Consider the following 55,290-nt stretch of genomic DNA (forward strand, 5'->3'; position numbering starts at 1 on the left):
ACGGTTTCGAGGTCGTGCTTCTGGAAGATGTCCTTTCCACGGCCGACATCTTTGTTACCACCACCGGCAACAAGGATATCATCCGCCTCGAGCATATGCGCGAGATGAAGGACATGGCGATCGTCGGCAATATCGGCCATTTCGATAACGAAATTCAGGTTAACTCGCTGCGCAATTACAAGTGGACCAACATCAAGCCGCAGGTCGACATGATTGCCTTCCCTGACGGCAAGCGGCTGATCCTTCTCTCCGAAGGACGCCTCCTGAACCTTGGCAATGCCACCGGGCACCCCTCCTTCGTTATGTCGGCATCGTTTACCAACCAGGTTCTGGCGCAGATGGAAATCTTCCAGAACCGCGACAAGTACGAGAATACCGTCCACGTCCTGCCGAAACATCTCGATGAAAAGGTCGCGCGCCTTCATCTCGACAAGCTCGGCGCGAAGCTCACCGTGCTCTCCGAGGAACAGGCCGCCTATATCGGCGTGACGCCGGAAGGCCCGTTCAAGCCGGACCATTACCGCTACTGATCAGCGATACGATGAAAGAAGGCCGCGGCGGACCAGAACGGTCGCCGCGGCCTCTTTAATGCGCGAAATCCAGTGGACTGTCGCGTTAAAGCGGCGGCGTGCCGTTTTCGAAAAGGGCATTGCCGGCGAAATAGAGCGAGCCGCCGATCAGGATCCGGGGCGGCGGCTGATCGGAGCGCGCGCGCAGGCAGATCGCGGCCAGCGCCTCGCCGATCGAGGAAACCGGCTCAGCCGACAGTCCGGCATCGGCCGCGGAAGACGCCAGCGCAACCGGATCAATGAAGGCTTCAGTTCCTCTGATCGGAGCGCAATAGACGTAGTTGGCAAGCCCGGCAAAATGCTCGAAAAAGCCAAACGGATCCTTTGTGTTGATCATGCCGATAATCAGGAAAAGCGGACGCGGGTCGCGTTCCTCGAACCCGGCAAGCGCCTCGGCGATTACCTCGCCGGCGCCGGGATTATGCCCGCCGTCCAGCCAGATCTCGCTGCCTTCGGGCGCTGCCGTCACCAGGTCGCCTTCGTGGAGGCGCTGCAGGCGCGCGGGCCAGAAGACGTTGCGCATGGCCTTTTCGGCGGCCTGTTCGTCAATGGAAAAGCCGGCCGCCTTCACCGCCGAGATCGCGGCCGCCGCATTGGCATATTGGTGGCGGCCGGGCAGAGCCGGCAAGGGCAGGTCCATCAGCCCGTCGCCATCCTGGTAGACGAGGCGACCGTGCTCCTCATGCGCATTGTAGTCCTGGCCATAGAGATGCAGCGGACAACCGAGCCTGTCGGCCGTGGCGATCAACACTTCCTCGGCAGCTTCGTATTCCTGCTGGCCGATCACGACGGGCACGCCCGGCTTCATGATCCCGGCCTTTTCGGCGGCAATCAGTTCGACACGGTCGCCGAGATAGGCCTGATGGTCTAGCGAGATCGGCATGATCACGCTGACGGCCGGCTTGTCGATGATGTTGGTGGCGTCGAACCGGCCGCCAAGGCCGACCTCAAGAATAACGACATCGGCGGGAATTTCGGCAAACAGCACGAAAGTCGTCGCCGTCAGCAGTTCAAACACCGTGGCCGTCGCGCCGGCATTGGCCGCTTCCACGCGTTTCAGCGTTTCGGCGAGCAACTGGTCGTCAACATAACCGCTGGCCCCGCCTGGTCCCCCGATGCGGAAGCGCTCGTGCCAGCGCACCAGATGCGGCGAGGAATGGACGTGGACGGAAAGGCCGCTAGCCTCCAGCAGCGCGCGACAGAACGCGCTCGCAGAGCCCTTGCCGTTGGTACCGGCAATGTGGATCACCGGCGGTAGCGCAAGATGCGGATTGCCGAGTTTTTCAAGAAGGATCCGGATCCTGTCGAGCGACAGATCGAAACCCTTGGGATGCAATTGCATCAGGTGATCGATCACACGCTCGGCCGCGCCGAAGGAATGGTTGTCCATGATTGGTCCGATTTCCGCAATGGGGGCCGCTCGCCGACGGCCGCTCCCTGCTATAGTTCTGTTTCGGCGGAGCGGACCGTTCCCCGGCATTGGGCCGGGACGGATCTGCCGCCGCGCTGCCATGCCCGCCAGGCCGGCATGGCCACCTCCTCCGTCTGCGCCGCCTCAGTTTTGCGGCGTCGGCGCCTGATCTCTTTCGAGCTTTTCATGCGGCGTCTCATCCGCAATCGCTTCCTGATGTTTCGGCGCTTCCAGCATGGCCGTCGACGTCGGCGGCGCGCCTGTCATGATCTTCAGCACGCGCGCCAGCGTCTCGGGAATATCGTGGCGCTTGACCACCATATCCACCATGCCGTGGTCCAGCAGATATTCCGCCGTCTGGAAACCGTCGGGCAACTGCTCGCGGATGGTCTGTTCGATCACGCGGCGGCCGGCAAAGCCGATTTCCGCGCCCGGTTCCGCAATGTGCAGGTCGCCCAGCATGGCGTAGGAGGCGGAAACGCCGCCGGTCGTCGGGTTGGTGAGCACGACGACATAGGGAAGCCCCGCCTCGCGCATCAGTTCCACCATCACGGTGACGCGCGGCATCTGCATCAGCGAAAGCACGCCTTCCTGCATGCGCGCGCCGCCGGAAGCCGGGAAGATCACCAGCGGGCAATGTTCCTTCAGCGCCCGGTCGAAGGCCTGGATGATCGCCTCGCCTGCGGCCATGCCGAGCGAGCCGCCAAGGAACTTGAACTCGTGCACGACGGCGACGAGCTTCAGGCCCTCAAGCGTGCCGACGCCGGCGATGATCGTGTCTTCCTGGCCGGTCTTGGTGCGGTTTTCCTTCAGCCGGTCGGCATATTTCTTGGAATCGCGAAACTTCAGCGGGTCCTGCGCCACCTTCGGCTGCGGCAGGTCCTCGTACTGGCCGTTGTCGAACAGGTCGGCAAGCCGTGCGCGGGCCGGCATCTTCATGTGAAAACCGGAAGACGGGATCACCCACTTGTTTTCTTCAAGATCGGTGTGAAACACCATGGCCCCGGTTTCAGGACACTTGATCCACAAATTCTCGGGAACCTCGCGCCTGCCGAACATGGAGTTGATCCGCGGCCGCACATAATTGGTTATCCAGTTCACCAAATGAACCTCCTGAATAGAATTGCCTGCGGTTTGCCAGATTTACTCCGCCGCCGCAAGCCGGGCGTCGCGCACGCCGCTTGAAAGCCCGCGCACGAAGGTGGCAACGGCGTCCACCGTGTCCTTGCCGCCCTTGCCATTGGCATCGAGCGTGCCGGCGATCTGGTTGACGACCGCCGTGCCGACCACCACGCCGTCGGCGGCCGCGCCGATCAGACGGGCATGTTCGGCCGTCTTCACGCCGAAGCCGACGCAGACGGGAAGATCGGTATGCGCCTTGATGCGCGAAACGGCAGCGCCAACCTTTGACGGGTCCGGCAGCGCCGAACCGGTAATGCCATTCATCGAGACGTAATAGACGAAGCCGGAGGTGTTGTTCAAAACCGTCGGCAGGCGCTTCTCGTCGGTCGTCGGCGTGGCGAGGCGAATGAAGTTGAGCCCCTTTGCAAGCGCCGGGAGGCAGAGCTCCTTGTCCATTTCCGGCGGCAGGTCAACGATGATCAGCCCGTCGATCCCGGCCTCAAGGGCAGTGTCCACGAAGCGCTCGACGCCGTAGACATAGATCGGGTTGTAATAACCCATCATCACGATCGGCGTGTCGGCGTCACCCTTGCGGAATTGCCGGGCAAGCTCCAGCGTCTTTTCCAGCGTCTGTCCGCCCTGCAGCGCGCGCAAGCCCGCCATCTGGATCGCGGGGCCATCGGCCATCGGGTCGGAAAAGGGCATGCCAAGCTCGATCACGTCGGCACCGGCCTTCGGCAACGCCTTCATGATCTCAAGCGAGGTATCGAAATCGGGATCGCCACCCATGAAATAGGTGATCAGCGCCGGCCGGCCCTCGGCCTTCAGGGCTGCAAAGCGTTTTTCCATGCGTTCGGTCATAGTCTAGCTCCGTGGCATCCTCGATGCGATAGTGTCGGCAGGCGTCAGTCGGCGTCGTTCCAGGCCGAGATCGCCTTGATCAGCGATTTGTGCACCGCCTTCATGTTCAAGACGAGACTGTCCAGTTCGGCTTCGGGCCTGCGGCCTTCAGAAAGCGCCGAAAGCGCCGCCGCCATCTCGATATTATAGAGGTTCTGGTGCGCAAGCGCTTCCACCACCGCCCGGCGCAGATCCGGCACGTCCGCATTCTCCTCCTCGATGATGTCGAACAGAGCTTCCGCCAGTTCCGACATCTCCTCAATGGTTTCGATGCGTGAACCCGTCGTCATGGACCCTACATCTCCATGCCGAGGATCTTGCCGACCGTGTGGACGTCCTTGTCGCCGCGACCGGAAAGATTGGCGAGGATGATCTCGTCCTTGCCCATCTTCGGCGCGCGCTTGACGATTTCGGCAATCGCGTGGCTGGCCTCAAGTGCGGGGATGATGCCCTCGAGCCGGGTCATCAGTTGGAAGGCTTCCAGCGCCTCGTTATCGAGGATCGGAACATAATCGACGCGACCGATGTCATTGAGCCAGGAATGCTCCGGCCCGATGCCCGGATAATCGAGCCCGGCGGAGACCGAATGGCCTTCCTTGATCTGACCGTCCGCATCCTGCAGCAGATAGGTGCGGTTGCCGTGGAGCACGCCCGGCGCGCCGGCCGTCAGGGAGGCGCAATGTTCCTCGCCGTCAAGACCGCGCCCGCCGGCTTCCACGCCGACAATCTTCACTTCCGGATCATCGAGGAAGGGATGGAAGATGCCGATCGCGTTAGAACCGCCGCCGACGGCCGCGATCACCAGATCGGGCAACCGCCCTTCGGCTTCCATGATCTGCTCGCGCGCTTCCTGGCCGATCACCGCCTGGAAGTCGCGCACCATTTCCGGATAGGGATGCGGGCCTGCGGCCGTACCGATCAGGTAATAGGTGTCGTCGACATTGGTGACCCAGTCGCGCAATGCCTCGTTCATCGCATCCTTCAGCGTGCCGTGACCCGCCGTCACCGGCTTCACCTCGGCGCCGAGGAGTTTCATGCGGAAGACGTTGGGCGCCTGACGCTCGACATCGGTCGCGCCCATATAGACCACGCAGGGCAGGCCGAAGCGGGCGGCCACGGTGGCCGATGCCACGCCGTGCTGGCCGGCGCCGGTCTCGGCGATGATCCGGGTCTTGCCCATGCGCTTGGCCAGCAGGATCTGGCCGAGGCAATTGTTGATCTTGTGCGAGCCGGTGTGGTTCAGCTCCTCGCGCTTGAAATAGATCTTCGCGCCGCCGAGATGCTCGCTCAGGCGCTCGGCGTAATAAAGCGGGCTCGGCCGGCCGGTATAGTGCTTGCCCAGCGATGTCAGTTCCGCCTTGAAGGCCGGATCGGTCTTGGCCTTTTCCCATTCCGCCTGCAGGTCGAGGATCAGCGGCATCAGCGTTTCGGCCACGAAACGCCCGCCGAAAATGCCGAACAGGCCGCTCTCGTCAGGGCCGGATTTGAAGGAGTTTGGTTTTGGCGTCTCGTTCACGTCAGTCTCCATCAGGCCGTTTGGCGCATCCGCGCCTCGTCAACGGCATCAAAAAAGGCATCGATCCGGGCCGGATCCTTTATGCCCGGCGCGCTTTCCACGCCGGATGATACGTCAAGGCCCGGCGCATGGATATCGGTGAGCGCCGTGCCCACATTCTCCGCGTTCAGTCCCCCGGACAGAAACCAAGGGATAGTCGCCCGATAGCCCTCAAGCAAGCGCCAATCAAAGGCAACGCCGTTTCCCCCGGGAAGGGCAGCATTTTCAGGCGGCTTGGCGTCGAAGAGGATACGGTCGGCGACATCTTCGTAGTCGCGCGCAAAGGTAAGGTCTTGCGGCGTGCGGACCGAGAAGGCCTTGATCACCGGCAGCCCGTAAAGCGCCTTGACGGTCACCACCCGGTCGACGCTCTCCTTGCCGTGCAGCTGGAGCATGTCGGGTCGCGCGCCGAAGACGATCTCCTCGAGCAGTTCGTTGTCGGCATTCACGCTCACAGCAACCGTCTTCGCCCGGCCGCGCACATGCTCGATCAGGCCGGCGGCCACGTCGATTTCCACGTGGCGCGGGCTCTTCTCGAAGAAGATGAAGCCCACATGGCTGGCGCCGCGGGCAATCACGTGGTCGAGCGTTTCCCTGGTCCTGATGCCACAGATCTTGATATCCGGTCTTTTCATGAGGCTTTTCTATCACAAGAACAGGCGCGCTGCGAAGGCTTGATCAGGCAAAGGGCGCATCGAAACGCACGGCGTGCAGGAAGGAGCCTTCGTGCTTCAGCCATTGGCGGGCTTCCGGCGTGCGCGGGCAGAGCCTTTCGCACAGCGCCCAGAAGCGCGGCCCGTGGTTCATTTCCGACAGGTGCGCCACTTCATGGGCGGCGAGATAGTCGACCACGAACATGGGCGCCATGGCGATGCGCCAGGAGAAGTTGAGATTGCCGACGGACGAGCAGGAGCCCCAGCGCGAGCGGGTGTCCTTGAAGGAAATCGCCGCATAGGACTTTCCGCTGGCAGCCGCATGCACCTTCACGCACTCGGTGATCTCGCGCCGCGCTTCCTTCTTCAGATAATCGGCGACGCGGCGGCCGATGCTCTCGGCCGGGCCTGAAACGAGCAGCACCTTGCCGCCACTCCCGTTGCCGATCGTGGTCAGCCCGCGCAGATTGCCGCTGTGGCGAATGATATGGGGAACGCCGAAGATTTTCACCGTTCCGCCATCGGCAATATGGCTCTCATGGCCTTCAAACCGCGCCATCCGTTCGAGCAGCCAGTCATGGTGGCGGCGCAAAAAGCCGTCGACTTCGTGACGGGCAAGGCCGGGTGGAACGGTAAGGCTAATGGCATGGCCGCCGGGCTCGATCTTCAGCGTCATCCGCCGCGCGCGCGCATTAGTCTTCACGTTGAGCGGAATGAGGCTCCCGCCGAGATCGATCGTCGTGGTTTTCGCGCGCTTGTCCACGTCAGGACCCATTATTGAAGACTACCGGCCGTGAGGTAGCGTGTTTCCCCGCCACGCACCAGAAGCCGGCCACAAAAAAACGGCACCGCCCTGGGGGAAAGGGCAATGCCGCAAAGTTTCGGAGGTCATTTTCTCTTATGCTTCGGGCGCAGGGTTCGACCCGGAAGCATTGAAGTTTCCACCGCGCTCGCGCATGAACCGGTCGAATTCCTCCCGGTCGCGCGCCCTGCGCAGTTCATCGGTATAGCGGTCGAATTCGGCGCGCATCTCATCAAGCTTGCGGCGCTCGGCCTCGATCCGCTCCATCTCGCTGCGGCGCCACTCATCGAAGGCAGCGTTGCCGGTCGAATGCATGGTGTAGTCCGCATTGCGCATATTGCGCTTGCAGGAGCCGAAAGCCCGCTCGGCAGAGCGTTTCCAATCGCCCTTGCGCATGTTCAGCCGGTCGCCCCAGATGATGTAGGCAAGCATGACCAGGCCCAGCGGCCAGAAGACGACAAAGCCGATTACCATCAGGGCAATCGTAAGTGGCGTCCACGCCGGACGCAGCAATGCGGTCTCGTTCATCTCAAGTTTTCCTCGCTTTGTTACGGCATAAAATCTGCCGACAGAAGCTATATGGAAATGCTCTTTATAGCGTTCAAGACTTGTTCTTCCGATTCTCAGTATTGTTGGCAATCAAGGCCAAAATGAGCCGATGAAGGTTTCCGCGCCAGGGAAGGAGGTTCTGGTCCGCTCAGGCGCGACGCTTTTCAAGCGCGCCGGCGAGCCTGTCCGGGTCGACGCCCTCCATGCGGAAGGTCTGGATCTTGTGTTCGTCAATGCCATTATGGGAGAGATCGGCCTCAAGCTCCGCGATCTCGGCCGCGTTCAGAAGTTCGGGATGCACGGTGGTGCGGACTTCGTAATCGATACCGCTCGCCATCACATGCTTGAGGCTTGCGAATGCGCGCTCGCCGCTTTTCGGCGTATCGGTCATGCGATCGTAGTCGCGGCGCGAAGCCTTGATATCAAGGCCGATCCAATCGACGTGGCAAAGCGCATCCTTCAGCCTTTCAGGGTATGCGCCGCCGGAGTGAAGGCCGATGGCGAAGCCCATTGCGCGCACGGTCTTCATCGCAGGCACGAGCGCCTTTTGCAGCGTCGGCTCGCCGCCGGAAAAGACGACGCCATCCAGTAGTCCGCGCCGGCTTTCGAGAAAATCGAGAATGCCGGCAAATGTGTAGCCCGTCTCGGCCGAGGCATCGATCAGTCCGGGATTGTGGCAATAGGGGCAGCGCCATGGGCACCCCTGCAGAAACAGCGTTGCCACGATCTTGCCCGGCCAATCGCAAAGGGAAAACGGCTCGAAGCCGCCGATGCGCAGGTCATGTGCCGTGGCGCCGCCGCCCGCCTCTTTTTGATCTCCCCCCTTGAGGGGGAGATGCCCCGAACGGGGCAGAGGGGGGTGAGCCATTTCGGCACATTCAGCGTCAGCGGATGGGCTGGGTACCCCCCTCTGTCGCTGCCGCGACATCTCCCCCTCAAGGGCGGAGGTTGAACGGTGCCTCTCCGCTTGCGCCTCGTTACGCCCGCTCACCGCGCTGTTCCCTGAAATAGCGGCGCTCGGCGAATTCGCCTTTCTTGCCGCGGTTGAAGGAGGAAACCGGGCGGTGATAGCCCATCACCCGCGTCCAGATTTCGCAGGGCTGGCGCTCTTCGTCTGAAAGCGTGATCTCGGTTTCGGCGACAATGTCTTTTTCAATCACAGACATGGTTCTTCCTTTCATTCGGCAGCCACCAGCATGGCGCGCTTTTTCGATAGACGTTCGGCATCGCATTTCGGGCAGAACTGGTGCTCGCCCTCCAGATAGCCATGGGTCGGGCAGATGGAGAAGGTCGGCGTGACGGTGATGTAGGGCAGGCGGAAATTGCTGAGCGCGCGCTTCACCAGCGCCTTGCAGGCCTCGCCGGAGGAGATGCGGCTGCCCATGTAGAGGTGCAGCACCGTGCCGCCGGTATATTTCTTCTGCAGCACTTCCTGGCGCGTCAGCGCCTCGAAGGGATCTTCGGTGAAGCCGACCGGCAACTGGCTGGAATTGGTGTAATAGGCGTTTTCCGGCGTGCCGGCCTGGATGATGCCGGCAAAGCGCTTGGCATCCTCGCGGGCAAAGCGGTGGGCCGTGCCTTCCGCCGGGGTTGCCTCCAGATTGTAGAGATGGCCGGTCTCCTCCTGGAAGGAGACGATCTTCTCGCGCACATGATCGAGGAATCTCTGCGCGAAATCATAGCCCCATTCGGTGGTGATATCCTCGCGATCGTCGGTGAAATTGCGGATCATCTCGTTGACGCCGTTGACGCCGAGCGTGGAGAAATGATTGCGCAGCGTGCCGAGATAGCGCTTGGTATAAGGGAACAGCCCCTCGTCGATCAGCCGCTGGATCACCTTGCGCTTGATTTCAAGGCTGTCGCGGCCAAGCTCGAGCAACTCGTCGAGGCGGGCCAGCAGACCGGCCTCGTCGCCCTTGTGGGTGAAGCCGAGGCGGGCGCAGTTGATGGTGACGACGCCGAGCGAGCCGGTCTGTTCGGCCGAGCCGAAAAGCCCATTGCCGCGCTTCAGAAGCTCCGTCAGGTCGAGCTGCAGCCGGCAGCACATGGAGCGCACCATGTTTGGCGACAGGTCGGAATTTAAAAAATTCTGGAAATAGGGCAGGCCGTATTTGGCGGTCATCTCGAAAAGCCGCGTGGCGTTCTCGCTTTCCCAGGGAAAATCGGGGGTGATGTTGTAGGTCGGGATCGGGAAGGTGAACACCCGACCCTTGGCATCGCCCTTGGTCATGATCTCCATATAGGCGCGGTTGATCATGTCCATCTCGACCTGCAGCTCGCCATAGGCGAACGGCATTTCCTCACCGCCGATGATCGGGTGCTGTTCCTTCAGATCGTCCGGGCAGACCCAGTCGAAGGTGAGGTTGGTAAAGGGCGTCTGCGTGCCCCAGCGCGAGGGGACGTTCAGATTGTAGATCAGTTCCTGGATCGACTGCAGGACATCCTGATAGGAAAGACCGTCCTTGCGGATGAAGGGCGCCATATAGGTGTCGAAGGAGGAAAACGCCTGGGCGCCGGCCCATTCATTCTGCAGTGTGCCGAGGAAATTGACGATCTGGCCGACGGCGGACGACATGTGCTTCGGCGGATCGGCCTCGACCTTGCCGGGCACGCCGTTCAGCCCCTCGGTGATCAGCGTGCGAAGCGACCAGCCGGCGCAATAGCCCGACAGCATGTCGAGATCGTGGATATGCAGATCGCCGGCGCGGTGGGCCTCGCCAATCTGCGGATCATAGACATGGGAGAGCCAGTAATTGGCAACGACCTTGCCGGAGACATTGAGGATCAGCCCGCCCAGCGAATAGCCCTGATTGGCATTGGCATTGACGCGCCAGTCGGAGCGGTCGAGATATTCATCGATCGACGAAATGACGTCGACGGCGACCTTGCCGCTTTCGCGCAGCTTGGCATGTTTTTCGCGGTAGACGATATAGGCGCGGGCGGTCTCGAAGAAATTTGCCGAAATCAGCACCTGTTCGACGATATCCTGGATGCGCTCGATCTCGATGGCATCGTCAAGCGCGCTGTGGCTGATCACCTTGACCACCTGATCGCAAAGCCTGTGCGCCTCACCGGGGCCGAATGCTCCAGTCGCCTCGCCCGCCTTCAAGATAGCGCGATCGATCTTCTCCGCGGAAAACGGTTTGCGCGTTCCGTTTCGTTTGACAACGAAGGACGGCAGTCTTTCGTCCGTTGCGGCAGACAGTTTTTCCATCGCGGCAGGCGCTTCCGGCATGATCGGTTCCCCTCGGTTTGAGATCACGGCCGCACCGCATTTGGTATGTCTTTTCGACACCACATCAATATATGGTGGTTTCGGCCACAAACATCGATGAACCGATTCGCGCCTTCATGCCTTGCACATCGTCAGGTGAGGGTGTTTTTTGATGGGGAAATTCCCTGGATCCATTTCCTGTGCCGAAGGCAGAAAGAACGCGCCGTGAAGGGCGCCGAGCCGAGCCTCTACTCGTCCAAGAGAAACCGCGCTGCGTCCTCGTCCGTGATCAGCGCATTGATCAGGCCGCCCTTCAAAGCCGCACGGATGGCGCGGTGCTTGGGTTTGCCGCGGGCCATGCCGAAGATGATCGTGTCTTCGGCGGACGGCAGGGGGATGCTGGCGACGCGCTGGTTAATCGGGTGATCGAGAAGCTTTCCGTCATCATTGAAAAGCCAGCCGCAAATCTCGCCGGCCGCGCCGGCGGCCACCAGTTCCTCCATCTCGTCCGCTGTGAGAAAACCGTCCAGCAGCAGCGGACCCCTCTGGCCAAGCTCGCCGATGCCGACAAAGGTGACGTCGGCCTTGCCGCCGAGCTCCAGCGTCGGCTTCACCAGCGGCTGGGCGTGGAAGAGGGCGCGCTCCTCCGGCGTCGACACCAGAACCGGCAGCGGCATGGGAAAGTGCCGCGCCTGGATGGCATCGGCCATCAGGAAGATGACGTTGTAATAGGCCGCCGAACCGTCGGGACTGATATTGCCGGTGAGCGAGACGATGCGGTGTTGCGGACAGGCCATCGGCGGCAATTGCTCCACCGCCGATCGCAGCGTGCGACCCGTGCCCATGGCAAGCACGGTCGGCTCGCTCCGCTTCAGCCAGCGTTCGATCTCGGCCGCGCCCTCCTCGGCAATGCCGGTCGGCGCCGTATCGGTATTCGGATCGCTCGGCACGACCTGCACCTGCTTCAACCGATAGCGCTCCTCAAGTGCCGCCGACAGCGCCATGCATTCGGCGATCGGGTGATCGAGACGCACCTTGATCAGCCGTTCGGACATGGCAAGCGAAACAAGGCGCTGCGCGCTTTGGCGGGAAATACCCATGGCGGCGGCAATCTCGTCCTGGGTGCGGCCGGCGACATAATAGAGCCAGCCGGCCCTCGCCGCCTCGTCAAGCCGTGACGTGCTGCCGGATTTTCTCGCCATGGTCTCGTTCACCCCGCTTGATTGACCCCTCGTCAATATCGTGGGCCAGAATAGCCATGTCATTGCGGCCCTGCCAAGCCGGTCCTGCAAAAGCCGGTAAAATCGATTTGACGCCCCCGCCCGATCGTTGCACGATCCCGCCCGTTCGAGGAGCATGCCAATAGCGAGGAAGAAATGACAAAACGCATCGTTTTCACCGGCGGCAGCGGCAAGGCCGGCCGCGACGTGATCCCCTATCTTTTCGACAGGGGCCACGACGTTCTCAATCTCGATCTGGTCGCGCTCGATCATCCGGAGGTCAACACGCTGATCACCGACCTGACCGACAGCGGCCAGGTGTTCAACGCCATGTCCATGCATTTCGGCATGGACCGCTATGACGCCGGCAAGCTGCCCGAAGCGCCCGATGCCGTCGTGCATTTTGCCGCCATTCCGCGCGTGATGATCACGCCTGACAACGTCACCTACCAGACCAATGTGATCTCGACCTACAACGTCATCGAGGCGGCGATGAAGCTCGGCGTCCGCAAGGTCATCATTGCCTCGAGCGAGACCACCTATGGCGTCTGTTTCGCCGAGGGCGACCGGGATTTCCACGCCTTTCCGCTCGAAGAGGATTATGACGTCGATCCGCTCGACAGCTACGGGCTTTCCAAGGTCTGCAACGAGAAGACGGCGCGCGCCTTCGCGCTGCGCTTCGGCGCCGATATCTACGCGCTTCGGATCGGCAATGTCATCTCGCCGGACGACTATGCCAAGTTCCCGGCCTTCCTCGCCGATCCGCCCTCGCGCAAGCGCAATGCCTGGAGCTATATCGATGCGCGCGACCTCGGCCAGATCGTCGATCTGTGTCTAAAGAAGGACGGGCTCGGCTTCGAGGTGTTCAACGCCACCAACGACACGATCACGGCCAACGAGAAGACGGTCGATTTCCTGAAGAAGTACGCGCCCAACACGCCGATCACCCGGGAGATGGGCGATTACGAAGCGCCGCTTTCCAACCGCAAGATCCGCGAGGTTCTGGGGTTTGAGGAACAGCACGACTGGCGGAAATATGTGAAGTGAGGGCAGGGCGCTTGCCCCAAAAATCTCTCCCCTTGAGGGAGAGATGCCCCGAAAGGGGCAGAGAGGGGTGAACCCTCTCGGGAAATTCGGAGTATGCGGCTCATGCCCTTTACCCCCCTCTGTCGCTTTCGCGACATCTCCCCCTCAAAGGGGGAGATCGGTGGGCGGAAGATCGGCCAGCACCTGATTTTGGCAATTACCCCTTCATTAAGAAGAAGTCGAAGCCGAACCGGTGCATATGGGCCGTTTCGTCTTGTTCACGCGTAACAAGACCGATGCGATTTTCGCGAAGGCGGCCAGAGCTGCGCTTCTTCACACCCAAAGATCAATCAGGACAAAACAATGGATACACACTTAGAGAAACTAGAATTTTCCACGGCCGGCATGAAGCTGCAGGCAAACGGGAAGTTTGCAATAATAGCAGGGGTAGCCTTGGTACTAATTCTGGCTCTCGGCACGATAGGCTAGCACGGTCCGGAAAACGCCTCACGTCCCCGAGACGCTGTGCCACAACGCCTTGTCGCCGATCTCGGCGAGCATTTTCGCGTGCGCCTCGGCCTCTTCCGCGTGAACGCGCGAGGGGAGCGGGCGGGGGCGGACGAGGGGCGGCAGCTTGCGCAGATTGCCGTCGCTGTCATATTCATCCGCCGAGCCGGCATTGACGAGGCGGAAGGCCGCCTGACGCCCGCCGGACATCTCGATATAGACCTCCGCCAGCAATTCCGCGTCGAGCAGCGCGCCGTGCTTGGTGCGGTGGGCATTGTCGATCGAATAGCGCTTGCAGAGCGCGTCGAGGCTGTTGGGGCCCATCGGGTGCTTGCGCCGCGCCAGCGCCAACGTGTCGACCACCATCTCCTGGTCGATCGGCGGCTTGCCGAGCCGGCCGAGTTCGGCATTGATGAAGCCCATGTCGAAGGCGGCGTTGTGGGCGATCCAGCGGGCACCGTCGAAAAAGGCCAGGAGATCGTCGACCACATCGGCAAAGACCGGCTTATCCTTGAGGAACTCGTCTGAAATGCCATGCACCTGAAGGGCTTCCGGATGCACGGTCTTGCCGTCCGGATTGACATAGACATGGAAGGTCTTTCCGGTCGGGAAATGGTCGATCAACTCGACGCCGCCGATCTCGATCAGCCGGTCGTCATTCTTGTCCATGCCCGTTGTTTCGGTATCGAAAATGATATCGCGCGTGACCTTCATCACCGCTCCTTAATCTTTTTGCGCCGCGCCGTCCGCCGCCTTGTCCTTCAGTTCGGCAATGATCTGACCAACCGCCGTCCGCGCCTCGTCAATGCCGTGTCCCGTGTCGACAATATAGTCGGCTCGCGCGCGTTTTTCGCCATCGGCAAGCTGACGTTTGAGCACGGTTTCGAACTTTTCCACTGTCATATCCGGTCGCGCCAGCACGCGTTCGCGCTGGATCTCGGGAACGCAGGTGACGACCAGCACATAATCGACGGCGCGATCGGCGCCGGTCTCGAACAGGAGGGGGATGTCGAGCACGGCGATCGGCGCTTCGTCGGCGCGCGCCTTCTCCAGGAAGCGGTCGCGTTCCTCACGCACCAGCGGATGGACAATCGCCTCCAGTTTCTCGAAGTTCTCGGGCTTGCCGGCAAGCGCCTTGCTGAGGCGCGCGCGATTGATCACGCCATCTTCGGCAACGCCCGGAAAGGCAGCCTCGACCGGGGCCACGGCCCTGCCGCGATAAAGCGCGTGCACCACCTCATCGGCATTTTGCACCGGTATGCCGGCTTCGGTAAAAAAGCCCGCCGTGGTGGACTTTCCCATGCCGATCGAGCCGGTGAGGCCGAGAATGATCATCCGTTCGCCTCCAGATCGGCGATGATCTCGTCCCTCAGCGCGGCATCGACCTCGGGCTTCCTACCGAACCATTTCTCAAAACCCGGCACGGCCTGGTGCAGCAGCATGCCGAGCCCGTCCGCCGTCTTCAGCCCGTGCGCCTTCGCCTGTTTCAGGATCGGCGTTTCGAGCGGCACATAGACGATATCGGCAACAATGGCGTTTTCGGACAGCAGGCCGAAGTCAAAGTCCGGTACGGCGCCGCCCTTCATGCCAAGCGAGGTCGTGTTGACGAAAAGGCCTGCGCCCTTCATCACCTCGGCAAGCCGGTCCATGTCATGCGCGTCGACCCGGTCGCCAAGCCGCGCGGCTAGTTCGGAGGCCCGCGCCAGCGTGCGGTTGACGATGTGGATGTGGGAAATGCCGCGCTGTTTGAGCGCCATGACGATCGAGCGCGCGCCGCCGCCGGCCCCCAGCACTACGGCCTTCTCCGCATAATCCCAGCCGGGATGGGTCGCATCAAGATTGCCGGTGAAGCCGAGGCCGTCAGTATTGGTCGCATGAACGCGTCCGTTTTCGACCCAGAGCGTGTTTGCAGCGCCCAGAAGCGTGGCATTTTCATCGGCTTCATCGGCAAGCTCGAACGCGGCCATCTTGTGAGGGATGGTGACATTGCAGCCAACGAGACCGGCTTCGCCGGAGCGCAGACGATCGATGAAGCCCGCGATTTCGCCCGGGGCCACGTCCTCGCGCACATAGTCCCCGGAAATTCCGTATTTCTTCAGCCAGTAGCCATGAACCAGCGGCGAGCGGGACTGGGAAACGGGATGGCCGATGACGCAGGCCCGCCGCAGATTGGTTTCACGTGAATCAGTCATGCAGTGCTCCGAGTTTGCGCAGGGCCGCCAGCAGCTCAAGCATCGGCATGCCCAATATCGTGAAGAAATCGCCGTCGATCCGCTCGAACAGTCGCACGCCCAGGCCTTCCAGCTGGTAAACGCCCGAGGAAAACAGCGCCTCGTCGGAAAGGCGCTCCAGATAGCGATCGATCTCAGCCTCGTCGAGCCGGCGCATGTGCAAGGCGGCCGTCTCGCAGGCCTCGAACAGGATCTCGCCATCGCGGGCAATCGCGAAGGCGCTCATCAGGTAATGCGTCTTGCCGGAAAGGCGCATCAGATGCTCGCGCGCTTCCTTGCGGTTTTCCGGCTTCGAATAGGAGCCCCCCTCGAAAGCCATCACCTGATCACCGCCGATGACGAAGGCCCCCGGCGCGCGGCCCGCGACATCGAGCGCCTTTGCCCGCGACAAAAGACCGGCAAGAAAATCAGGCGTCGCGCCGGTCTTCAGGAAAGGCGCTTCCGTCGCCCGTTCATCCACATGCGGGCGCATGCTGGAAAAGGCGATCCCCGCATTGGCGAGCAGCGCCCGCCTCGACGGACTGGTGGAGGCCAGGATGATCGCTTCGTTGTTCGGCATCGGCGCTTTCCTCTCGCAGCTCCAGCGTTGCTATTTCAGCTCGTATTTCAGGGCAAGAATGGCCGCCGCCGTCTCCTCGATCGACCGGCGGGAGACATCGATGATCGGCCAGTTGTTCTGGGCGGCAAGGCTGCGGGCATATTTCAGCTCTTCGGCAATCACCGCGCGATCGGTATATTCGCTCTTGCCCTCATCCGCGCCGCTGCCGAATTCGCGGAATTCGCGGACCTGCGAAATCCGTCCCGGCGAGGCGATCAGGCAGACGATCAGCGGCCGCTTCGCCCGATACAGGCTTTCGGGCAGTTTCATTCCCGGCACGATCGGAATATTGGCGGCCTTCACGCCACGATTGGCGAGATAGACGCTTGTCGGCGTCTTCGATGTGCGGGAAATGCCGAGGATGACGACATCCGCCTCGTCATAGGTTTCCGGCATCTGCCCGTCATCGTGATCCATGGCGTAGTTCAGTGCCTCGATGCGGGCAAAATAGTCCTCGTCCAGGCTGTGCTGTGCGCCCGAGCGCCGGCGCGAGGCCGTGCCCAGATAGGACTGGAACACCCTGGCGACCGGATCGAGAACATTGACGCAGGGCACATTCATGTCCCGGCACATTTCTTCCAGAAGCGCGCCCAGTTCCTCATTGACCACCGTATAGAGAACAATGCCCGGCGCCTCGTCGATCGCCCTGAGCACGGCGAGCACCTGCTTGCGGCTGCGCACCAGCGGATAAACATGTTCGATCGGCTCATAACCGCCGAACTGGGCGGAAACCGCGCGGCCGGTGGAGATCAGCGTTTCGCCCGTCGAATCGGAGATCAGATGGAGGTGAAAGAAGTTTTTGCGGTTTTCCACGATGTCCTTCGCCTCCTGTTCATAACGCTGGACAAAACGGGACGAATGCGAAGCGCCGATTTTGGCCTGTGGGTTGTCTTGCGATTTATCCACATATCCCCTTTTGTCGAGAAGGTTCAAACGCCTCTGTTGAAAACGGGGAAAAGAATGGTTTTTGCGGCAAAATTCCAACGGTTTTGCACAGGCCGACGAGAGCCTGCGCGACACGCCAAGGATTTGAATCCATGAATTATTCCATCCTCTTCCCCACAATTGCCATGAAGGCGGATTTTTGGGCCCACCCAAGACGGCCAAATGCGTGGAAAAGACTCATAGTCGCGGAAAACCCTTTAATCCTTGATCCTCACAGACTCTAAGAAATAAAAGGAATCCAAACATAAACAGATTCATTATTTGCAAGGGCTGGGGATATGGCAGAACGGACGCTGGAACGCGTGCTTGAGGGTGAGACCGTCAACCCGCCGCCGATCTGGCTGATGCGGCAGGCAGGCCGTTATTTGCCCGAATACCGGGCCTTGAGGGAAAAGGCGGGCGGCTTCCTCAACCTTTGCTACAATCCCGATTTTGCAACGGAAGTGACCCTGCAGCCAATCAGGCGTTACGGCTTTGACGCCGCCATCCTGTTTTCCGACATTCTCGTGATCCCGGATGCATTGAAATGCGGGGTTCGCTTTGAAAAGGGTGAGGGACCGCGTCTTGATCCGATCGAGGCCGACGACATTGGACGTTTGGAAGCCCGCTATGCGGCTGACACGCTTGATCCGGTAATCGAGGCAGTAGGGCGCATCCGCGAGAGCCTGCCAAGCCAGACGAGCCTTCTCGGCTTTTGCGGCGCACCCTGGACCGTGGCAACCTACATGATTGCAGGGAAGGGGACGAGCGACCAGGCGCCCGCACGGCTCTTCGCCTATCGTCACAGGACGGAGTTCCTGAAGCTTCTTGATCTGATCGCCGATCTCTCCGCCGACTATCTGATCCGGCAATTGAAGGCCGGCGCCGATGCGGTGCAAATTTTCGACAGTTGGGCAGGCGTGCTCGGCGAAGAGGGTTTTGTCGATTTTGCCGCTGCCCCCGTTGCCCGTATCGTCAAGACGGTGCGTCAGGCCGTGCCGGGCGCGAAGATCATTGCCTTTGCCAAGGGCGCAGGCCCCAATCTTTCGACCTACCGGCAGAAAACCGATGCCAATGCGATCGGCCTCGACTGGACCGTGCCGCTCGCCATTGCCAAGGAGCTGCAGAAGGACGGGCCCGTGCAGGGCAATCTCGATCCGCTGTCACTGGTTGCGGGCGGTGATCTGATGAAAGCGCGTGCGAGGGCTATTGTTGAAGCCTTGTCGGACGGTCCGATGATCTTCAATCTCGGTCACGGGATCACGCCGGAAGTGGATCCCGAAACCGTCTTAACCCTCGTCAAGCTGGTGCGCGGCGAAGAATAATATATATAAATCAAATAGATGTGGAGGAAATGATGACGGACCAGGGCGAAACCGGAAAGGTTGCGGGCAAGAAATCGGCAAGCCGGGCGATGACGGCGCTGCTTCTGTTCCTGTTCGTCTGTCTGGGACTATTCATCTTCCAGCGCGACAGTTTCTATCTCTGGGCGACGGCCATTCACGTGATCGCGGTGATTTCCTGGATGGCCGGCATGTTCTACATGCCGCGGCTCTTCGTCTATCACGCCGACAGCGCGCCGGGTTCGGAGAAATCGGAGACCTTCAAGGTGATGGAATACCGTCTGATGAAGGTGATCATGAACCCGGCCATGATCCTGACCTGGATCTTCGGCCTCTATCTCGCCTGGGACGGCGGCTGGCTGACCGATGGCTGGCTGCATGTGAAGCTTCTCGCCGTTTTCCTGATGTCCGGCGTCCATGGCTATTACAGCAAGGCGATCAAGGATTTTGCCGCCGATAAGCGCTCGACCAGCGCACGGCACTGGCGGATTGTCAACGAAGCGCCGACCGTGCTGATGATCATTGCCGTGATAATGGTGATCGTTAAACCCTTTTAATCGTTTGATAAATGGTTTGGCGCGTTTTCCGGGACAAAAACGCGTATTTGCTCTTGTAACGACACGGGCAAATCAGTATCTTCCAGCCAACCCATCCAAAAAGGCTGTGCAAGACTACCCCTGCGCCAATCCAAATTGGCACTGCTCCACCAGTGCAACCGGCCTTTCGATCATCACAACAATTCACGGTTTACTTCATGTCTCAAATGAAGCTTCAGGAACTGAAGAGCAAGACACCAACCGACCTCCTGGCCTTTGCCGAATCACTTGAGGTCGAAGGCGCCAGCACGATGCGCAAGCAGGAGCTGATGTTCGCCATTCTGAAGGTGCTGGCCACGCAGGATGTCGAGATCATCGGCGAAGGCGTTGTCGAGGTTCTTCAGGACGGTTTCGGCTTCCTGCGTTCGGCCAACGCCAATTATCTGCCGGGCCCGGACGACATCTATATTTCGCCCTCCCAGATCCGCCGCTTCGCGCTGAAGACCGGCGATACGGTCGAGGGACCGATCCGCGGGCCGAAGGAAGGCGAGCGGTATTTCGCCCTTTTGAAGGTCAACACGATCAATTCCGATGATCCGGAGAAGATCCGCCACAAGGTCCATTTCGACAATCTGACACCGCTTTATCCCGATGAGCGGTTCAACATGGAACTTGAAAACCCGACGTCGAAGGACCTTTCGCCGCGCGTCATCGATCTGGTGGCGCCGCTCGGCAAGGGCCAGCGCGGCCTGATTGTCGCGCCGCCGCGCACGGGTAAGACGGTTCTTTTGCAGAACATCGCCCATTCCATCACGGCCAATCATCCCGAATGCTTCCTGATCGTGCTTCTGATCGACGAGCGTCCGGAAGAAGTGACCGACATGCAGCGCTCGGTGAAGGGCGAGGTCGTGTCTTCGACTTTCGATGAACCGGCGGTGCGCCACGTTCAGGTTGCTGAAATGGTGATCGAGAAGGCGAAGCGCCTGGTCGAGCATGGCCGCGACGTCGTCATCCTGCTCGATTCCATCACCCGTCTCGGCCGCGCCTACAACACCGTCGTGCCGTCTTCCGGCAAGGTGCTGACCGGCGGCGTTGACGCCAATGCGCTGCAGCGGCCGAAGCGTTTCTTTGGCGCGGCGCGCAATATCGAAGAGGGCGGCTCGCTGACGATCATTGCGACCGCGCTGATCGATACCGGCAGCCGCATGGACGAAGTGATCTTCGAAGAGTTCAAAGGCACCGGCAACTCGGAAATCGTGCTGGATCGTAAGGTCGCCGACAAGCGAATCTTCCCGGCGATCGATATTCTCAAGTCTGGCACCCGCAAGGAGGACCTGCTAGTTCCGCGTCAGGATCTGCAGAAGGTCTTCGTCCTGCGCCGTATCCTTGCCCCGATGGGCACGACCGACGGCATCGAGTTCCTCATCGACAAGCTGAAGCAGACGAAGAGCAATGCCGAGTTCTTCGAATCGATGAACACCTGACGCCGCTGACAGGAAAGAAGCCCCTGTCCGAGAGGGCCTTTTCTTCTTGCGGAGGAACGACCGTTTCGATCTGAGTGGTTGAACCATCCCAGAATTTGGTTTTTGTCGTCCGGTGTTACGGAAACGGGAAAGCAGGGCTGGTAGCCATATAAGATATTGAAATACATATCGAATTTTCATTGGCCCAGGCGCGAATGATGCGATCGACCGACACCATATTTGCACTTTCGAGTGGCGCGCTTCCCTCTGGCGTCGCAGTGATACGATTGTCGGGAGGAGCGGCATTCAATATCTGCGCGTCGGTCGCAGGCCGCGTCCCCGCCCTCCGCAAGGCGCAGTTGATGACATTGCGGGATGCCGGCGGAAGCCCGATCGATCAGGCTCTGGTCCTTGCCTTTCAGGCTCCTTCTTCCTTTACCGGCGAAGATTGCGTCGAGTTTCATCTTCATGGCGGCCGTGCGGTGGTGCGAGCCATGCTGGATTGCTTGTCCGGCTTCGGTGAAGCGCGTCATGCCGAAGCGGGCGAGTTTACCCGGCGGGCGTTCGAGAATGGCAAGCTGGATCTGGTCGAGGCAGAGGGTCTTTCCGATATCATCGTTGCCGAGACGGAAATGCAGCGCCGGCTTGCGATGGAACAGGCAAGCGGTAATCTTTCCGGTCTCTATCAGGGCTGGGCCGATGCGCTGACCCATTCCCGCGCGATGATCGAGGCTGAGCTCGACTTCTCCGACGAGGATGATATTCCCGGTTCGGTTTCCGAAACGATCTGGCATAGCGTGGAAGAAGTGGCCGAAGCGATCCGTATTCACCTTGCTGGCAGCCGCACCGGAGAAATCATTCGCGACGGCTATCAGGTGGTGATCGCCGGTCCGCCAAATGCCGGAAAATCCAGCCTGCTGAATGTGCTGGCGAAACGGGATATCGCCATCGTCACCGATGTTGCCGGAACCACGCGGGACATTCTCGAGGTTCATCTCGATATCGGCGGTTATGCGGTTCGGCTTTATGACACGGCCGGGCTGCGCGAGACGGAAGACATGGTAGAGGCCGAGGGTGTGCGTCGCGCCCGGGCTGTGCTTGAAACAGCGGATCTGGTTCTCTCACTTGCCGACATTACTTCCGGTACAGCGCCCGAAACGTTCTCCGATCGTGATTGCCTTCTTGTGGGTACCAAGGCCGATCTCGGCGGGGAGGTCGACGGTTTCGATCTGCTTCTGTCGTCTCGCACTGGGGTGGGAATTGACCGGCTCATAGAAGCGATCTCCGGTTGCCTTGCGGATCGCGTGGCGGGGTCCTCCTTTAGTCTGCCGGTTCGGTCGCGACAGACTGATCAATTGCGACAGGCACTAGTCTCTCTGGATGAAGCCCAGGCGGCACGGACGCTTTCGCCGGAGCTTCCCTCTGAATCGCTTCGTCTGGCGGCGGAAGCGCTGGGACGGATTACTGGGAGGGTTGACGTTGAAGACCTGCTTGACGTGATCTTTTCATCCTTTTGCGTCGGCAAATAGGCCAATGTTTCACGTGAAACAATCTTGACTCGTTCGTAGCGAGACGGCACAACCAACGCCAACAAATGAAAGGTTCCGGCGCGATGCCGTTGAGCCTCGAATGGAGCAATTCTCATGACCGATCATTACGATGTCATCGTCATCGGCGGTGGTCACGCTGGATGCGAGGCTGCATCAGCGGCTGCACGTGCGGGTGCGAAAACGGCTCTTATCACCCATAAGCGCGAGACCATCGGCATCATGTCGTGCAATCCGGCTATTGGCGGGCTGGGGAAGGGCCATTTGGTTCGCGAGATTGACGCGTTGGATGGTCTTATGGGCCGCGTGGCCGATGCAGCGGCGATCCAGTATCGCATGTTGAACCGGCGCAAGGGGCCCGCTGTTCGCGGCCCGCGCAGCCAGGCCGACCGCAAGCTCTATCGTCGCGCGATGCAGGATGCTCTTTCCGACATTAATTATCTGGATATCGTCGAAGGCGACGTGTTTGATGTCGAAACGTTGAACGGACGGGTCGAGGCGGTGACGACCGACGATGGCCGGCGTTTTGCCTGCGGCGCTGCGGTATTGACGACCGGCACGTTTTTGCGCGGCTTGATCCATATCGGCATGCGCAAGATTCCGGCCGGTCGCGTTGGGGAGGCGCCTTCACTCGGGCTTTCCCAGACGCTCGGCCGGCTTGGGCTTTCGCTTGGCCGTTTGAAAACCGGCACGCCAGCGCGGCTTGACGGACGGACGATCGACTGGACATCGCTTGACCGGCAGAAGGCCGATAGCGATGCAGTGCCATTTTCCTTCATGAGCGATGGTGTTAAGAACCCGCAGATCGATTGTGGCATTACCCGCACAACGCCGGACGTGCATGCGATTATCCGCGATAATATCGGCCTGTCCGCGATGTATTCGGGTCAGATCGAAGGCGTGGGCCCGCGCTATTGCCCATCGATTGAAGACAAGATCATGCGCTTTGGTGATCGTGATGGCCATCAGATCTTCCTGGAACCGGAAGGCCTGGATGATGATACGATCTATCCAAATGGCATTTCCACCTCATTGCCGGAGGAGGTGCAGCACGCCTTTATTCGCGCCATACCTGGTTTGGAGCGGGTCGATATTCTGCAGCCCGGCTATGCGATCGAGTACGATCATGTCGATCCCCGGGAGCTCAAGCCTTCACTGGAATTGAAGAAGATGCCAGGCCTGTTTCTGGCGGGGCAGATCAACGGTACGACAGGCTATGAAGAGGCGGGTGCGCAGGGACTTGTAGCCGGCCTGAACGCGGCCCGGCTTGCGGGTGGTGGCGAGGCGGTGGTTTTCTCGCGGACTGATTCCTATATCGGCGTGATGGTTGATGATCTGACCACACGTGGGGTGACCGAACCCTACCGCATGTTTACCTCACGCGCAGAGTATCGGCTGACATTGCGAGCCGATAATGCCGATGAGAGACTAACGCCGCTGGCGATGGCGCTTGGCATTGTCTCTTCCTCGCGACGGGCGCGGTTTGAAAATTATGCCGCGGCATTGCAGCGTGCGCGTGATGCGTTGAAAACAAGAACGTTGACACCGAACGAGGCCGCCCTTCATGGTCTGAAGCTTAACCAGGATGGGCAGCGTCGCACTGGCTATGATCTGCTGGCCTATCCGGAACAGGATTTTGCCAGTGTCGTGGCTATCTGGCCCGAACTTGGCGAGATTCCGATATCGGTCCGCAATGCGATAGAGATCGAGGCGGCCTATGCGGTTTATCTCGACCGTCAGGCTTCTGATATTGCTCAGGTGCGGAAGGACGAGGGCAGGGCGATACCAGACGATTTCGATTATTCGGCCTTGCCAGGACTGTCGAATGAGTTGAAAGGCAAGCTTTCGAAGGCGCGACCGTCGACGATTGCACAAGCGAGCCGGATTGATGGAATGACGCCAGCGGCGCTTTCGCTGCTGTTGGTTAGGCTGAAGAGCTTGCGGCCGGTTGCAGCATGAGAGGGTCCATGAAGCTCAATGGACAGAGTGTTTCACGTGAAACACAGGAAAGGCTTGAGCGCTTCGCAGGCCACTTCGAAAAATGGGCGAAGTCGATCAATCTCGTGGCGCCTTCGACGCGACAGCAATTCTGGGACCGGCATGTTGCAGACAGCGCACAAATACATCAGCTGTCACCTACTCCGAAAGCGTGGATCGACATCGGCAGCGGCGGCGGCTTTCCCGGGTTGATCACTGCAATTCTCCTGGCCGAGCGGGGCGACGGCTGGGTCCACCTAGTTGAAAGCAACAACAAGAAAGCGTCTTTCCTGCGCACTGCAATCCGGGAGACAGGCGCTCGGGCGAGCGTTCATGCCATCCGTGCTGAAACGGCGCCGGCGGATATCGAGAGCGCTGTGGCGATGTCTGCGCGGGCGCTTGCGGATCTTTCTCTGCTGTTCGAATATGCCGCGCCCTGGTTTCGGAGAGAGCCGCAATTCCGGGCGTTTTTCCACAAAGGACGGGATTATCAGCGCGAGATCGACAAAGCGCGTGACCATTGGGACTTCGATCTGGTAAAACATGACAGCAAGGTTGAGCCCGGCTCCGTGATCCTGGAAATTTCCCGCCTTGCGTCGTCCTCGGCTTCTTGAAAACTGGCGGAATGGTTAATGAATCGTAAAACGCGTGTCATCACGGTCGCCAACCAGAAGGGTGGCGTCGGAAAAACCACCACGGCCATCAATCTGGCTACAGCACTTGCGGCCATCGGCGAAAAGGTTCTGGTGCTGGACCTTGATCCTCAGGGCAATGCCAGCACGGGTCTCGGCATCGAGCGCGATCAGCGCGAGTTCTCTGCTTATGACGTATTGATCGGCGACAAGACCATCGTCGAGGCAGCGATTCCGACTGCGGTTCCTAACCTCGATCTTGTACCATCCACGTTGGATCTTCTGGGTTTCGAGCTCGAAATCGCCTCCGATCCCCGTCGGGTGTTCAAGCTTCGCGATGCGCTGGCGCAGTCGGATGTCAGCCAGTATCGCTACGTGTTTTGCGACTGCCCTCCCTCTTTCAATCTCCTGACGATGAATGCCATGGGCGCCGCTCAGGCCATCCTCGTGCCGCTGCAGTGCGAGTTTTTCGCGCTTGAGGGGCTAAGCCAGCTTCTGGATACCGTTTCGGAAGTGCGCAATACGATCAATCCTGGTCTGGAAATTCAGGGCGTTGTCCTGACCATGTTTGACTCGCGCAACAATCTCGCCCAGCAGGTTGTCTCCGATGTGCGCGAATATATGGGCGACAAGGTCTACAAGACGCTGATACCGCGCAATGTCAGGGTTTCGGAGGCGCCGTCCTTCGGCAAGCCGGTCATACTGTATGACCTGAAATGCCAGGGGAGCCAGGCCTATATCCAGCTTGCCTCGGAGATCATTCAGCGTGAGCGGGCCTTGGCGGCCGCCTGACTTCTAGCATTGTAAGGTGATGAGCATGAGCGAAGACAATTCCAAAAGGCGGCTTGGACGCGGGCTTGCGGCGTTGATCGGGGATATCGAAAAGGCCGAGCCGAGCGAGCCGACGACTGCCGCGGTGACTGCGGACCGGCGGATTCCCATCGAATTCATATCCAGAAATCCGCGCAACCCCCGTCGTCATTTCGAGGAAGAAGACCTGCGTGATCTCGCTGCCTCGGTTCGCCAGCACGGGATTGTGCAGCCTGTCGTCGTGCGGACTATCGGCGAGCAACGCTTCGAGATTATTGCTGGCGAGCGTCGCTGGCGCGCGGCTCAGCTTGCCGGCCTCTCGGAAGTCCCGGCGCTCATACGCGACGTGGATGACCGTACCGCTCTCGAAATCGCCATTGTCGAGAACGTGCAGCGCGCCGATCTCAACCCGCTGGAAGAAGCCAATGGTTACGAGTTGTTGATGGCCGAGCACGGCTACACGCAGAACGATCTCGGTGAAATCATCGGCAAGAGCCGCAGCCATGTGGCCAACAGCCTGCGTCTTCTCAAACTGCCGGAAGGCGTGAGAACAATGCTCGCGGAGGGATCACTTTCTGCTGGTCACGCCCGCGCGCTGATTTCGACTCCGGATCCGGACGCCCTGGCGCGGATGGTCGTGGACAAGGGCCTTTCGGTTCGTGAGGCGGAAAAGCTCGCGCAGAAAGCGATTGAAGGTGGCGGACTCCGCGCTTCTCGGCCGCAGAAGCAAAAGGATGCCGATACTCTGGCCCTTGAGCGTTCCCTTTCGGATCGGTTGGGGTTGGCGATCACGATCGACCACAAGAGTGACGGCGGCCAGATCAAGATCGCCTACGCTTCGCTCGATCAACTCGATGATATTTGCCGCCGGCTTGAACGGAATCCTTGATAATTGTATCATCTCAAATTGACATGATACAATTTAATCTTTGTCCAACAAGTACTTGATCTTTTTTGCGCAGAGGCGAGACGACCGTAGAAAAACCGGAACTATTGGTTTGCCGAAACATTTCATCGAGCAAGCGGTGGTGTCCTTGAACCTCGAGCCATGTAAGGCTCGTGACAGGGGGCAAGCTCCAGAAATAGGAGGTTGTCCGGATCCGGTCCGCGCGAAAAAGTCTTGAGATAGGGACGCAAACGTCACGAACGCGAACCGGGCTTGTCGGCCCGTGGCAAGCTCACCCTCATGAGTTTCCGGCTTTCCTCAAGACGTTGCGGCGGCTATCCGGCGCGACGGTTCGAACGAAGGGTGAGCGCCAGAAGGGTCTGCATGGCGATGCTTTCCTCAAGAGCGGGATAGCGTCGTGTGTTCAAAACGGCATCCGACAGCATTTTAAGCGCGCGCCGGGTGGAATTGCCGTTCCAGGCCGAAAGCGCCTTTTCGAAGATTGGCTTACGGCGGAAGAATATCTGTCGGCCGTGGCTCTGCATCACCTGGCTCGCAGGCGTTCTTTTGCTCTCCATCTCGGCGCGCATCTGGTCCAGCAGATGGAATTGGCGGATACAGCCGTTGAGGATCAGGAAAATCGGCGTCTTGGACTGTGAAATCTTGGTCATGGCGTGGCGCAAAGCTGAAACGTCGCCCGAAAGAACGGCATCCACGGCATCATCGGCTGAGATCGCGCTGGCGTCGCCGATCACGGCCGCCACGTCTTCTTCGTTGATCATGTCGAGGCCGCGGCCGTAAAGCGCAAGCTTTTCGATTTCGTTGCGTGTCGCAAGCCGGTCGCCGCCGATCATCGAGACGAGGAGTTGCCGGGCCTGCGGGGTGATCCGCAGTTCGGCCTCGCCAAGCGTCTGGTCGATGAGCGCATTGAGGGCCCGTGCGTCGTCCGCATAGCAGGGAATGGCCGCAATCCGGCGCGAGGTCTCGGCGGCCTTGCGCATGGCCGTGCCCTTGCGCAGTTCTCCGGCCTCGATGATCAGATAGGCGCTTTCGGGCGGGTTTTCGGAAAGCGTATTGAGCGCACTGGTCAGCGCCTTGTCATTGCCGCCGGCCCGGACCCACACAAGCCGTGAGCCGCCGAAGAGCCCGATCGCGTTCACCTCGTCGACGATGCGCCCGGCATCGCCTTCAACATCGCCGATATCGAGCTTCATGACGGAGAAAGGGTCGTCAAGAGGCACGCCCGACGCCTTGGCGATCAGGCCGGCGCGTTCGCTGACAAGGCCGCGATCGGGGCCGTAGACCAGGAAAAGACGGTAGTGCGAAGCATCCTGTCGAAGGAATTCATCAAATTTGTAAGACTTGATTTCCGTCATCGTTCAGGCTGTTCCGATCGAATCTGCAAATGTTTTCAAGCTATTGCAACACAAAAGTCAAACTCTGCCGATTCGCCGCCCGCCAGATCGGCCTTTGATCCTATTCGGTCGGCGCTTCGGGCAGGTCGAGCGGCGGCTCCTTGTTGAGGGCGATCGCGAGATCGGCATTGATGATCTCTGCAACTTCCTTGGAGGCGCGCTGCTCGGCGTCGCGAATGGCCCTCAGCTTGGCAAATTCCTGCGAGGGAAAATCGAGCAGCGCGGTTGCCTGCCGGCGACCGCTCGCAATAAGCTTGCTGTCTTCGCGCCTCCGCAGGGCAAAATCTGCTGTCACGATCGTGCGTCCGGCGCTAGCGGTATCGGAACTGTCGTCCTGCAGGAGTTCGGAGGTCACGGCGAAGGCTGAGAGGTCGACGTCATATTTCGCATTGATGCTCTCGCCCGCGCCGCCGCTCGTCAGGAAGATCAGCTCGTTGCGGACGTATTGGGCCACAGGCGTCGTCGGCACGGAAAAGGCAAGCTCGTGCATTTTCGCGTTCAGGGCGGTGCCCTCCGCGCCGCCATAAAGCGGGCGCACCTGGCACGAGGCAAGCGTGGCGACAGCGGTGAGCGAAAGGGCAAGCGCTCTCAAGCGTGATTTAGACAACAACATTCACGATCCTCTGCGGCACGACGATGATCTTGCGCGGCTCCTTGCCGTCCAGCGCACGGACAATGGCTTCAAGCTCGAGCACCGCTGCCTTAATGCTCTCCTGATCGGCATCGCGCGCAACCGTCAATTCGGCGCGCTTCTTGCCATTGACCTGGACCGGCAGCATCACCTCATTATCGGCGGTCAGGGCCTCGTCATGCTTCGGCCAGGCCGCCATGGCGATCATACCCTTGGCGCCGAGCGCCTGCCAGCATTCTTCGGCCAGATGCGGCATCATCGGTGCAAAACAATGGGTGAGGAACAGGCTTGCCTGTTTCAGCGCGCCCTTCAATTCACCATCGGCCTTGTCGACCTCCGAGAGCGGCTGCGCCAGAACGTTCACAAGCTCGTAGATGCGGGCAATCGCCTTGTTGAAGGCGAGACCGTCGAGGTCGGCGGCAACGGCCTTCAGCGTCTTGTGCGCGGCGCGCGAGATTTCCAGCGCCTTGCCGTCGCTGCCGGCCTTTGCCTCAATCCCGGCAAGGGCAGGGGCCGCCTCGGAAATGAGCCGCCAGATACGCTGCACGAAGCGGAACGTGCCTTGGACCCCCGCCTCGGTCCAGACCACGTCGCGGTCGGGCGGACTATCGGACAACACGAAAAAGCGAGCCGTATCAGCGCCATAGGTCGCCAGAATATCATCGGGGTCGATGACGTTCTTCTTCGACTTCGACATCTTCTCGATCGCGCCGATCGCAACCTCTTCGCCGGTCTCGGTCAGGACCGCCTTGCGGGCGCCGTCCGTTTCCTCGATCGTCACGTCGCTCGGCGAAACCCAGCGGCCGGATGTGCCGCTGCCGCCGAGGCGGTAGGTCTCGTGCACCACCATGCCCTGGGTGAACAGGCCCTTGAACGGCTCGTCATGGTTCACATGGCCGGTGGCCTTCATGGCGCGCGTGAAGAAGCGCGAATAGAGCAGGTGCAGGATCGCGTGCTCGATACCGCCGATATACTGGTCGACCGGCAGCCAGCGGTCGGCAATCGCCGGGTCCGTCGGCGCGTCTTCGTGAGGTGCGGTAAAGCGGGTGTAATACCAGCTCGAATCGACGAATGTGTCCATCGTGTCCGTCTCGCGCCGCGCATCCTTGCCGCATTGCGGACAGGCGACATGGCGCCAGGTGGCGTGACGGTCGAGCGGATTGCCGGGCTTTTCGAAATCGATGTCGTCGGGCAGTTTCACAGGCAGGTCGGATTTCGGAACCGGCACAACGCCGCAATCATCGCAATGGATGACCGGGATCGGGCAGCCCCAGTAGCGCTGACGGGAAATGCCCCAGTCGCGCAGGCGGAAATTGACCTTGCGTTCGCCGCGCGGGGTTCCGCGCACGACATCGGCTTCAAGCTTCAGCGCGATCGCCTCGAAGGCCTCGTCCGTGCTCATGCCGTCGAGGAAGCGCGAATTGATCATCACGCCGTCATCGGTGTAAGCCTCGTCGCCGATCTCGAAAGTGGCGGCATCGCCATCCTTCGGCATCACCACGGCGGTCACCGGCAGTCCGTATTTGCGGGCAAAGTCCAGGTCGCGCTGGTCGCCGGAGGGGCAGCCGAAGATCGCGCCCGTGCCGTAATCCATCAGCACGAAATTGGCGACGTAGACGGGCAGTTCCCAATTCTCGTCAAAGGGATGGCGCACGCGGATGCCGGTGTCGACGCCCTTCTTTTCCGCCGTCTCCAGCGCTGCCAGAGAGGTGCCGGCCCGGCGCGTTTCCTCGCAGAAGGCGGCGACCTTGTCATCGTGCTTGGCGGCTTCCTTCGCCAGCGGATGGTCGGCGGAAATCGCCATGAAGGACGCGCCGAAGATCGTGTCCGGGCGGGTGGTGTAGACCGTCAGTTCCTCGTGGTTGCCGGCCTTCTCCGCGCCGTCGGAGATGTCCCAGCGCACCATCATGCCTTCGGAACGGCCGATCCAGTTCTTCTGCATCAGCCGCACTTTTTCGGGCCAGCCGTCCAGCGTGTCGAGCGCGTCGAGCAGGTCCTGGGCAAAATCGGTGATCTTGAAGAACCACTGGGTGAGCTCGCGCTGTTCCACAAGCGCGCCGGAACGCCAGCCGCGCCCCTCGATCACCTGTTCATTGGCCAGAACGGTCATGTCGACCGGGTCCCAGTTCACCTTCGATTGCTTGCGGTAGACAAGGCCCTTTTCCAGCATGTCGATGAAGAGATGCTGCTGGCGCTGGTAGTATTCGACATCGCAGGTGGCGAATTCACGGGTCCAGTCGAGCGACAGGCCCATGGATTTCAGCTGGTTGCGCATCGTGGCAATGTTCTCATAGGTCCAGTCCTTGGGGTGGACCTTGTTCTGCATTGCCGCATTTTCCGCCGGCATGCCGAAAGCGTCCCAGCCCATGGGATGGAGAACATTGTAGCCGCGCGCGCGCTTGTAGCGGGCCACCACGTCGCCCATTGCGTAGTTGCGGACATGGCCGATGTGAATGCGTCCCGAGGGATAGGGAAACATTTCAAGCACGTAGTAGGTCTCGCGCGGGTCGGCATTGTCGGTGACGAAGACATTGTCCTCGTTCCACTTCTTCTGCCAGTTCGGTTCGACTTTGCGCGGGTTGTAACGTTCAGAGGCCATATCGGTGCTACTCGGTCATTTTCTTGGTGATTTTGGCGGTGAGCTTCATCATGAAAGCGCCCCAGCGTCAAGTTAAACGGGCCGATTTGGCGGTATGGGAAAGCGGCATGGACCCGTTGCGGCGGCCCTTGCATTTGCCATAAGGTGCGGCGGCGGAAAAAGGAGTTGAAACCGATGGGTGTTGCCGAAAATCTCAAGGACGTGCGCGCAAGGATCCTCGCCGCCGAGCACGAGGCCGAACGGCCCGAAAACGCGGTGACGCTGGTGGCCGTTTCCAAGACCCACGAGGCCGATATGATCCGCGAGGCGATTGCGGCGGGGCAGCGTGTTTTCGGCGAAAACCGCGTTCAGGAAGCGCAGAAAAAGTTTCCGGCGCTGAAGGAAGAGACGCCGGATCTCGAACTGCGCCTCATCGGGCCGCTGCAGTCCAACAAGGCGGAAGACGCCGTGACGCTCTTCGATGTGATCGAAAGCGTCGATCGCGAGAAGATCGCACGCGCGCTTGCCAAGGAAATCAGGAAGCAGGGCAGGGCGCCAAGACTTTACGTGCAGGTCAATACCGGTAACGAACCGCAGAAGACTGGCATCGATCCGCGTGAGACGGAAAGCTTTCTCGATCTTTGCCGCGACGAGCTTGGGCTTGAGATCGAAGGGCTGATGTGCATCCCGCCGGCGGGCGAGAATCCGGGCCCGCATTTCGCTCTGCTTGCCGATCTCGCCAAGGAGAACAACGTGCCGAAGCTCTCCATGGGCATGTCCGGCGATTACGAGATCGCGGTCGCCTTCGGCGCCACCAGCGTACGCGTCGGCTCCGCGATCTTCGGCGAACGGGATTATCCGGCCTGAGGCAAAGCGAAAACACCGGTCGCCAACAGGTGATGACGACCGGGCTAAGTTCAGCTTTCGAAGTAATAGCGTTCCGAAAGGTCCTCGAGCAGGGTCTTGTGAGCCGGTTCCCAGCCAAGCTTCCTTCTTGTCCACTCGCTCGAGGCGCGACTCTCCAACCTGGCGAAGTGGGAAAACCAGCCGTAATAGGCTTGCGCCTCATCGGGCGCGATCGCCCTCACCGGAAGGCCAAGACCCCTGCCGATCGCCGCGGCAATGTCCTGCATGGCGATCCCTTCCTCGGCGGCGGCATGGAAACGGTCGCCGGCTGCGCCTTTCTCAAGCGCCAGGCGAAAGACGCGGGCCGCGTCGAAGCGATGCACTGCCGGCCAGATGGCGGCAACGCCTTCCACATAGGCCGCAAACCCCTGTTCACGGGCGATGTTGATCAGGATCGGCATGAAGCCCTTGTCGCCCTTGCCGTGGGTGGTCGGCGGCAGGCGCACGATCATGGCGCGCACGTCCATGTCGAGCGTCGAGAATGCTGCCTGTTCCGATGCGCGGGGATAGCGCTCGGAAACGGCGGGGGCGGCGAACTGCTCTGTCAGCAATCCGTCCGTGGTCGGGATGGCCGCACCGGCGGTGACGACAAGCGGCTTGCCGCTGCCGGCAAGCGCCTTGCCCATGGCCTCGATGGCGCGGGCATCCTGGGCGCAGTTCTCCGCAAACCGGCTGAAGTCATGGTTGAAAGCGGTGTGAATAGTGCCGTCTGCCGACGCCGCCTCCGCTTTGAGAAGATCGAGATCGTCGAGGCTGCCGAGGACTGCCCTTGCGCCGGCAGCCTCCACGGCGGCGGCGGACTCTTCGGAACGGGCAAGGCCCGCGACCGTGTGGCCGGCGTCCACCAGTTCCTTTACCGTCACGCTGCCCACCCAGCCGGATGCGCCGGTTACGAAAACACGCATGATGCAAACTCCCATTGTCTGTTGATCTCGGGGGAAGCTAGACGCGACTTTCCGGACAATCTATGTTGGAAAATCTGAAAATCCTGTCCAATCGTCCGGAAGATGCCATGGATCCGCTCACAGATGTGCTTTCCTTGATGCGCCCGCAGAACCACATGTCCGCAGGCTTCAGGGCCGGTGGGCCCTGGGCGATCGCCTTTCCGGCCGTTTCCGGCACGATCAAATGCGGCGCGGTGGTGTGTGGCGGATGCTGGCTTTCAGTGGAGGACGGCGGGCGTCCGGTTTGCCTGGGGGCAGGCGAGGGCTTCGTCCTGCCGCAGGGGCGGCCCTTCCGGCTGGCAAGCGATCTCGATCTCGATCCGGTTCCAGCCGCTGCGGTGTTTCCGACGGCGCGGCGCGGCGGGATTGCTGAGCATGGACAAGGCGAGGACTGTTTTCTGGTTTCCAGTCGTTTCGTTCTGGAAGGGCCGAACGCCGATTTCCTGCTCTCCCTGCTGCCTCCGCTCATTCATATCGGCAATGGAGCGGAATGGCAGTCCCTGCGCTGGTCGGTGGAGCGCATGATGGCGGAACTCGGCGACGAACGTCCGGGCAGCGAACTGATCATCCGGCAGCTCGCGCACATGATATTGGTTCAGGCCTTAAGGGCATATCTCGAGACGGAAAAAGGAAACGCCGGCGGCTGGCTGGCCGCGCTTTCCGACCGGCAGATCGGCGCGGCGATCCGCGCCATCCATGCCGATCCCGGTCGCCGTTTCACGATCGCCGATCTGGCCTCGGTCGCCGGCATGTCGCGTTCGACCTTCGCCCTGCGGTTCAAGGAGAAGGTCGGTCAGGCACCGATGGAATATCTGACTGCCTGGCGGATGATCCTTGCCGCGGAACGCATGCAGTCATCGAACGCCCCGCTTTCGGCCATTGCCGCCGATCTCGGCTACGAGTCGGAGAGCGCTTTTTCGAAGGCCTTCCGCCGGGTCATGGCCGTCCCGCCGCGCCAGTTTGTTCGCATGGCGGCAACGGTATAGGGGCAGGCCGGCCTCTCCGGCCCGCTCCTGGTCAAACGGGGCAGTGTTTCACGTGAAAACAGGTCGTCTTGCCCTCACTTCGGCGTCAGCCGGTTTGCACCGTCGAGGCGGATCACCTCGCCGTTGAGATAGTCATTTTCGACCGCGAATATCGCCGCATGGGCGAACTCCGCCGGATCGCCGAGGCGGGCGGGGAAGGGGATCGTCGCGGCGATCGATGTCTGCGCTTCCTCCGGCAGGTTATAGAGCAGCGGGGTCAGGAACACGCCGGGCGCCAGCGTGTTGACCCGAACGCCGAAACGGGCGAATTCGCGCGCCAGCGGCAGGGTCATCGAGACGATGCCGCCCTTGGAGGCTGCATAGGCCGCCTGGCCGATCTGCCCTTCGAAAGCGGCGATCGAGGCGGTGTTGACGATCACGCCGCGGCTCTCGCCAAGCTTTTCTGCAAGCGACATGCGGTGGGCCGAAAGCCTGACCACATTGAACGTGCCCATCAGGTTGACCCTGATCGTGCGCTCGAAATCGGCGAGCGGCAGCGGCCCGTCGCGGCCGACCGCGCGTCCCGCCGTGCCGATGCCGGCGCAGCTCACCGCGATCCTGACCGTGCCATGGGCCGCCTCGGCCGCATCAAGCGCCGCCGTGACGTCATCTTCACTGGACACATCGCCGACGGCCGCAAGCCCACCGATCTCGGCGGCGACCTTCTCGGCCGCATCGCCGTTCATGTCCAGCACCGTTACCCTGGCGCCTTTTTCCGCAAGCGCGCGCGCGGTTGCCGCGCCGAGCCCCGAACCCGCACCGGTCACCAGTGCGGCCATGCCTTCTATCTTCATTGTCAGCCCGCCTTTCTGCCGTGCGGCTTGCCCGCGATGATCACCTCGGGTCCGCCCGCATAAAGGGCCTCGACCAGGTCCACCCGGTTGGTGAGCACCGCCCGCTGGTTGACCGAGCCCTTGTCGGTCACCTCGCCCTTGTCCATGCGAAGCGGCGCGGTCAGAAGCATGGCGCGGGCGATCCGGTTAGAGGAACCGGTGGCGTGTCCGGCAAACTCCGTCAGAAGATCGCCCAGCCGGGCAAGCACGGCTGGATGCGCATAGAGCGTTGCATCATCCATCTCGCTTCCGCCCTCGACCAACCGCTCGATTGCCGGGCGGAAGGGCACCAGAAGGGCGCCGAGTTCGAACTGGTCCTCTCCGGCGATCACGGCGTCGCGCACGAGGCCACCCATGGCGTCGATGAGCTTTGCCCGCATGGCTCCGACAGCGACCCAGGTGCCGGTCTGGAGCTTGAAGTTTTCCGCCGTACGCCCGTCGAACAGATAGCCGCGCGCCGGATCGCCGGGAACGGCGGGGCGCAGCGCGTCACCCATATTGTAGAAGCCTTCCTCATCGAAGGCCTTTGCCGTCAGGTCCGGTCGGCGCCAGTAGCCGGGGGTGACGTTCGGACCCTTGAAGCGCACCTCCATCTTGCCGCCGACAGGCACCAGTTTCATGGTCACCTCGCGCGCCGGAACGCCGCAATTGCCGGGCTCCTCCTGCGGTTCGGTGCAGAACATGGCAAACGGGCCGGTTTCGGTGGAGCCGAGGCCCGAGCCCATCAGCGTCTGCGCGCCGGTGGAGCGTTCGGAAAGCGCATTGAGGTGATGCCAGGTGTGGCTCGCCATGCCCGCGCCGGCATACATGATCATCTTCAGATTGCGGAAGAAGCTGTCGCGCAGGACCTCGTCCGTTTCCATCGCCTCGCACAGCACCTCGTAGCCTGCCGGCACGTTGAAATACCAGGTCGGTGAAATCTCGCGCAGATTGCGGATCGTCTCGGCCATGCCCTTCGGCGTCGGCTTGCCGGCATCGATGTAATAGGTGCCGCCATTATAGAGCGCGATGTTGAAGACCTTGTTGCCGCTGGCGACATGGTTCCACGGCGCCCAGTCGACCAGGACGGGCGGCTCGTCGCCGAGGAAACGGTAGCAATCGAGCACCTGCGCCATGTTGGCGCACATCATCCGCTGCGTCTGGATCACGGCTTTCGGCGTGCCGGTGGTGCCGGAGGTAAACAGGAATTTCGCGATCGTATCCGGCCCTGTTGCGGCAAAGGCCTCGTCAGCCGCCGATGAAGGCTCGGTCGCGATCACGTCATCCCAGGCGAAATGATCACGGTCGGGAACACCGCCGCCCGCCAGAATGAGCGGCACGGCGGGATCGATGACTTCGGTGATCGCGGCGGCGAAGCGGTCCGCTTCTTTCGCGAAGATCGCGCCGGGCGTCACCTCGCCGGCAATATCCTTCAGTTTTGCGCGTCCCTCGGGGATCAACGAATAGGCCGGCGCCACGGCGGCCGAGGGCACGCCGACATATTGGGCGGAAAGCGCGATGACGGCATGTTCGAGCGAATTTTCCGACAGGATCATCAACGGGCGCTCGGGCGAGAGGTCATGGGCAAGCAGGAAGGTGCCGACGCTCCGCATCAACGCGCGCAGCCGGCCAAAGGTGATCGTCCGCCATGCGCCGTTGTCGTCCCGCTCGGCCATCCACACGCGCTCCGGCGCGGTTTCGGCCCAGTGCAGGATGCGGTCGCCGAGGCGGGCGGGATAGGGATCCAGCTTGTCCTCCTGCCAGATGATCTGGCTGCCGTCCGCGCGCTCCTCCACCCGGATGCGCGGCTCCCATACCCGCACCGGACGTATCTTCTCCATGCCTGTCATGGAACCTCCTCCAATTCTCCGCTTTCCCGGCACGGCCGGGCGTGCGAAATCCCTCTGTCTTCGTCGGCGTTCGTCCTCGGTCGTCCTCCGCGACGATTTCACCATATACTGTTTGTGTGTATATTGTTTACAAGGAAATTATTTTCTCGTATAGAGAAAACTGGAATGTTCGAAAGGAAGCATGCTGTGAACGAGGCAGAAGAGGCGGCGCTGATAACCTACGAGATGCGGGGCGATGTCGCGCTTGTCGGGCTTAATCGTCCGGAAAAACGCAATGCGATCAGCGACCGTTTCGTCGAAGCCCTGGCCGACGCGGTAGAGCGGGCGCGCCGCGAGGCAAAAGCCGGCGTGATCTTCGGCAATGGCAAACACTTCTGCGCCGGGCTGGATCTTTCCGAACATGTCAAGAAATCGGCCTTTGAGGGCGTCGAGGGGTCGCGGCGCTGGCATGAAGTCTTCGGCCGGATCGAATTCGGCCCCATTCCCTGGTTCTGCGCGCTGCACGGCGCCGTCGTCGGCGGCGGCCTGGAGCTTGCCTCCGCCGCTCAGGTGCGGGTTGCCGACGAGACCACCTTCTTCGCCCTGCCGGAGGGCCAGCGCGGCATCTTCGTCGGCGGCGGCGGCTCGGTGCGCACCGCGCGGCTGATGGGCGTGGCGCGGATGACGGACATGATGCTGACGGGCCGCTCGATCGATGCCGATACCGGCGAGCGCTGGAACCTCGCGCAATATGTGGTTCCCGCCGGAAAATCGGTCGAGAAGGCGCTGGAGCTTGCCGCCCGGGCGGCGACCAATGCCGACCTTTCCAACTACGCCGTCATCAACGTCCTGCCGCGCATGCCCGAGATGAGCCGCGACGATGGTCTTCTGATGGAAAGCTTCATCTCGTCCTTCACCGCCACCTCGCCCGAGGCCGAGGAACGGCTGATCGCCTTCCTCGAAAAGCGCGCCGCCAAGGTGGCAGCGCCCGGTGGGCGCTGATATGGGTCAGGAACCGCGTCTTTCCCCGCAATTGACCGAGGATGTCGATCTTGGCGAGCTCAACAATTCGCTCGGCTTTCTGCTGCGCGTGGCGCAGGTGCGCGTCTACGACCAGTTCTATGAGCGTTTCGGCGCCGACGACCTGCGCCCGGGCGAGTTTTCCATGCTCTGGCTCATGCATCTCAACCCCGGCATCAAGCAGGGCATCCTGGCGCAGACGCTGAGGATCAAGCCGGCACACATGACCAAGACGGTTCGCCGTTTCGAGGACCAGGGCCTGATCGAGCGGGAAATCCCCGATCACGACCGCCGCTCCGTGCTGTTGAAGCTGACCGCAAAGGGCGAAGACTTTGTCGCCGCCAACAAGCGCAATTTCTTCGGAGAGAACGCCTATAACAGCCACGGGCTGAGCGCGGAGGAGGAGGCGATGCTTGCGCATCTGCTCAAGCGCTATGCCGGGCTGGAGGCGAAGGAGATCCCATGAATTTCGACGATCTGATCGCCTTTGACGTCCACGTCCATGCCGAGGAGCCCTGCTGCACCCATCGCGATGACGGCTATATGGAATTCCAGGCCGGCATGGTGAAGTATTTCAGGAATCCGGCTGGGCGCGACGGCATGCTGCCGACGGTGGAGGAGACCGCCGCCTATTTTCGCGAGCGCAAGATCGGCTGCATCATCTTTCCCGTCGATGCCGAGCGCGAGACCGGCTTTCGCCGCTATTCCAACCATGAAGTGGCCGAGATCGCGGCGAGGAACAGCGACATCATGGTGCCGTTTGCCTCCATCGATCCGGCCAAGGGCAAGCTCGGCATCCGCGAGGCGCGAAACCTGATGCGCGACCACGGCGTGCGCGGCTTCAAGTTCCACCCGACCTATCAGGGCTTTTATCCCAATGACCGGTCGGCCTACGGGCTTTACGAGGTGATCGAGGAAGAAGGCGGCATCGCGCTGTTTCACACCGGCCAGACCGGCGTCGGCTCCGGCATGCATGGCGGCATGGGCATGCGGCTGAAATATTCCAATCCCATGTATCTCGACGACGTGGCGGTGGATTTTCCCGACCTGAAGATCATCGCCGCGCATCCTTCCTTCCCCTGGCAGGAAGAGGCGCTCGCCGTCGCCCAGCACAAACCCAATGTCTATATCGACCTTTCCGGCTGGAGCCCGAAATATTTCCCGCCGATCCTGGTGAAATACGCCAATTCGCTGCTGAAGCACAAACTGCTGTTCGGCTCCGACTGGCCCGCCATCACGCCGGATCGCTGGCTCGCCGATTTCGAGCATATAGACATCAAGGACGAGGTTCGCCCGCTGCTTCTGAAGGAGAATGCGAGGAAGCTTCTGGCGATGTGACTACCTGACGAAACACAGCATTCGGATTTTTTGGGAGGAGAATTCATGAATCGCATTGAGAAACTCGCTGCATTGGCGGCCGTCGCGATGATGGCTGTCGGAACCGCTGCTTCGGCGCGCGAGCTGCGCCTGGCCCCTGCCGGCCCGCCGGCGCACCCGGCCTATTACATGTATGAGCATTTCGCCGACAATGTCGCCGAAAACTCCGGCGGCGCCATCACCGGCCTGATCCTCGGGCCGGAAGTCGTGTCCCTGCCGCAGATGAAGGATGCGCTGCAGACCGGGCTGGTGGATGTCGGCAACGTTCTGCCGCTCTATTTCCCGGCGGACATGGAAGTCACCGGCATTGCCGGCGATCTGGCTTTGATCGGCCGCAATCCGCATGCCATGGCCATGGCGATGACCGAATACGGCATGACCTGTGAGCCCTGCCAGGAAGAGTTCAAGAAGCTCGGCATGGTCTTCCTCGGCGCCGGCTCGTCCAACGTCTACAATTTGATCACGACCAAGCCCGTGCGCAATGCCGATGACCTGAAGGGCATGCGGCTTCGCACCGGCGGCGCGCCCTATTCGCGCTGGGCCGAGCATTTCGGCGCAACACCGGTCAATATCGGCGTCGGCGACACCTTCGAGGCGATGAGCCAGGGCACGATCGACGGCACCATGGCATCGACCGTCGACCTGTTGTCGTTCCGGCTGATCGATATCGCCAAGGACGTCACCATCGTCCCGATCGGCACCTATCACGTGACCTCGAACTTCACCGCCGGGCTCAACACCTGGCGCGCGCTCTCCACAAAGGAACGCGAGGAGATTGGCATGGCCGCCGCCCGCGCCAATTTCGACCTTACCGACCGCTGGGCTTTCCAGCTGCCGTCGGCGGCGAAAGAGGCCCTGGCAAAGACCGATATCGAGGTGATCGAGCCGGACCCGGCCTTCCTGGCGGAATCGGAAGCCTTCGCCGCCCAGGACGTGAAGGACCGCACCGCGCTTTCGGGCGAGGAAGCCGCCTACTTCACCGAGCTGGTGGAAAAATGGACTGCGGTCGTCGATGAAGTCGGCAATGATCCCGACGCTCTCGCCAAGCGGATGATCGACGATGTCTGGAGCAAGATCGATTTCTCGACCTACGGCATGTGATGCCTGAACTGGAGCGCGGCGGTCGCAATGGCCGTCGCGCTTCGTGGACGATGATGTTCTTCGTCGACCTTCTTACCCGCTCTGGAGCCTTCTGATGACCGCACTCGTTCGGCTCGCCGCCGTGGTCGCGCGTATCCTGGCATTCATCGGCGCCGCAGGCGTCGTCTTGATGATGGTCCATATCAGCCTGGATGTCGCGCTGCGCAACCTGTTCCGTATCTCGATCCCCGTCACCACGGAAATGGTCGCGCGCTATTACATGGTCGCCACCGCCTTCCTGCCGCTGTCCTGGCTCGAACTGCGCCGCGAGATGGTGTCTGTCGAACTCTTCGATTTCGCGCTGACCCGCCCCGTCCGCCGCGTCTCCGATGCGCTGGTCTGCCTTCTGTCGGCGATCGTCTATGCAAGCCTTGCCTGGACCACCTGGAATTCGGCGCTCTCCAATTTCCGTTCCGGCACCTATGTGGAGCTTGCCACGATGAAGATGCCTGTCTGGCACAGCTACTTCCTGCCGTCGCTCGGCTTTGGCATCGCGGCGCTGACCTGCCTGCTTCTGACCTTCCAGGATCTCCATCCCGCCGCATCGGAGGAAACCGCATGAACCCCGAGGTCGGATTTGTCGGCATTGGCGTCCTGATCGTCCTGCTTCTCCTGCGCGTGCCGGTGGCCATGGCGCTGATCGCCGTCTCCTTCGGCGGCATCACCGCGCTTCTCGGGGTCACGCCGGCCTTCGGCATCCTGTCGAACACGCCCTATTCCTTTGTCGCCAGCTGGACCATGTCGGCGGTGCCGATGTTCCTGCTGATGGGCTTCGTCGCCTTTCATTCCGGGCTGACGGGCGGGCTTTTCGCCGCCGCCAAGGTGGTGCTGCGGCGTCTGCCGGGCGGTCTCGCCGTCTCGTCCATCTTCGCCTGTTCCGGCTTTGCCGCCGTTTCCGGCTCGTCGCTTGCCTGCGCTGCGGCCATGGGCCGGATCGCCATTCCGGAAATGGTCGCTGCCGGCTATCGTCCCTCGATCGCGGCCGGATCGATCGCCGCCGGCGGCACGATCGGCGCGCTGATCCCGCCCTCGATCCTGATGATCATCTACGGCGTCTTCGCCGAGACCTCGGTCACCCAGGTCTTCATCGGCGGCATCGGCATCGGCGTCGTTACCGCCATCGGCTACTGCCTCGTCATCATCGGCATCAGCCTCGTCCGTCCCGATCTCGTGCCGGCCCGCGACACATCGCCGGTCAGTGAGGAGGGCCGCGCCGCAATTTTGCAGGTGATCCCGATCACGGTGCTTGTGCTCCTGATCTTCGGCGGCATGTTCTCCGGGCTCTTCACGGCAACGGAGGCCGGCGCGGTCGGCGCGCTTGGCACCATATTGCTTGCGGCCGTCACCGGTCGACTGACGAGGTGGAACATCACCCATTCGCTGATCGATACCGTGACGTCCACCGGCGCGCTGTTCATCATCGGCGTCGGGGCAGCGATGTTCACCCGCTTTCTTGGCATATCCGGCCTGTCGCATTTCCTCTCGTCCTTCGTCGCCGGCGCAGATCTCGGCTATTTCAAACTGATGCTGATCATCGTGCTGATCTATCTGGCGCTCGGCACCTTCATGGAGCCCTTCGGCGCCATGCTGACGACGCTGCCGATCTTCCTGCCGATCCTGCGCGCGGAAGGCATCAGCCTCGTCTGGTTCGGCGTCGTCGTGGTGAAGATGCTGGAAATCGGCATGATCACGCCGCCGGTCGGCATGAATGTCTTCGTCATCAAGAATGTGGCGGGCAAATATGTCACGATCGCGCAGGTCTTCGCCGGCGTTCTGCCCTTCATCATCATGGACCTGTTCGTGATCGCGCTGGTGATCGCCGTGCCCTCGGTGGTGATGTTCCTGCCGGATCTTCTGAGGTGAGTGTCCTGTTATGCCGGGCCGGCCGGGCGGAAAAGGCCGTTTCCGGCGGCCTGTTCCAGCGCTGCGACGAACAGGCGCTGCTCGGCCGTCGGCGTGACGTTCGTACGCATCGAAACGCCGACGGGGCCGCCGAGCAGGTCGTCATCGATGGCCAGCGTCGCCAGCGTGCCGTTTTCAAGTTCGTCGCGCACCACGCCCTCGGAGATGAACCAGACCGTATCGGAATCGAGCACGACACGCCGCCCGAAGGCGAGCGCCACGCTCTCGAAGGCGGGTTCCGGCTGGGCGAGGCCAAGCGCGTGGAGATAGGCCGTGACCAGCGGCGCGATCACCGCGCCCGGCGGCGGCAGCATCAGCGGGTGGCTGCGGAGGGCTTCGGCATCCGGGGCAAGGCCGTCGAGCGGATGGCCGCGACGCACGACGGCAACGATCCGCTCCGAATAGAGCTGGCGGAAGGAAAGCCCCTCCATCAGCGTGGCCGAGGCCATGCGGCCGACGACCATGTCGAGCGCGCCTTCTCTCAACTGGGAAAGCAGCAGCCAGTTGGGCCCGGTGGTCACCCGCAGCATGCATTGCGGCGCGTTCTGGCGAAGATGAAGCGCTGCGCGCGGGACAAGCGCGGTCGAGGCCGTTGGCAGAGCGCCGACGATCAGGCGGGTGCGCGGCGGCCGGCCCTCGCGCACAAGGTCCTGGGCACGGATGAGGTCCACCAGCGCCTGGCCGCCATATTGCTGGAAGGTCTTGCCCGCCTGCGTCAGCGTCAGCCGGCGGCCGGAGCGGTCGAACAGTTCGACCTGCAGGATCTCCTCCAGTTCGCGGATGGTTTTCGAGACGGCGGGCTGGCTGACATGAAGCGCGCTCGCGGCCCCGCTCAGCGAGCCGCGTCGGGCGGTTTCGAGAAAAGAGCGCAGGTGGCGCATGCGCAGGCGAGGATCAAGCAAGGTTAACCTATAGGTTATGATACTTTCCCTTAAATATAATTTTTTGTGCGTTCTGGCTATGGCAAAACAGGCTGGGAGGAACGCATGATCATTCAAGCAGATGGCAGCGCGCTGCATGTGCGCCAGGACGGGCCGGAAAACGGCCGCGCGATCCTGTTTATCAACTCGCTGGGCACCGATCTTAGGGTCTGGGACCGGCTCCTGCCGCACCTGCCGAAGGGGCTTCGGCTCGTGCGCTATGACAAGCGTGGTCACGGGCTCTCCGGCCTCGGACCCGCCGGTGCCGGCCTTTCCATCGAAACCCTGGCCGACGACGCGATTGCCATTTGCGAGGCTCTGAAGCTTGAGGATGTGACGCTGGTCGGGCTTTCGATCGGCGGTCTGATTGCGCAGGCTGTGGCGCTGAAGCGGCCCGACCTTGCGCGCGCGATGGTGCTGATGGATACGGCGATGCGCATCGGCACCGCCGAAATGTGGGGCGAGCGCATCGCAGCGCTTGAGGCGGGCGGCATTGCCGCGATCTCCGATGCCGTTCTCGCCCGCTGGTTCGCGCCGGAGTTTCTGGCCTCATCCGAGGCGGCGATGTGGCGGGCCATGCTCGAACGCACCCCGCTCGAAGGCTACATCGCCTGCTGCAGGGCGCTGGCCGGCGCGGACTATACGGGCCGCGCGGCGGAGGTGAAATGCCCGGTGCTGGCGCTTTGTGGCGCGCTTGATGGTTCGACGCCGCCCGATCTGGTGCGCGCGACAGCCGAAGCCTATGGCGCGCCGTTTCACCTGATCGACAACGCCGGACATCTGCCGCCCGTCGAACAGCCGGAAGCCGTTGCGGACCTTCTCTCGGCGTTTCTGAAAGATACGGACGAGGGCGGCGGGCGCTACGCGGCCGGCATGCGGGTTCGCCGCTCGGTCCTGGGCGATGCCCATGTCGATCGCGCCGAGGCCGCCAAGACGAAGCTCGACGACGCCTTCCAGACGCTGATCACCGAAAGCGCCTGGGGCACGGTCTGGGCCTCGGACGCGATCAGCCGGCGGGAGCGCTCGATGCTGACGCTGGCGCTTCTCGCCGCGACCGGCAATTTCGATGAAATCCCGATGCATATCCGCGCGACGGCCCGCACCGGCGCCAGCCGGCAGGACGTGGTGGAAGCCTTCCAGCATGTCGCCATCTATGCCGGCGTTCCGCGCGCCAACCATGCCTTGAAACTCGCAAAGGCAGCCTTTGCCGAAATGGAGGAAAATGACGATGACTGATCTGGGACCACTGATCCCGCGAAACCGGATGGTTCATCCCCCGGCCTATACGCCGGGCTACAAGACCTCGGTTGCCCGCTCGCCGAGCCTGCCGCTTCTGTCACTGGAAAGCGGCCCATCGGAAGAGACCGGGCCGATGTTCGGCCACAACCAGCTCGGCGCGCTGGACAACAACCTGATCCTCAACTGGACGAAGGGCGAGGCGCCGGCCGTCGGCGAGCGCATCCTGGTCTATGGCCGCATCATGGACGAGCGCGGCAAGCCGGTGCCGGAAACGCTGATCGAGATCTGGCAGGCGAACGCCGGCGGGCGCTACCGCCACAAGAAGGATACGTATTTTGCCCCGCTCGACCCGAATTTCGGCGGCTGCGGACGCACGATCACCGATGCTGATGGCAATTACCAGTTCCTCACCATCCGGCCCGGCGCCTATCCCTGGCCCAATGGCGGCAATGACTGGCGGCCGATGCATATCCACGTCTCGGTCTACGGCCACAGTTTCGGCCAGCGGCTGATCACCCAGATGTATTTCGAGGGCGATCCTCTGATCCCGCTCTGTCCGATTGCCAACACCGTGCGAAAGCGCGGCGATCTCGACGGCCTCGTCGCGCCACTCGACATGAACATGTCGCGCCCGCATGACTTCCTGGCCTACAAGTTCGACATCGTGCTGCGCGGCCGCCGCCAGACCATGTTCGAGAACAAGATGGAGGGGATGTGATATGGTCCAGAAACTTCAAAACCTGCAGGAAACCGCATCCCAGACCGCCGGTCCCTACGTCCATATCGGCCTGATGCCGACCTATGCCGGCAATCCGGGCTCCTACGAGCAGGAGATCGGCGTCAGCCCCATTTCGGAAGGGGCAAAGGGCGAGATCATCGAGATCCGCGGCCAGGTGATCGACGGTACGGGCAATGCGATCCGCGACGCCATGCTGGAAAGCTGGCAGCCGGACGCCGCCGGCATCTTCCCCGGCCAGCCGGGCGCCGATCCGGCCGTTTCGGGGCTTTGCCGCTTCGCTGCCGACGCCGACAGCGGCGAGTTCGTGCTGAAAACGGTCAAGCCCGGCGCCTTCAAGGGCAGGGGCGGCTCGCACAACGCGCCGCATATCTCGCTGTGGATCGTCGCGCGCGGCATCAATATCGGGCTCAACACCCGCATCTATTTCGAGGATGAGGACAATGCCGATGACCGCATCCTCAAGGCCGTCGAACTGAAGCACCGGGTGCCGACGCTGATCGCGAAGAAAACCGGAGACGGGCAATACCGCTTCGACGTTCGCCTGCAGGGCGACGCTGAAACGGTGTTTCTGGATATCTGACGGGTAGCAAACCTCGCTGCCACCAATCTCACCCTTGAGGGCAGGGCTCTCGCATATAGCTTTGACCCATAGCCCTCAAGGCTTCTCTCCCCGGCGGGGAGAGATGTCGCGACAGCGACAGTGAGGAGGAACGTATCCACGCGGGACACTCTCACGAACGGAAATGCTGCTTCACCCTCACTGCCCCTTTCGGGGCATCTCTCCCGCAGGCGGGAGAGAGAGTAGATGGAGCAAGACCCAAGGCCATCTGCGAAAGCCCTTCCTCAAAGGTTTAGATCGGACAAGCGCGGTTGGCTTTCGACGGGCTAGCGCATCGGCCCGAAATTCGGGATCGATTTTCGGAAAGCACGATGCGTAGATTCAATAGGTTAGAGCGTCCTTTGTGCGTCCGAATGGACGCACGGCGCTCTAGCAGGCATTCTTTCCGAGTCAATCAGATAGAAGTGGCCCGGTTTTTCAAGGAGCACCACGCGTGAGCATATCGGCATTCGATCATCCTTGGCTCGGCGGCTATTTCGGCGATCCGGAAACCGTCGCGATCTGGTCGCCGGAACGGCAGTTGCGCCACATGCTGGCCTTCGAGGCGGCCTGGAGCCGGGCGCTGGGCGCATGCGGGCTCTGTGATGCGGCAGAGGCAGAGAAGGCGGCTAAGGCAATCGAAAGCGCCGAAATCGCGCCCGAGGCATTGCGGGCAGGCATGGCCGCAGACGGCGTGCCGGTGCCGGCGCTTCTTGCTCTTCTGCGCAAGAGCGTGCCCGATGCCGCCCTGCACAAGGGCGCAACGTCGCAGGATGTGGTCGACACCGCGCTTGCCATGACCTTGCGGGAGACGACGGCGCTGTTTCTCGACCGTCTGGCAGAGCTCGACGCAGCCTTGCAGGCGCTTGAGCGCACCTTTGGCGATGAGAAGCTCATGGGCCGCACGCGCATGCAGGCGGCGGCCGAAATCAGGGCGCGCGAGCGGATTTCCACATGGCGGCTGCCGCTCCCAGACCATGCCGATCGGCTGAGAGCCCTTGGGCCGCGCGTCGAAAAGGTTCAGATCGGGGGGGCTGCCGGCGACCGTGCGGCGCTTGGCGAAAAGGCGGACGCCATGGTCGCCTCCGTCGCCGCGCAACTTGGCCTTCGCCCCACCGGCAAAGCCTGGCACGCCATGCGCGAGGGCATTGCCGATTATGCCTCGATACTGTCGCTGATTTCCGGAACGGCCGGCAAGATGGGCCAGGACGCGGCGTTGATGGCCCAGCAGGGCATTGACGAGATCGGCCTTTCCGGCGGCGGCGGGTCTTCCGCCATGCCGCACAAGAACAATCCGGTCCTGGCCGAACTCCTGGTGACGCTTGCCCGGTTCAACGCGGTGCAGGTGTCCGGCCTGCATCACGCGCTCATCCATGAACAGGAGCGCTCGGGCGCTGCCTGGAGCCTCGAATGGATGATCCTGCCGCAGATGGCGCTTGCAACCGGCCGCTCGCTTGCGGCAGCGCTTGAACTTTGCGGCAAGGTGGAGCGGATCGGGAAGGGGTGAGGGCCGCTGCGTCGTGCCGCCTCAAAAGGAAACGCCCTCCGCCTCCAGCCGTTCCAGAACCAGTTCGGCAGAGGTCAGCCGCTCGGCGGCATTGCGGGCAAAGGCGAGGGTCAGAAGCTTGCGTCGCGCCGGGGCGAGCTTGTGTTCGGGCGCGGGACGGATGATTTCCGCACCGTAGCGGTCGGCGAGCAGCAGGCCGCAATCCTCCGGGAAGATGTCCAGCGGGACCCCCGAATGGGTGGCGAAGAACAGCCGGTCGCAATAGACCCGATAGTCCGGCCATTTGTTGTCGACGCGAAAATCCTCGACCGAGGACTTGATCTCGATGATCCAGATCTCGCCTTTCTCGGTCAGGCAGATGAGGTCGGCGCGACGGCCGTTCCTGAGCGTCATCTCGCTGATTGCGGCGTTGCGCATGTGCTTCATCAGATGCTGGACGCCGCGGCGAACCATGAGCGCCCGCTCGGACTGTCGGCCGTCGGCCGTCGGGTTCTTGGCGTGAAGATCGACGATCGCCATGGAACTTCCTTTCAATCGGTGCATTTTCACAACAGCGCGGAGCCGGCATGCGGTCATTTACATGGCTTCCCACCACTTGCGCTTGTCATGCAATAAAATGTTAACCATAAGCTTTTATCAGCTAACTATTATCACTTTTCGCTCCAATCGTCGCCACGAGTCAGCCCATGCACATCAGAACGCTTCTTCTTGCACTCTCATTTACCGGTCTGCTTGCCGTTACCGGCTGCACCACGACCGACGGCATGTCCTCGGGCAAAATGGCGCCGATTTCGGCCTATGCCGCCATCAATGACGAGGGTATCGACCTGCCGCGCGTGCCGATCGCGGAAGTCGATGACAAGTATCGCCGCCAGGTCGTTGACTACGAGACCGATGAAGCGCCGGGCACGATCGTCGTCGATACCAAGGAGCGCCTGCTTTATTACGTCGAAGAAGACGGCAAGGCCGTGCGCTACGGCATCGGCGTCGGCCGTGATGGTTTCCGCTGGTCCGGGAACGCCTATATCGGCCGCCGCGCCGAATGGCCGACATGGTATCCGCCGTCAGCCATGGTCAAGCGTCAGCCCGAGCTGAAGGAATTTGCCGGAGGCATGGAGCCCGGCATCATGAACCCGCTCGGCGCCCGCGCGCTCTATCTTTACCGCAACGGCAACGACACCATGTTCCGCATCCACGGCAACCCCAACTGGACCTCGATCGGCCAGGCGGTTTCCTCCGGCTGCATCCGCATGATCAACCAGGATATCATCGACCTCTATGCCCGCGTCGATCCCGACAAGCGCACCAAGGTTGTCGTGCTTCCGGGCTGAGTATAGTCACGAGACTTGAAGACAAAGGCGGTCCCGAGGGCCGCCTTTTTCGTTTCCCGCCCGCGAATTCAGCCTCCCGCGCTTGATTTTGGCGAATGCTTCGATAGATAGAGCCGAAACACTTCAAGCGGCATGACCTTTCGCCGCAACCCGAAAGGCCCGGCTATGCAGACCCCCTATTACCTCATCGACAGGTCGAGGCTTCAGCGGAACCTCGACAAGATCGCCTGGCTCCGCGAGGCCTCCGGCGCGAAGGCGTTGCTGGCGCTCAAATGCTTTGCCACATGGTCGGTCTTTGACCAGATGAGCCGGTATATGGACGGCACGACATCCTCCTCGCTTTTCGAGGTCAAGCTTGGCCACGAGAAATTCGGCGGCGAGACCCATGCCTATTCGGTCGCCTACGGCGAAGACGAGATCGACGAGGTTCTGGAAAACTGTGACAAGATCATTTTCAACTCGATCGGCCAGCTTTCGCGTTTCAGGGCGCAATCCGAGGGCAAGATCCGGGGCCTGCGCGTCAATCCGCAGGTCTCGACCTCGGATTTCGACCTTGCCGACCCGGCCCGTCCCTTCTCGCGGCTCGGCGAGCATGATCCGGCGGTGATCGAAGCCGTGCTGGACCAGGTTTCCGGCTTCATGTTTCACAACAATTGCGAGAACGAGGATTTCGACCGGTTCGACGCGATGCTGACCGTCATCGAGGAGCGCTTCGGTCCTCTGATCGAACGCCTCGACTGGGTCAGCCTCGGCGGCGGCATTCATTTCACCGGCGAGAACTATCCGCTGGCAAAGCTCGCCGCACGGCTCAAGGCCTTTGCCGAGAAATACGGTGTTCAGGTCTATCTGGAGCCGGGCGAAGCGGCCATCACGGGCGCCGCGACGCTGGAAGTCACCGTGCTCGACACGCTGAACAACGGCAAGGACCTCGCCATCGTCGATTCATCGATCGAGGCGCATATGCTCGACCTGCTGATCTATCGCGAAAGCGCGAAGATCCTGCCCGATACCGGGCCGCACAAGGTGATGGTCTGCGGAAAGTCCTGCCTTGCCGGCGATATTTTCGGCGAGTTTTCCTTTGAAGAGCCGGTCAAGGTCGGCGACCGGCTGTCGATCGAAAATGCCGCCGGTTACACTATGGTCAAGAAGAACTGGTTCAATGGTGTGAAAATGCCGGCGATCGCGATCCGCGAGGAGAACGGCGAGATCCGTACCGTTCGCGAATTCGGCTATGAAGATTTCAGATCCGCCCTGTCGTAAGGCCGGGCTGACCCGCGGAGCGGTTTGCCGCTCCAACCCTTGATTTCGGGCAGGCGAAGCTGCCCAAAACCGGAGGCGTTGTTCCGATGAAGAAAAACGTGCTGATTATCGGCGCGGGCGGCGTGGCCCAGGTGGTCGCCCATAAATGTGCCCAGAACAATGATGTGCTCGGCGATATCCATATCGCCTCGCGCACCAAGTCCAAATGCGATGCGATCATCGAGAGCGTTCTGGAAAAGAAGGCGATGAAACAGGACGGCGTCCTGCTCGCCCATCAGCTTGATGCGCTCGACATTCCCTCGACCGTCGCGCTGATCAACCAGACCGGCGTCGAGATCGTCATCAATGTCGGCACCGCCTTTCTCAACATGTCGGTGCTGGAAGCTTGCCTGGAAACGGGCGCGGCCTATATCGACACCGCCATCCACGAAGAGCCCGACAAGATCTGCGAAACCCCGCCGTGGTATGCGAACTACGAGTGGAAGCGCAAGGATCGTTGCGCGGAAAAGGGCGTCACCGCCATTCTCGGCGCCGGCTTCGATCCGGGGGTCGTCAACGCCTATGCCCGCCTTGCCAAGGATGATTATGTCGACGACATCACCGACATCGACATTGTCGACATCAATGCCGGCAGCCACGGCAAGTATTTCGCCACGAACTTCGACCCGGAAATCAATTTCCGCGAGTTCACCGGCACGGTCTACGCCTGGCAGAACAATGAATGGACGACCAACAAAATGTTCGAGGTCGGCCATGAGTTCGACCTGCCGGTGGTCGGCAAGCAGAAGGCCTACATGTCCGGCCATGACGAGATCCACTCGCTGTCGAAGAACATGGGTTCGCCCAATGTCCGTTTCTGGATGGGTTTCGGCGACCACTACATCAATGTCTTCACCGTGTTGAAAAGCCTCGGCCTTTTGTCCGAACAGCCGGTGATGACGGCGGAAGGCCAGGAAGTGGTGCCGCTGAAGGTGGTCAAGGCCGTGCTGCCTGACCCGTCATCGCTGGCGCCGAATTATACCGGCAAGACCTGCATCGGTGATTTCGTCAAGGGCACCAAGGACGGCAAGCCGGCGGAAGTCTTCATCTACAACGTCTCCGACCACAAGGAGGCGTATAACGAAGTCGGCTCACAGGGCATTTCCTTTACCGCCGGCGTTCCCCCGGTCGCAGCCGCCATTCTGGTGGCCTCCGGCGAATGGGACGTGAAGACCATGGCCAATGTCGAGGAACTGCCGCCCAAGCCCTTCCTGCATGTCCTCAACCACATCGGCCTGCCGACCCGGATCAAGGACGAAAACGGCGACCGCGCGCTCGATTTTTCGAAGTAGGTCAGGTGGCAGATCATTTATTGACCCCGTAGCGGAAACGCTGCGGGGTTTTTCTCGTTCGGTCGTCATCTTGACTCTATTTTTGGGAGGGTACTATTTTTCCCAAAATGGGAAATTTGCATGCGGATAATCAAGACACTTCATCTGCATGAATATGCCGGAAAACATCCCGACGCTGCTGCGGCGATCGAGAACTGGATCATGACAGTGCGTTAGGCTGAGTGGCGTAAGCTGCAGGATGTTCGCGGTGTTTTCAGCAAGGCAATGCCGCTTGGGACAGATCGGGTTCGCTTCGAGATTGCCGGAGGCGACTATCGTCTGATCGCAGCCTTCGATTTCCATCGGCAGGCCGTTTTTATAAAGTTCATTGGCACGCATGCCGAATATGACCGGATCGATGCCCACACGGTCGCGCAATTTCGACGAGGATGACATGGAACCGAAGATCATCAAGACAGAAGACCAGTATGCGGCCGCAGTTGCGGAGATCGAACGCCTCTGGGGGGCCGATGATGACACGCCTGACGGAGACAGGCTCGATCTGCTGATCCTGCTGGTCGAAGACTATGAAGCCCGCAACATCGTGCCGCTCGATGTCGACCCGATCGACCTCCTGAAGGCGAACATGGAAGCGAGGGGAAGGACGCAAGGCGATCTGGCAGCGCTGATCGGATCGAAATCGCGTGCTTCGGAAATTCTCAACCGGAAACGCTCGCTGACAAAAGAACAGATTCATTTGATCAGTTCGAACTGGGGCATTCCGGCCGATTTGCTCGTCAAGCCCTACGCGCTTGCTGCGGCCTGAATGCCGAGGCTAAGCATGGTGGTTTTCTGCCGTTGAATTCATGCTAAAACCGCCCTGAACAACGGGCGGGCTTCTCATGGCGCTGAAAGACAAACGCATTCTTCTGATCATTGCCGGCGGGATCGCGGCCTATAAGAGCCTCGATCTGATCCGCAGGCTGAAGGAACGCGGCGCGCGGGTGACGCCGGTGATGACGGCGGCGGCGACCGAATTCATCACGCCGCTCGCCGTCGGCGCGCTGTCCGGCGGGCATGTGTTTACCGATCTCTTTTCCCGCACCGAGGAACAGGATGTCGGCCATATCCGCCTTGCGCGCGAGAATGACCTGATCGTGGTCGCGCCTGCGACGGCCAATCTGATGGCGAAGATGGCGAACGGGTTGGCCGATGATCTGGCCAGTGCCGTGCTTCTGGCGCGCGATTGCCCGGTGCTTCTGGCGCCGGCGATGAACCCGAAAATGTGGACGGCAGCCCCGACGCAGCGCAATCTGGCGACGCTTCTTGCGGATGGCGCAAAGACGATCGGGCCGATGGCCGGCGAAATGGCCGAAAGCGGCGAGGCAGGGACCGGCCGCATGGCCGAGCCGATGGAGATCATTGGCGCGATCGAGGCCTTGTTCGATGACGCGCCGAAGCCGCTTCAGGGAAAGCGCGCCATCGTCACCTCCGGCCCCACCCATGAGCCGATCGATCCGGTGCGCTATATCGCAAATCGCTCCTCCGGCCGCCAGGGCCATGCGATCGCGGCGGCGCTGGCAAAACTCGGCGCGGATGTGACCCTCGTCTCCGGTCCGGTAACGATTGCCGACCCCGACGGCGTGGCGACCGTTCATGTGGAGAGCGCACGCGAAATGCTGGCCGCCGTGGAGAAGGCGTTGCCCGCCGATATCGCGGTCATGGTCGCCGCCGTCGCCGACTGGCGGGCAGCCGATTCAGCTATGCAGAAGATGAAGAAGAAGCCGGGGGAAGCTCCGCCGCCCTTGCTGCTTGCGGAAAACCCAGACATCCTGAAGTCCATCGGCCATCATCAAAGCCGTCCGGCGCTCGTCGTCGGCTTTGCCGCGGAGACCAGCAATGTCGAGGCCTATGCCCGCGACAAGCTTTCCCGCAAGGGCGCCGACCTGATCGTCGCCAATGACGTATCAAAGGCGGGCGTCATGGGCGGCGCGCGCAACGCGGTGACGCTGGTGACGAAGGACGGCGCCGAGACCTGGCCGGACCTCGACAAGACCGAGGTCGCGGCAAGGCTTGCGGCGTGGATCGCGGGCAGTCTCAGCGGCGCTCCTGCAGCCGTTTGATCACCGCGGCGCGAACATCCTCGCCCTCGGCGTTCAACGCCCGGTCCAGGGCCTTCATCCGTCGGCGCAGCGAGTTGAGTTCGTCCATCAGGCCGAGGACCACAGGAACCGCCTCGTCATTGACCTCGAGATCCTCCGTCAGCTCGACAATGAGCTGCAGACGGGCAAGGTCGGTCTCGTCGAAGGCCGGGCCGCGCTCGCCCTGGCGGGGTTTCACCCATGAGCGGGTGACACAGATTTCCAGACGTTCGGCGCTCAGCCGGCCGAACCGCTCCAGCACCTCTGTTTTCGTCATGATGATCATCGCCGGCCTCCCTTCCAGCCCGCGCGCGGATCGTGCGGATGGTTCTCGCGCCAGGCCTTGAGCGCTTCCTCAAGGGCGGGATCCGCCTTTTGCGGCAGCACGATCTTCAGCGTCACCAGCATGTCTCCGGCGCCGCCGCCTGCTTTCGGCGCGCCCTTGCCCTTGAGCCGCATGACCCGTCCCGAGCTCGAATTTGCCGGAACCTTCAGGTTGACCCGTCCGTCGATCGTCGGAACGGAAACCGTCGCGCCGAGCACCGCCTCGTCGATGCCGACGGGCAGGTCGATCTTGATGTCGTCGCCATCGCGGGTGAAGACGGGGTCGGGCAGGACCTCGACGCGCACATAGGCATCGCCCGGCGGCCCGCCATTGAGGCCCGGCTCACCCTTTCCGGCAAGCCTCATCGTCTTGCCGTCCTCGATGCCGGCCGGAATGGTGAGCGCGATCTTGCCGCCCTCGGGCAGGCCGACCGTCTTCTTCGCGCCGGTGAGCGCTTCAATGAGGCTGACCTGGAGGTGAAAGTGGCGATCCTGCCCGCGCATGCGCATTGAACCGCGCTCCCCGAATGAACCGCCGGACGCCCTGCCGCCGAAGGCGCGGGCGAAGAACTCGCCGAGATCGTCGAACCCGCCCTCGAATTCGTAGCGCGCGCTCGGGTCGGCCTCGGCATGGGCGCGGTAATATTGCCGCTCCGGCCGTTCCTGCTGGTTGATGTCGATCTCGCCGGCATCGAACCGGCGGCGTTTCTCCGGATCGCTCAAAAGGTCATAGGCCGCCGTCACCTGGCCGAACTGTTCGGCCTTGGCGGCGTCACCGGGGTTGAGGTCCGGGTGAAGCTTCTTGGCAAGCTGCCGGTAGGCCTTCTTGATCTCGTCCTGAGATGCCGTCTTGGCAACGCCGAGCAATTGATAGGGGTCGTGTTGTTGTTGCGCCATGGTTGTGACCTTGATCAATCGGCGGTTGGGCCGCCTTGCCTTATGATATGGGAATGGCCGTTTCGGCTTTCCAGACTTCGCCTTGCCTGGATGGAGAGCAGAACGGCACTTGCAAAACCGTTATAATAACGTATATACGAAAGTACGTATCTTTTAGCGAGGAGTTTGCAATGTCTCTCGATCGTGCCGTTCTGGCCTTTGCCGGTGTCATGGTTCTTCTGTCGGTGGTTCTGACGGTGTTCGTCAGCATCTACTGGCTGTGGTTCACCGCCTTCATCGGCTTCAACATGCTGCAATCGGCCTTCACCGGCTTTTGCCCGGCGGCCATGATTTTCAAGAAGCTCGGCATCAAGCCCGGCACCGCATTCTGAAAGGCGAGATGATGATGCCCAGAGCGCTTGCATGGCGCGGCACGGCCGCGCTTCTTGCCGCCTTCCTCACGGCCGTTTCAGCCTCCGCCGCGACGCTGAAGGTCGAGCCGATAACCGTGCCGGAATGGAAGGCCGTCTATGGCGAGGTCAAGGCCCGCGACACCGTGCCGGCGCGCGCCCGCATCGGCGGCACGCTCGAATCGCTGACGCTGACGGAAGGCGACACGGTGAGCGAGGGCGATGTGATCGGCACCGTCCGGGACGACAAGCTCGACTACCAGATTGCCGCCTATGAGGCGCAGCTGAAGGGGCTCAACGCCTCGCTGGAAAATGCCCGTTCGGAACTGGAGCGCGGCGAAAACCTCAACCAGCGCGGCGTGATGAGCAATCAGCAGCTCGACACGCTGAGGACCCAGGTCGATGTCGTCGTCAACAACATCGCCTCGGTCAACGCCAATATGGAAGTGGTGCGCCAGCAGCTGCGCGAGGGCGATATCCTGGCGCCGGCTTCCGGCCGCGTCCTGCAGGTGCCGGTCGTCGAGGGCTCGGTCATTCTGCCCGGCGAGACTGTCGCCACGATCGGTTCCGGCGGCTTTTTT

General features: G+C 61.5%; 57 protein-coding genes (2 of these 57 cut by a window edge). 29 read left to right on the forward strand and 28 right to left on the reverse strand.

Features of this window, described 5'->3' with window-relative positions:
* Positions 1 to 530: the final stretch of an adenosylhomocysteinase gene (ahcY, locus tag GGR30_RS05405; RefSeq protein WP_183483304.1), read on the forward strand. It extends 871 nt beyond the left edge of the window; only the last 530 of its 1,401 coding nucleotides appear in the window; the start codon falls outside the window, past its left edge; the stop codon is at positions 528 to 530.
* Between the two features lie 85 nt (positions 531 to 615).
* On the opposite strand, the gene GGR30_RS05410 is transcribed toward ahcY, so the two are convergent.
* From GGR30_RS05410 to GGR30_RS05465, 12 genes are all read right to left on the reverse strand, one after another.
* Positions 616 to 1,959, reverse strand: coding sequence for a bifunctional folylpolyglutamate synthase/dihydrofolate synthase (locus tag GGR30_RS05410; RefSeq protein WP_183483305.1), 1,344 nt, complete (start codon positions 1,957 to 1,959; stop codon positions 616 to 618).
* Between the two features lie 165 nt (positions 1,960 to 2,124).
* Complete coding sequence (gene accD, locus GGR30_RS05415) at positions 2,125 to 3,081, reverse strand: acetyl-CoA carboxylase, carboxyltransferase subunit beta (RefSeq protein WP_183483306.1); 957 nt, start codon at positions 3,079 to 3,081, stop codon at positions 2,125 to 2,127.
* Positions 3,082 to 3,123: 42 nt separating this feature from the next.
* Positions 3,124 to 3,963 carry a tryptophan synthase subunit alpha gene (gene trpA, locus GGR30_RS05420; RefSeq protein ID WP_183483307.1) on the reverse strand — a complete coding sequence of 280 codons (840 nt, stop codon included), beginning with the start codon at positions 3,961 to 3,963 and terminating at the stop codon, positions 3,124 to 3,126.
* 44 nt (positions 3,964 to 4,007) lie between these two features.
* Complete coding sequence (locus GGR30_RS05425) at positions 4,008 to 4,292, reverse strand: hypothetical protein (protein ID WP_183483309.1); 285 nt, start codon at positions 4,290 to 4,292, stop codon at positions 4,008 to 4,010.
* Between the two features lie 5 nt (positions 4,293 to 4,297).
* Entirely contained in the window at positions 4,298 to 5,518 is a 1,221-nt protein-coding gene (trpB, locus tag GGR30_RS05430) for a tryptophan synthase subunit beta (protein ID WP_183483311.1), read from the reverse strand.
* Between the two features lie 11 nt (positions 5,519 to 5,529).
* A complete protein-coding gene (locus tag GGR30_RS05435; RefSeq protein ID WP_183483312.1) occupies positions 5,530 to 6,192 on the reverse strand; it encodes a phosphoribosylanthranilate isomerase in 663 nt (220 codons plus the stop codon).
* Between the two features lie 43 nt (positions 6,193 to 6,235).
* Positions 6,236 to 6,985: a M48 family metallopeptidase gene (locus tag GGR30_RS05440; RefSeq protein WP_183483313.1), complete on the reverse strand. Its 750-nt coding sequence runs from the start codon at positions 6,983 to 6,985 to the stop codon at positions 6,236 to 6,238.
* A 123-nt stretch (positions 6,986 to 7,108) separates the two neighbouring features.
* Positions 7,109 to 7,540 (reverse strand): DUF2852 domain-containing protein, encoded by a 432-nt coding sequence (locus GGR30_RS05445; RefSeq protein WP_183483314.1) that lies wholly within the window; start codon positions 7,538 to 7,540, stop codon positions 7,109 to 7,111.
* A gap of 169 nt (positions 7,541 to 7,709) precedes the next feature.
* Positions 7,710 to 8,429: an anaerobic ribonucleoside-triphosphate reductase activating protein gene (locus GGR30_RS05450; protein WP_183483315.1), complete on the reverse strand. Its 720-nt coding sequence runs from the start codon at positions 8,427 to 8,429 to the stop codon at positions 7,710 to 7,712.
* Between the two features lie 109 nt (positions 8,430 to 8,538).
* Entirely contained in the window at positions 8,539 to 8,727 is a 189-nt protein-coding gene (gene nrdD / locus GGR30_RS05455; RefSeq protein ID WP_183483316.1) for an anaerobic ribonucleoside-triphosphate reductase, read from the reverse strand.
* 11 nt (positions 8,728 to 8,738) lie between these two features.
* Complete coding sequence (locus GGR30_RS05460; protein WP_183483318.1) at positions 8,739 to 10,796, reverse strand: ribonucleoside triphosphate reductase; 2,058 nt, start codon at positions 10,794 to 10,796, stop codon at positions 8,739 to 8,741.
* 227 nt (positions 10,797 to 11,023) lie between these two features.
* Positions 11,024 to 11,977: a sugar-binding transcriptional regulator gene (locus GGR30_RS05465; protein ID WP_183483319.1), complete on the reverse strand. Its 954-nt coding sequence runs from the start codon at positions 11,975 to 11,977 to the stop codon at positions 11,024 to 11,026.
* A 174-nt stretch (positions 11,978 to 12,151) separates the two neighbouring features.
* Here GGR30_RS05465 and GGR30_RS05470 point away from each other — a divergent pair, with 174 nt between their 5' ends.
* Positions 12,152 to 13,042 (forward strand): NAD-dependent epimerase/dehydratase family protein, encoded by an 891-nt coding sequence (locus GGR30_RS05470; RefSeq protein WP_183483321.1) that lies wholly within the window; start codon positions 12,152 to 12,154, stop codon positions 13,040 to 13,042.
* Positions 13,043 to 13,528: 486 nt separating this feature from the next.
* Here the strand turns inward: GGR30_RS05470 and dnaQ are convergent, their stop codons facing one another.
* The 5 genes from dnaQ to GGR30_RS05495 are packed head-to-tail and all read right to left on the reverse strand — an operon-like array spanning position 13,529 to position 17,170.
* A complete protein-coding gene (gene dnaQ / locus GGR30_RS05475; RefSeq protein WP_061449845.1) occupies positions 13,529 to 14,242 on the reverse strand; it encodes a DNA polymerase III subunit epsilon in 714 nt (237 codons plus the stop codon).
* Positions 14,243 to 14,251: 9 nt separating this feature from the next.
* Complete coding sequence (gene coaE, locus GGR30_RS05480) at positions 14,252 to 14,863, reverse strand: dephospho-CoA kinase (protein WP_183483323.1); 612 nt, start codon at positions 14,861 to 14,863, stop codon at positions 14,252 to 14,254.
* Positions 14,860 to 15,720, reverse strand: coding sequence for a shikimate dehydrogenase (locus GGR30_RS05485; protein ID WP_183483325.1), 861 nt, complete (start codon positions 15,718 to 15,720; stop codon positions 14,860 to 14,862). Before GGR30_RS05485 ends, coaE begins: the two co-directional genes overlap by 4 nt.
* The gene (locus tag GGR30_RS05490; protein ID WP_183483327.1) at positions 15,713 to 16,318 is read right to left on the reverse strand and encodes a Maf family nucleotide pyrophosphatase; all 606 of its coding nucleotides are present in this window, start codon (positions 16,316 to 16,318) and stop codon (positions 15,713 to 15,715) included. Before GGR30_RS05490 ends, GGR30_RS05485 begins: the two co-directional genes overlap by 8 nt.
* A 30-nt stretch (positions 16,319 to 16,348) precedes the next feature.
* Positions 16,349 to 17,170: a pyruvate, water dikinase regulatory protein gene (locus tag GGR30_RS05495; protein WP_183483329.1), complete on the reverse strand. Its 822-nt coding sequence runs from the start codon at positions 17,168 to 17,170 to the stop codon at positions 16,349 to 16,351.
* A 410-nt stretch (positions 17,171 to 17,580) separates the two neighbouring features.
* Between GGR30_RS05495 and hemE the strand changes: the two genes are divergently transcribed.
* The 8 genes from hemE (at position 17,581) to GGR30_RS05535 (ending at position 26,478) form a co-directional block, all read left to right on the forward strand.
* Entirely contained in the window at positions 17,581 to 18,606 is a 1,026-nt protein-coding gene (hemE, locus tag GGR30_RS05500; RefSeq protein WP_183483331.1) for a uroporphyrinogen decarboxylase, read from the forward strand.
* A gap of 32 nt (positions 18,607 to 18,638) precedes the next feature.
* On the forward strand, positions 18,639 to 19,181 hold the full coding sequence (gene hemJ, locus GGR30_RS05505; RefSeq protein ID WP_183483456.1) for a protoporphyrinogen oxidase HemJ: 543 nt from the start codon (positions 18,639 to 18,641) through the stop codon (positions 19,179 to 19,181).
* 197 nt (positions 19,182 to 19,378) lie between these two features.
* Positions 19,379 to 20,644, forward strand: a complete 1,266-nt coding sequence (rho, locus tag GGR30_RS05510; RefSeq protein WP_183483333.1) for a transcription termination factor Rho — start codon at positions 19,379 to 19,381, stop codon at positions 20,642 to 20,644.
* Between the two features lie 197 nt (positions 20,645 to 20,841).
* Positions 20,842 to 22,152 carry a tRNA uridine-5-carboxymethylaminomethyl(34) synthesis GTPase MnmE gene (gene mnmE / locus GGR30_RS05515; RefSeq protein WP_183483458.1) on the forward strand — a complete coding sequence of 437 codons (1,311 nt, stop codon included), beginning with the start codon at positions 20,842 to 20,844 and terminating at the stop codon, positions 22,150 to 22,152.
* 114 nt (positions 22,153 to 22,266) lie between these two features.
* Positions 22,267 to 24,129, forward strand: a complete 1,863-nt coding sequence (gene mnmG, locus GGR30_RS05520; RefSeq protein ID WP_183483335.1) for a tRNA uridine-5-carboxymethylaminomethyl(34) synthesis enzyme MnmG — start codon at positions 22,267 to 22,269, stop codon at positions 24,127 to 24,129.
* An 8-nt stretch (positions 24,130 to 24,137) separates the two neighbouring features.
* The gene (gene rsmG / locus GGR30_RS05525; protein WP_183483337.1) at positions 24,138 to 24,761 is read left to right on the forward strand and encodes a 16S rRNA (guanine(527)-N(7))-methyltransferase RsmG; all 624 of its coding nucleotides are present in this window, start codon (positions 24,138 to 24,140) and stop codon (positions 24,759 to 24,761) included.
* An 18-nt stretch (positions 24,762 to 24,779) separates the two neighbouring features.
* The gene (locus GGR30_RS05530; protein WP_183483339.1) at positions 24,780 to 25,571 is read left to right on the forward strand and encodes a ParA family protein; all 792 of its coding nucleotides are present in this window, start codon (positions 24,780 to 24,782) and stop codon (positions 25,569 to 25,571) included.
* 25 nt (positions 25,572 to 25,596) lie between these two features.
* Entirely contained in the window at positions 25,597 to 26,478 is an 882-nt protein-coding gene (locus tag GGR30_RS05535) for a ParB/RepB/Spo0J family partition protein (protein ID WP_183483341.1), read from the forward strand.
* A 332-nt stretch (positions 26,479 to 26,810) separates the two neighbouring features.
* On the opposite strand, the gene holA is transcribed toward GGR30_RS05535, so the two are convergent.
* The 3 genes from holA to leuS form a co-directional block, all read right to left on the reverse strand.
* The gene (gene holA / locus GGR30_RS05540) at positions 26,811 to 27,851 is read right to left on the reverse strand and encodes a DNA polymerase III subunit delta (protein WP_183483343.1); all 1,041 of its coding nucleotides are present in this window, start codon (positions 27,849 to 27,851) and stop codon (positions 26,811 to 26,813) included.
* Between the two features lie 100 nt (positions 27,852 to 27,951).
* Positions 27,952 to 28,497 (reverse strand): hypothetical protein, encoded by a 546-nt coding sequence (locus GGR30_RS05545; RefSeq protein WP_246413579.1) that lies wholly within the window; start codon positions 28,495 to 28,497, stop codon positions 27,952 to 27,954.
* Entirely contained in the window at positions 28,490 to 31,120 is a 2,631-nt protein-coding gene (gene leuS, locus GGR30_RS05550; RefSeq protein ID WP_183483347.1) for a leucine--tRNA ligase, read from the reverse strand. The genes GGR30_RS05545 and leuS overlap by 8 nt, the downstream gene beginning before the upstream one ends.
* 174 nt (positions 31,121 to 31,294) lie before the next feature.
* On the opposite strand from leuS, the gene GGR30_RS05555 reads away from it, so the two are divergent.
* Positions 31,295 to 31,966 carry a YggS family pyridoxal phosphate-dependent enzyme gene (locus tag GGR30_RS05555; protein ID WP_183483349.1) on the forward strand — a complete coding sequence of 224 codons (672 nt, stop codon included), beginning with the start codon at positions 31,295 to 31,297 and terminating at the stop codon, positions 31,964 to 31,966.
* A 50-nt stretch (positions 31,967 to 32,016) separates the two neighbouring features.
* On the opposite strand, the gene GGR30_RS05560 is transcribed toward GGR30_RS05555, so the two are convergent.
* Positions 32,017 to 32,910, reverse strand: a complete 894-nt coding sequence (locus tag GGR30_RS05560; RefSeq protein ID WP_183483351.1) for an SDR family oxidoreductase — start codon at positions 32,908 to 32,910, stop codon at positions 32,017 to 32,019.
* 107 nt (positions 32,911 to 33,017) lie between these two features.
* Between GGR30_RS05560 and GGR30_RS05565 the strand changes: the two genes are divergently transcribed.
* The gene (locus tag GGR30_RS05565) at positions 33,018 to 33,935 is read left to right on the forward strand and encodes an AraC family transcriptional regulator (protein ID WP_183483353.1); all 918 of its coding nucleotides are present in this window, start codon (positions 33,018 to 33,020) and stop codon (positions 33,933 to 33,935) included.
* A gap of 74 nt (positions 33,936 to 34,009) precedes the next feature.
* On the opposite strand, the gene GGR30_RS05570 is transcribed toward GGR30_RS05565, so the two are convergent.
* Together GGR30_RS05570 and GGR30_RS05575 are read right to left on the reverse strand one after the other, a co-directional pair.
* A complete protein-coding gene (locus GGR30_RS05570; protein WP_183483355.1) occupies positions 34,010 to 34,768 on the reverse strand; it encodes an SDR family NAD(P)-dependent oxidoreductase in 759 nt (252 codons plus the stop codon).
* Positions 34,769 to 34,770: 2 nt separating this feature from the next.
* Complete coding sequence (locus tag GGR30_RS05575) at positions 34,771 to 36,636, reverse strand: feruloyl-CoA synthase (protein WP_183483357.1); 1,866 nt, start codon at positions 36,634 to 36,636, stop codon at positions 34,771 to 34,773.
* A gap of 186 nt (positions 36,637 to 36,822) precedes the next feature.
* Between GGR30_RS05575 and GGR30_RS05580 the strand changes: the two genes are divergently transcribed.
* The 6 genes from GGR30_RS05580 (at position 36,823) to GGR30_RS05605 (ending at position 42,015) form a co-directional block, all read left to right on the forward strand.
* On the forward strand, positions 36,823 to 37,617 hold the full coding sequence (locus GGR30_RS05580) for a crotonase/enoyl-CoA hydratase family protein (RefSeq protein WP_343066471.1): 795 nt from the start codon (positions 36,823 to 36,825) through the stop codon (positions 37,615 to 37,617).
* Position 37,618: 1 nt separating this feature from the next.
* Positions 37,619 to 38,101, forward strand: a complete 483-nt coding sequence (locus tag GGR30_RS05585) for a MarR family winged helix-turn-helix transcriptional regulator (protein ID WP_183483361.1) — start codon at positions 37,619 to 37,621, stop codon at positions 38,099 to 38,101.
* Complete coding sequence (locus GGR30_RS05590) at positions 38,098 to 38,973, forward strand: amidohydrolase family protein (RefSeq protein ID WP_183483363.1); 876 nt, start codon at positions 38,098 to 38,100, stop codon at positions 38,971 to 38,973. Before GGR30_RS05585 ends, GGR30_RS05590 begins: the two co-directional genes overlap by 4 nt.
* 45 nt (positions 38,974 to 39,018) lie before the next feature.
* Positions 39,019 to 40,113: a C4-dicarboxylate TRAP transporter substrate-binding protein gene (locus GGR30_RS05595; protein WP_183483365.1), complete on the forward strand. Its 1,095-nt coding sequence runs from the start codon at positions 39,019 to 39,021 to the stop codon at positions 40,111 to 40,113.
* Positions 40,114 to 40,207: 94 nt separating this feature from the next.
* Entirely contained in the window at positions 40,208 to 40,714 is a 507-nt protein-coding gene (locus GGR30_RS05600; RefSeq protein ID WP_183483367.1) for a TRAP transporter small permease, read from the forward strand.
* Complete coding sequence (locus GGR30_RS05605) at positions 40,711 to 42,015, forward strand: TRAP transporter large permease (protein ID WP_183483369.1); 1,305 nt, start codon at positions 40,711 to 40,713, stop codon at positions 42,013 to 42,015. Before GGR30_RS05600 ends, GGR30_RS05605 begins: the two co-directional genes overlap by 4 nt.
* Before the next feature lie 8 nt (positions 42,016 to 42,023).
* On the opposite strand, the gene pcaQ is transcribed toward GGR30_RS05605, so the two are convergent.
* Positions 42,024 to 42,956 (reverse strand): pca operon transcription factor PcaQ, encoded by a 933-nt coding sequence (gene pcaQ, locus GGR30_RS05610; protein ID WP_183483371.1) that lies wholly within the window; start codon positions 42,954 to 42,956, stop codon positions 42,024 to 42,026.
* An 84-nt stretch (positions 42,957 to 43,040) separates the two neighbouring features.
* On the opposite strand from pcaQ, the gene pcaDC reads away from it, so the two are divergent.
* The 4 genes from pcaDC to GGR30_RS05630 all read left to right on the forward strand — a co-directional run bounded on the left by pcaDC (position 43,041) and on the right by GGR30_RS05630 (position 47,057).
* The gene (gene pcaDC, locus GGR30_RS05615) at positions 43,041 to 44,210 is read left to right on the forward strand and encodes a bifunctional 3-oxoadipate enol-lactonase/4-carboxymuconolactone decarboxylase PcaDC (RefSeq protein WP_183483373.1); all 1,170 of its coding nucleotides are present in this window, start codon (positions 43,041 to 43,043) and stop codon (positions 44,208 to 44,210) included.
* Entirely contained in the window at positions 44,203 to 44,931 is a 729-nt protein-coding gene (gene pcaH, locus GGR30_RS05620) for a protocatechuate 3,4-dioxygenase subunit beta (RefSeq protein ID WP_183483375.1), read from the forward strand. Before pcaDC ends, pcaH begins: the two co-directional genes overlap by 8 nt.
* A gap of 1 nt (position 44,932) precedes the next feature.
* Positions 44,933 to 45,532 carry a protocatechuate 3,4-dioxygenase subunit alpha gene (gene pcaG, locus GGR30_RS05625; protein ID WP_183483377.1) on the forward strand — a complete coding sequence of 200 codons (600 nt, stop codon included), beginning with the start codon at positions 44,933 to 44,935 and terminating at the stop codon, positions 45,530 to 45,532.
* A gap of 472 nt (positions 45,533 to 46,004) precedes the next feature.
* Positions 46,005 to 47,057, forward strand: a complete 1,053-nt coding sequence (locus GGR30_RS05630) for a 3-carboxy-cis,cis-muconate cycloisomerase (RefSeq protein WP_183483379.1) — start codon at positions 46,005 to 46,007, stop codon at positions 47,055 to 47,057.
* 21 nt (positions 47,058 to 47,078) lie between these two features.
* Here GGR30_RS05630 and GGR30_RS05635 read toward each other — a convergent pair whose 3' ends face one another.
* Entirely contained in the window at positions 47,079 to 47,576 is a 498-nt protein-coding gene (locus tag GGR30_RS05635) for an MmcB family DNA repair protein (protein WP_183483381.1), read from the reverse strand.
* 167 nt (positions 47,577 to 47,743) lie between these two features.
* Here GGR30_RS05635 and GGR30_RS05640 point away from each other — a divergent pair, with 167 nt between their 5' ends.
* From GGR30_RS05640 to GGR30_RS05650, 3 genes are all read left to right on the forward strand, one after another.
* Positions 47,744 to 48,388 carry a L,D-transpeptidase gene (locus GGR30_RS05640; RefSeq protein ID WP_183483383.1) on the forward strand — a complete coding sequence of 215 codons (645 nt, stop codon included), beginning with the start codon at positions 47,744 to 47,746 and terminating at the stop codon, positions 48,386 to 48,388.
* A gap of 165 nt (positions 48,389 to 48,553) precedes the next feature.
* Positions 48,554 to 49,648, forward strand: a complete 1,095-nt coding sequence (gene nspC, locus GGR30_RS05645) for a carboxynorspermidine decarboxylase (RefSeq protein WP_183483385.1) — start codon at positions 48,554 to 48,556, stop codon at positions 49,646 to 49,648.
* 86 nt (positions 49,649 to 49,734) lie between these two features.
* Entirely contained in the window at positions 49,735 to 50,979 is a 1,245-nt protein-coding gene (locus GGR30_RS05650; RefSeq protein WP_183483387.1) for a saccharopine dehydrogenase family protein, read from the forward strand.
* Between the two features lie 93 nt (positions 50,980 to 51,072).
* Here GGR30_RS05650 and GGR30_RS23740 read toward each other — a convergent pair whose 3' ends face one another.
* Complete coding sequence (locus GGR30_RS23740; RefSeq protein ID WP_425488337.1) at positions 51,073 to 51,414, reverse strand: hypothetical protein; 342 nt, start codon at positions 51,412 to 51,414, stop codon at positions 51,073 to 51,075.
* Between GGR30_RS23740 and GGR30_RS05660 the strand changes: the two genes are divergently transcribed.
* A complete protein-coding gene (locus GGR30_RS05660) occupies positions 51,413 to 51,784 on the forward strand; it encodes a helix-turn-helix domain-containing protein (protein WP_183483389.1) in 372 nt (123 codons plus the stop codon). The genes GGR30_RS23740 and GGR30_RS05660 overlap by 2 nt on opposite strands.
* 76 nt (positions 51,785 to 51,860) lie before the next feature.
* Positions 51,861 to 53,081 carry a bifunctional phosphopantothenoylcysteine decarboxylase/phosphopantothenate--cysteine ligase CoaBC gene (gene coaBC / locus GGR30_RS05665; protein ID WP_183483391.1) on the forward strand — a complete coding sequence of 407 codons (1,221 nt, stop codon included), beginning with the start codon at positions 51,861 to 51,863 and terminating at the stop codon, positions 53,079 to 53,081.
* On the opposite strand, the gene GGR30_RS05670 is transcribed toward coaBC, so the two are convergent.
* Both GGR30_RS05670 and GGR30_RS05675 read right to left on the reverse strand, forming a co-directional pair.
* Positions 53,056 to 53,385 carry a chaperone modulator CbpM gene (locus GGR30_RS05670; protein ID WP_183483393.1) on the reverse strand — a complete coding sequence of 110 codons (330 nt, stop codon included), beginning with the start codon at positions 53,383 to 53,385 and terminating at the stop codon, positions 53,056 to 53,058. The two genes, coaBC and GGR30_RS05670, sit on opposite strands and share 26 nt — an antisense overlap.
* A complete protein-coding gene (locus tag GGR30_RS05675; RefSeq protein WP_183483395.1) occupies positions 53,382 to 54,320 on the reverse strand; it encodes a DnaJ C-terminal domain-containing protein in 939 nt (312 codons plus the stop codon). The genes GGR30_RS05670 and GGR30_RS05675 overlap by 4 nt, the downstream gene beginning before the upstream one ends.
* Positions 54,321 to 54,490: 170 nt before the next feature.
* Between GGR30_RS05675 and GGR30_RS05680 the strand changes: the two genes are divergently transcribed.
* Both GGR30_RS05680 and GGR30_RS05685 read left to right on the forward strand, forming a co-directional pair.
* Positions 54,491 to 54,691: a YgaP family membrane protein gene (locus GGR30_RS05680; RefSeq protein WP_183483397.1), complete on the forward strand. Its 201-nt coding sequence runs from the start codon at positions 54,491 to 54,493 to the stop codon at positions 54,689 to 54,691.
* Between the two features lie 8 nt (positions 54,692 to 54,699).
* On the forward strand, positions 54,700 to 55,290 hold the 5' portion of the coding sequence (locus GGR30_RS05685) for an efflux RND transporter periplasmic adaptor subunit (RefSeq protein WP_246413583.1). Its footprint extends 408 nt past the window's final position; the window shows 591 of its 999 coding nt (coding positions 1-591); the start codon lies at positions 54,700 to 54,702; its stop codon lies beyond the right edge, outside the window.

The sequence above is a fragment of the Martelella radicis genome, assembly GCF_014196625.1.
GTDB lineage: Bacteria > Pseudomonadota > Alphaproteobacteria > Rhizobiales > Rhizobiaceae > Martelella > Martelella radicis.

Bases quoted from the DNA above. Each gene is read 5' to 3' on its own strand.
- GGR30_RS05560 (WP_183483351.1), bottom strand. From the start codon at position 32,910: ATGCGTGTTTTCGTAACCGGCGCATCCGGCTGGGTGGGCAGCGTGACG.
- coaBC (WP_183483391.1), top strand. From the start codon at position 51,861: ATGGCGCTGAAAGACAAACGCATTCTTCTGATCATTGCCGGCGGGATC.
- GGR30_RS05555 (WP_183483349.1), top strand. From the start codon at position 31,295: ATGGGTGTTGCCGAAAATCTCAAGGACGTGCGCGCAAGGATCCTCGCC.
- rsmG (WP_183483337.1), top strand. From the start codon at position 24,138: ATGAAGCTCAATGGACAGAGTGTTTCACGTGAAACACAGGAAAGGCTT.
- GGR30_RS05650 (WP_183483387.1), top strand. From the start codon at position 49,735: ATGAAGAAAAACGTGCTGATTATCGGCGCGGGCGGCGTGGCCCAGGTG.
- GGR30_RS05635 (WP_183483381.1), bottom strand. From the start codon at position 47,576: ATGGCGATCGTCGATCTTCACGCCAAGAACCCGACGGCCGACGGCCGA.
- pcaDC (WP_183483373.1), top strand. From the start codon at position 43,041: ATGATCATTCAAGCAGATGGCAGCGCGCTGCATGTGCGCCAGGACGGG.
- leuS (WP_183483347.1), bottom strand. From the start codon at position 31,120: ATGGCCTCTGAACGTTACAACCCGCGCAAAGTCGAACCGAACTGGCAG.
- GGR30_RS05435 (WP_183483312.1), bottom strand. From the start codon at position 6,192: ATGAAAAGACCGGATATCAAGATCTGTGGCATCAGGACCAGGGAAACG.
- pcaH (WP_183483375.1), top strand. From the start codon at position 44,203: ATGACTGATCTGGGACCACTGATCCCGCGAAACCGGATGGTTCATCCC.
- GGR30_RS05445 (WP_183483314.1), bottom strand. From the start codon at position 7,540: ATGAACGAGACCGCATTGCTGCGTCCGGCGTGGACGCCACTTACGATT.
- mnmG (WP_183483335.1), top strand. From the start codon at position 22,267: ATGACCGATCATTACGATGTCATCGTCATCGGCGGTGGTCACGCTGGA.
- pcaG (WP_183483377.1), top strand. From the start codon at position 44,933: ATGGTCCAGAAACTTCAAAACCTGCAGGAAACCGCATCCCAGACCGCC.
- nrdD (WP_183483316.1), bottom strand. From the start codon at position 8,727: ATGTCTGTGATTGAAAAAGACATTGTCGCCGAAACCGAGATCACGCTT.
- GGR30_RS05485 (WP_183483325.1), bottom strand. From the start codon at position 15,720: ATGACTGATTCACGTGAAACCAATCTGCGGCGGGCCTGCGTCATCGGC.
- coaE (WP_183483323.1), bottom strand. From the start codon at position 14,863: ATGATCATTCTCGGCCTCACCGGCTCGATCGGCATGGGAAAGTCCACC.
- GGR30_RS05590 (WP_183483363.1), top strand. From the start codon at position 38,098: ATGAATTTCGACGATCTGATCGCCTTTGACGTCCACGTCCATGCCGAG.
- GGR30_RS05530 (WP_183483339.1), top strand. From the start codon at position 24,780: ATGAATCGTAAAACGCGTGTCATCACGGTCGCCAACCAGAAGGGTGGC.
- GGR30_RS05675 (WP_183483395.1), bottom strand. From the start codon at position 54,320: ATGGCGCAACAACAACACGACCCCTATCAATTGCTCGGCGTTGCCAAG.
- GGR30_RS05535 (WP_183483341.1), top strand. From the start codon at position 25,597: ATGAGCGAAGACAATTCCAAAAGGCGGCTTGGACGCGGGCTTGCGGCG.
- holA (WP_183483343.1), bottom strand. From the start codon at position 27,851: ATGACGGAAATCAAGTCTTACAAATTTGATGAATTCCTTCGACAGGAT.
- GGR30_RS05425 (WP_183483309.1), bottom strand. From the start codon at position 4,292: ATGACGACGGGTTCACGCATCGAAACCATTGAGGAGATGTCGGAACTG.
- hemE (WP_183483331.1), top strand. From the start codon at position 17,581: ATGGCAGAACGGACGCTGGAACGCGTGCTTGAGGGTGAGACCGTCAAC.
- GGR30_RS05575 (WP_183483357.1), bottom strand. From the start codon at position 36,636: ATGACAGGCATGGAGAAGATACGTCCGGTGCGGGTATGGGAGCCGCGC.
- GGR30_RS05670 (WP_183483393.1), bottom strand. From the start codon at position 53,385: ATGATCATCATGACGAAAACAGAGGTGCTGGAGCGGTTCGGCCGGCTG.
- GGR30_RS05585 (WP_183483361.1), top strand. From the start codon at position 37,619: ATGGGTCAGGAACCGCGTCTTTCCCCGCAATTGACCGAGGATGTCGAT.
- GGR30_RS05595 (WP_183483365.1), top strand. From the start codon at position 39,019: ATGAATCGCATTGAGAAACTCGCTGCATTGGCGGCCGTCGCGATGATG.
- mnmE (WP_183483458.1), top strand. From the start codon at position 20,842: ATGCGATCGACCGACACCATATTTGCACTTTCGAGTGGCGCGCTTCCC.
- GGR30_RS05490 (WP_183483327.1), bottom strand. From the start codon at position 16,318: ATGCCGAACAACGAAGCGATCATCCTGGCCTCCACCAGTCCGTCGAGG.
- GGR30_RS05660 (WP_183483389.1), top strand. From the start codon at position 51,413: ATGGAACCGAAGATCATCAAGACAGAAGACCAGTATGCGGCCGCAGTT.
- dnaQ (WP_061449845.1), bottom strand. From the start codon at position 14,242: ATGAAGGTCACGCGCGATATCATTTTCGATACCGAAACAACGGGCATG.
- hemJ (WP_183483456.1), top strand. From the start codon at position 18,639: ATGACGGACCAGGGCGAAACCGGAAAGGTTGCGGGCAAGAAATCGGCA.
- GGR30_RS05440 (WP_183483313.1), bottom strand. From the start codon at position 6,985: ATGGGTCCTGACGTGGACAAGCGCGCGAAAACCACGACGATCGATCTC.
- GGR30_RS05570 (WP_183483355.1), bottom strand. From the start codon at position 34,768: ATGAAGATAGAAGGCATGGCCGCACTGGTGACCGGTGCGGGTTCGGGG.
- rho (WP_183483333.1), top strand. From the start codon at position 19,379: ATGTCTCAAATGAAGCTTCAGGAACTGAAGAGCAAGACACCAACCGAC.
- GGR30_RS05605 (WP_183483369.1), top strand. From the start codon at position 40,711: ATGAACCCCGAGGTCGGATTTGTCGGCATTGGCGTCCTGATCGTCCTG.
- GGR30_RS05680 (WP_183483397.1), top strand. From the start codon at position 54,491: ATGTCTCTCGATCGTGCCGTTCTGGCCTTTGCCGGTGTCATGGTTCTT.
- GGR30_RS05470 (WP_183483321.1), top strand. From the start codon at position 12,152: ATGACAAAACGCATCGTTTTCACCGGCGGCAGCGGCAAGGCCGGCCGC.
- GGR30_RS05450 (WP_183483315.1), bottom strand. From the start codon at position 8,429: ATGGCTCACCCCCCTCTGCCCCGTTCGGGGCATCTCCCCCTCAAGGGG.
- nspC (WP_183483385.1), top strand. From the start codon at position 48,554: ATGCAGACCCCCTATTACCTCATCGACAGGTCGAGGCTTCAGCGGAAC.
- trpA (WP_183483307.1), bottom strand. From the start codon at position 3,963: ATGACCGAACGCATGGAAAAACGCTTTGCAGCCCTGAAGGCCGAGGGC.
- GGR30_RS05460 (WP_183483318.1), bottom strand. From the start codon at position 10,796: ATGCCGGAAGCGCCTGCCGCGATGGAAAAACTGTCTGCCGCAACGGAC.
- GGR30_RS05565 (WP_183483353.1), top strand. From the start codon at position 33,018: ATGGATCCGCTCACAGATGTGCTTTCCTTGATGCGCCCGCAGAACCAC.
- GGR30_RS05410 (WP_183483305.1), bottom strand. From the start codon at position 1,959: ATGGACAACCATTCCTTCGGCGCGGCCGAGCGTGTGATCGATCACCTG.
- GGR30_RS05465 (WP_183483319.1), bottom strand. From the start codon at position 11,977: ATGGCGAGAAAATCCGGCAGCACGTCACGGCTTGACGAGGCGGCGAGG.
- GGR30_RS23740 (WP_425488337.1), bottom strand. From the start codon at position 51,414: ATGTCATCCTCGTCGAAATTGCGCGACCGTGTGGGCATCGATCCGGTC.
- GGR30_RS05640 (WP_183483383.1), top strand. From the start codon at position 47,744: ATGCACATCAGAACGCTTCTTCTTGCACTCTCATTTACCGGTCTGCTT.
- GGR30_RS05600 (WP_183483367.1), top strand. From the start codon at position 40,208: ATGACCGCACTCGTTCGGCTCGCCGCCGTGGTCGCGCGTATCCTGGCA.